44 protein-coding genes and 4 pseudogenes (2 of these 48 running past the window's edge) are annotated in these 57671 nt (G+C 37.2%); 39 read left to right on the top strand and 9 right to left on the bottom strand.

Annotation, left to right across the window (positions count from 1 at the left end; genetic code table 11):
* The 5 genes from mdcA to IC621_RS04240 form a co-directional block, all read left to right on the top strand.
* On the top strand, positions 1-1411 hold the 3' portion of the coding sequence (mdcA, locus tag IC621_RS04260; protein ID WP_191156048.1) for a malonate decarboxylase subunit alpha. It extends 251 nt beyond the left edge of the window; the window shows 1411 of its 1662 coding nt (coding positions 252-1662); its start codon lies beyond the left edge, outside the window; it ends in the stop codon at positions 1409-1411.
* On the top strand, positions 1380-2300 hold the full coding sequence (locus IC621_RS04255) for a triphosphoribosyl-dephospho-CoA synthase (RefSeq protein WP_318153002.1): 921 nt from the start codon (positions 1380-1382) through the stop codon (positions 2298-2300). Before mdcA ends, IC621_RS04255 begins: the two co-directional genes overlap by 32 nt.
* Positions 2301-2513: 213 nt before the next feature.
* A complete protein-coding gene (locus IC621_RS04250; RefSeq protein ID WP_191156046.1) occupies positions 2514-2825 on the top strand; it encodes a malonate decarboxylase subunit delta in 312 nt (103 codons plus the stop codon).
* Complete coding sequence (mdcD, locus tag IC621_RS04245) at positions 2803-4488, top strand: biotin-independent malonate decarboxylase subunit beta (protein WP_191156043.1); 1686 nt, start codon at positions 2803-2805, stop codon at positions 4486-4488. Before IC621_RS04250 ends, mdcD begins: the two co-directional genes overlap by 23 nt.
* Positions 4479-5102, top strand: coding sequence for a malonate decarboxylase holo-ACP synthase (locus IC621_RS04240; protein WP_191156041.1), 624 nt, complete (start codon positions 4479-4481; stop codon positions 5100-5102). The genes mdcD and IC621_RS04240 overlap by 10 nt, the downstream gene beginning before the upstream one ends.
* A gap of 139 nt (positions 5103-5241) precedes the next feature.
* On the opposite strand, the pseudogene IC621_RS04235 reads toward IC621_RS04240, so the two are convergent.
* A pseudogene (locus IC621_RS04235) lies at positions 5242-5705 on the bottom strand (transposase); the annotation flags it as partial.
* Positions 5706-5731: 26 nt separating this feature from the next.
* Between IC621_RS04235 and IC621_RS04230 the strand changes: the two are divergent.
* From IC621_RS04230 to IC621_RS04205, 6 genes are all read left to right on the top strand, one after another.
* The gene (locus tag IC621_RS04230; protein WP_191156037.1) at positions 5732-5935 is read left to right on the top strand and encodes a hypothetical protein; all 204 of its coding nucleotides are present in this window, start codon (positions 5732-5734) and stop codon (positions 5933-5935) included.
* A 169-nt stretch (positions 5936-6104) separates the two neighbouring features.
* Complete coding sequence (locus tag IC621_RS04225) at positions 6105-6539, top strand: YciI family protein (RefSeq protein WP_191156035.1); 435 nt, start codon at positions 6105-6107, stop codon at positions 6537-6539.
* Positions 6536-7789: an RNA polymerase sigma factor gene (locus IC621_RS04220; RefSeq protein WP_191156033.1), complete on the top strand. Its 1254-nt coding sequence runs from the start codon at positions 6536-6538 to the stop codon at positions 7787-7789. The genes IC621_RS04225 and IC621_RS04220 overlap by 4 nt, the downstream gene beginning before the upstream one ends.
* A 128-nt stretch (positions 7790-7917) precedes the next feature.
* Positions 7918-8349: a YciI family protein gene (locus IC621_RS04215; RefSeq protein ID WP_191156032.1), complete on the top strand. Its 432-nt coding sequence runs from the start codon at positions 7918-7920 to the stop codon at positions 8347-8349.
* A gap of 87 nt (positions 8350-8436) precedes the next feature.
* Entirely contained in the window at positions 8437-9045 is a 609-nt protein-coding gene (locus IC621_RS04210; protein WP_191156030.1) for a dihydrofolate reductase family protein, read from the top strand.
* Between the two features lie 93 nt (positions 9046-9138).
* Entirely contained in the window at positions 9139-9963 is an 825-nt protein-coding gene (locus tag IC621_RS04205; protein WP_191156029.1) for a phosphotransferase family protein, read from the top strand.
* Positions 9964-10117: 154 nt separating this feature from the next.
* Here the strand turns inward: IC621_RS04205 and IC621_RS26335 are convergent.
* Positions 10118-10328: pseudogene (locus IC621_RS26335) on the bottom strand (IS66 family transposase); the annotation flags it as partial.
* Between the two features lie 402 nt (positions 10329-10730).
* On the opposite strand from IC621_RS26335, the gene IC621_RS04200 reads away from it, so the two are divergent.
* Together IC621_RS04200 and IC621_RS04195 are read left to right on the top strand one after the other, a co-directional pair.
* Entirely contained in the window at positions 10731-11126 is a 396-nt protein-coding gene (locus tag IC621_RS04200; protein WP_191156028.1) for a VOC family protein, read from the top strand.
* Between the two features lie 117 nt (positions 11127-11243).
* On the top strand, positions 11244-11666 hold the full coding sequence (locus IC621_RS04195; protein WP_191156027.1) for a DUF1801 domain-containing protein: 423 nt from the start codon (positions 11244-11246) through the stop codon (positions 11664-11666).
* Between the two features lie 21 nt (positions 11667-11687).
* On the opposite strand, the gene IC621_RS04190 is transcribed toward IC621_RS04195, so the two are convergent.
* Complete coding sequence (locus tag IC621_RS04190; RefSeq protein WP_396652968.1) at positions 11688-12251, bottom strand: M15 family metallopeptidase; 564 nt, start codon at positions 12249-12251, stop codon at positions 11688-11690.
* A gap of 425 nt (positions 12252-12676) precedes the next feature.
* Here IC621_RS04190 and IC621_RS04185 point away from each other — a divergent pair.
* From IC621_RS04185 to IC621_RS04175, 3 genes and pseudogenes are all read left to right on the top strand, one after another.
* A pseudogene (locus IC621_RS04185) lies at positions 12677-13580 on the top strand (ring-cleaving dioxygenase).
* A gap of 338 nt (positions 13581-13918) precedes the next feature.
* A complete protein-coding gene (wrbA, locus tag IC621_RS04180) occupies positions 13919-14584 on the top strand; it encodes an NAD(P)H:quinone oxidoreductase (RefSeq protein WP_191156026.1) in 666 nt (221 codons plus the stop codon).
* A 263-nt stretch (positions 14585-14847) separates the two neighbouring features.
* Complete coding sequence (locus IC621_RS04175) at positions 14848-15159, top strand: DUF3892 domain-containing protein (protein ID WP_191156025.1); 312 nt, start codon at positions 14848-14850, stop codon at positions 15157-15159.
* 837 nt (positions 15160-15996) lie between these two features.
* On the opposite strand, the gene IC621_RS04170 is transcribed toward IC621_RS04175, so the two are convergent.
* Positions 15997-17370 (bottom strand): amino acid permease, encoded by a 1374-nt coding sequence (locus tag IC621_RS04170; protein ID WP_191156024.1) that lies wholly within the window; start codon positions 17368-17370, stop codon positions 15997-15999.
* 606 nt (positions 17371-17976) lie between these two features.
* On the opposite strand from IC621_RS04170, the gene IC621_RS04165 reads away from it, so the two are divergent.
* Complete coding sequence (locus tag IC621_RS04165) at positions 17977-18120, top strand: hypothetical protein (protein WP_191156023.1); 144 nt, start codon at positions 17977-17979, stop codon at positions 18118-18120.
* A gap of 508 nt (positions 18121-18628) precedes the next feature.
* Here the strand turns inward: IC621_RS04165 and IC621_RS26330 are convergent.
* Entirely contained in the window at positions 18629-18844 is a 216-nt protein-coding gene (locus IC621_RS26330) for a hypothetical protein (RefSeq protein WP_224752302.1), read from the bottom strand.
* Between the two features lie 166 nt (positions 18845-19010).
* On the opposite strand from IC621_RS26330, the gene IC621_RS04155 reads away from it, so the two are divergent.
* A complete protein-coding gene (locus tag IC621_RS04155) occupies positions 19011-20810 on the top strand; it encodes an ABC transporter ATP-binding protein (RefSeq protein WP_191156021.1) in 1800 nt (599 codons plus the stop codon).
* 28 nt (positions 20811-20838) lie between these two features.
* Complete coding sequence (locus IC621_RS04150) at positions 20839-22962, top strand: ABC transporter ATP-binding protein (RefSeq protein ID WP_318153001.1); 2124 nt, start codon at positions 20839-20841, stop codon at positions 22960-22962.
* 101 nt (positions 22963-23063) lie between these two features.
* On the opposite strand, the gene IC621_RS04145 is transcribed toward IC621_RS04150, so the two are convergent.
* Positions 23064-24542, bottom strand: a complete 1479-nt coding sequence (locus IC621_RS04145; RefSeq protein WP_191156144.1) for an extracellular solute-binding protein — start codon at positions 24540-24542, stop codon at positions 23064-23066.
* Between the two features lie 336 nt (positions 24543-24878).
* Between IC621_RS04145 and IC621_RS04140 the strand changes: the two genes are divergently transcribed.
* The 4 genes from IC621_RS04140 (at position 24879) to IC621_RS04125 (ending at position 29379) form a co-directional block, all read left to right on the top strand.
* Entirely contained in the window at positions 24879-25982 is a 1104-nt protein-coding gene (locus tag IC621_RS04140; RefSeq protein ID WP_191156018.1) for a glycoside hydrolase family 88/105 protein, read from the top strand.
* A 249-nt stretch (positions 25983-26231) separates the two neighbouring features.
* Complete coding sequence (locus IC621_RS04135) at positions 26232-26927, top strand: GntR family transcriptional regulator (protein WP_191156017.1); 696 nt, start codon at positions 26232-26234, stop codon at positions 26925-26927.
* A gap of 122 nt (positions 26928-27049) precedes the next feature.
* Positions 27050-27970: a dihydrodipicolinate synthase family protein gene (locus tag IC621_RS04130; RefSeq protein WP_191156015.1), complete on the top strand. Its 921-nt coding sequence runs from the start codon at positions 27050-27052 to the stop codon at positions 27968-27970.
* Positions 27971-28203: 233 nt separating this feature from the next.
* Positions 28204-29379, top strand: coding sequence for a mandelate racemase/muconate lactonizing enzyme family protein (locus IC621_RS04125; protein ID WP_191156013.1), 1176 nt, complete (start codon positions 28204-28206; stop codon positions 29377-29379).
* A 242-nt stretch (positions 29380-29621) separates the two neighbouring features.
* On the opposite strand, the gene IC621_RS04120 is transcribed toward IC621_RS04125, so the two are convergent.
* A complete protein-coding gene (locus tag IC621_RS04120; protein ID WP_224752301.1) occupies positions 29622-30476 on the bottom strand; it encodes an AraC family transcriptional regulator in 855 nt (284 codons plus the stop codon).
* A 442-nt stretch (positions 30477-30918) separates the two neighbouring features.
* On the opposite strand from IC621_RS04120, the gene IC621_RS04115 reads away from it, so the two are divergent.
* The 7 genes and pseudogenes from IC621_RS04115 to IC621_RS04085 all read left to right on the top strand — a co-directional run bounded on the left by IC621_RS04115 (position 30919) and on the right by IC621_RS04085 (position 39433).
* Positions 30919-31866, top strand: a complete 948-nt coding sequence (locus IC621_RS04115) for a pectinesterase family protein (RefSeq protein ID WP_318153000.1) — start codon at positions 30919-30921, stop codon at positions 31864-31866.
* 456 nt (positions 31867-32322) lie between these two features.
* Positions 32323-33009 (top strand): rhamnogalacturonan acetylesterase, encoded by a 687-nt coding sequence (locus IC621_RS04110; protein ID WP_191156009.1) that lies wholly within the window; start codon positions 32323-32325, stop codon positions 33007-33009.
* 220 nt (positions 33010-33229) lie between these two features.
* Positions 33230-34756, top strand: a pseudogene (locus tag IC621_RS04105) (extracellular solute-binding protein).
* Positions 34757-34957: 201 nt separating this feature from the next.
* Entirely contained in the window at positions 34958-35851 is an 894-nt protein-coding gene (locus IC621_RS04100) for an ABC transporter permease (protein ID WP_396652971.1), read from the top strand.
* Between the two features lie 28 nt (positions 35852-35879).
* The gene (locus IC621_RS04095) at positions 35880-36755 is read left to right on the top strand and encodes a carbohydrate ABC transporter permease (protein WP_191156005.1); all 876 of its coding nucleotides are present in this window, start codon (positions 35880-35882) and stop codon (positions 36753-36755) included.
* A 68-nt stretch (positions 36756-36823) separates the two neighbouring features.
* A complete protein-coding gene (locus IC621_RS04090; RefSeq protein WP_224752300.1) occupies positions 36824-37849 on the top strand; it encodes a dienelactone hydrolase family protein in 1026 nt (341 codons plus the stop codon).
* 18 nt (positions 37850-37867) lie between these two features.
* Positions 37868-39433 carry a glycoside hydrolase family 43 protein gene (locus tag IC621_RS04085; protein WP_191156003.1) on the top strand — a complete coding sequence of 522 codons (1566 nt, stop codon included), beginning with the start codon at positions 37868-37870 and terminating at the stop codon, positions 39431-39433.
* A gap of 54 nt (positions 39434-39487) precedes the next feature.
* Here IC621_RS04085 and IC621_RS04080 read toward each other — a convergent pair whose 3' ends face one another.
* A complete protein-coding gene (locus IC621_RS04080) occupies positions 39488-40273 on the bottom strand; it encodes an alpha/beta hydrolase (protein WP_191156001.1) in 786 nt (261 codons plus the stop codon).
* A 438-nt stretch (positions 40274-40711) separates the two neighbouring features.
* On the opposite strand from IC621_RS04080, the gene IC621_RS04075 reads away from it, so the two are divergent.
* Positions 40712-42217 carry an extracellular solute-binding protein gene (locus tag IC621_RS04075; RefSeq protein ID WP_191155999.1) on the top strand — a complete coding sequence of 502 codons (1506 nt, stop codon included), beginning with the start codon at positions 40712-40714 and terminating at the stop codon, positions 42215-42217.
* 253 nt (positions 42218-42470) lie between these two features.
* Here IC621_RS04075 and IC621_RS04070 read toward each other — a convergent pair whose 3' ends face one another.
* Positions 42471-44768, bottom strand: a complete 2298-nt coding sequence (locus tag IC621_RS04070; protein WP_191155997.1) for a response regulator transcription factor — start codon at positions 44766-44768, stop codon at positions 42471-42473.
* A 333-nt stretch (positions 44769-45101) separates the two neighbouring features.
* On the opposite strand from IC621_RS04070, the gene IC621_RS04065 reads away from it, so the two are divergent.
* The 8 genes from IC621_RS04065 to IC621_RS04030 form a co-directional block, all read left to right on the top strand.
* Positions 45102-46199 (top strand): glycoside hydrolase family 88/105 protein, encoded by a 1098-nt coding sequence (locus tag IC621_RS04065; RefSeq protein ID WP_191155995.1) that lies wholly within the window; start codon positions 45102-45104, stop codon positions 46197-46199.
* A 178-nt stretch (positions 46200-46377) separates the two neighbouring features.
* Positions 46378-47673: a Gfo/Idh/MocA family protein gene (locus tag IC621_RS04060; protein WP_191155993.1), complete on the top strand. Its 1296-nt coding sequence runs from the start codon at positions 46378-46380 to the stop codon at positions 47671-47673.
* Between the two features lie 37 nt (positions 47674-47710).
* On the top strand, positions 47711-48352 hold the full coding sequence (locus tag IC621_RS04055; protein ID WP_191155991.1) for a YesL family protein: 642 nt from the start codon (positions 47711-47713) through the stop codon (positions 48350-48352).
* Positions 48353-49539: 1187 nt separating this feature from the next.
* Positions 49540-50247 (top strand): FAD-dependent oxidoreductase, encoded by a 708-nt coding sequence (locus IC621_RS04050; RefSeq protein WP_191155989.1) that lies wholly within the window; start codon positions 49540-49542, stop codon positions 50245-50247.
* 629 nt (positions 50248-50876) lie between these two features.
* Positions 50877-54047 carry an ATP-binding cassette domain-containing protein gene (locus IC621_RS04045; RefSeq protein WP_191155987.1) on the top strand — a complete coding sequence of 1057 codons (3171 nt, stop codon included), beginning with the start codon at positions 50877-50879 and terminating at the stop codon, positions 54045-54047.
* A 368-nt stretch (positions 54048-54415) separates the two neighbouring features.
* Positions 54416-55165, top strand: a complete 750-nt coding sequence (locus IC621_RS04040; protein WP_396652967.1) for a ThuA domain-containing protein — start codon at positions 54416-54418, stop codon at positions 55163-55165.
* Between the two features lie 168 nt (positions 55166-55333).
* Entirely contained in the window at positions 55334-56836 is a 1503-nt protein-coding gene (locus IC621_RS04035) for a spore germination protein (RefSeq protein WP_191155985.1), read from the top strand.
* A 3-nt stretch (positions 56837-56839) separates the two neighbouring features.
* On the top strand, positions 56840-57671 hold the 5' portion of the coding sequence (locus IC621_RS04030) for a Ger(x)C family spore germination protein (protein WP_191155983.1). The gene runs 338 nt beyond the window's last position; 832 of the gene's 1170 nt are visible here — the first part of the coding sequence; the start codon lies at positions 56840-56842; the stop codon falls past the right edge of the window.

The following is a 57671-nucleotide window of genomic DNA, read 5'->3' as shown; positions in this document are numbered from 1 at the left end:
GCACATGATAATGTCAAGTATTTCAAGACCAGAACATTTGGATTTATTTGAAAAAGGAATCGCCAAAAAAGTGGACTTTGCTTATGCTGGGCCGCAAAGTCTGCGGATGGCCCAAATGCTAGAAGATGGTAAATTAACGATGGGGGAAATCCATACATATATCGAGCTGTATGGTCGCCTTTTCATAGATTTAATCCCATCAGTTGCTTTGGTGGCAGCTGATAAAGCAGATCGAAACGGAAATTTGTATACAGGACCAAATACGGAAGAAACACCAACACTTGTTGAAGCAGCGGCTTTTCGAGATGGGATTGTCATTGCACAGGTGAATGAATTATTAGATGAATTGCCGCGTGTAGATGTTCCGGGTTCTTGGATTGATTTCATCGTTGTTGCTGATCAACCGTACGAATTGGAACCTTTATTTACTCGTGATCCGCGTCACATAACCGATATTCAAGTATTGCAGGCGATGACGGTTATTCGAGGAATTTATGAAAAACATCAGGTACAATCGTTAAACCATGGGATCGGATACAACACGGCTGCTATTGAATTACTATTACCAACCTACGGAGAATCGCTAGGTTTAAAGGGGAAGATATGTAAGCACTGGGCGTTAAATCCGCATCCTACATTAATTCCAGCGATTGAAAGCGGCTGGGTGGAAAGTGTGCATTGTTTTGGCGGAGAGGTTGGTATGGAGAAATATGTTGCCGCACGCCGAGATGTATTTTTTACAGGTCGTGATGGCAGCTTACGATCCAATCGAACCCTATGCCAAATGGCTGGACAATACGCGGTTGATCTATTTATTGGTTCAACATTGCAACTGGATCATGATGGAAATTCTTCAACTGTTACGAGAGGAAGACTTACCGGGTATGGCGGAGCACCTAATATGGGCCATAATCCTGGCGGGCGCCGTCATTCAACACCAGCTTGGTTAAATATGATGACCTCAGAGGATCCCCTTGCATATGGAAAAAAACTAGTCGTCCAAGTAGTTGAGACCTTTCAAGCCGGAAACAAACCAGTTTTTGTCGAGTCACTTGATGCCATTGATGTAAAGAAAGATTCTGGCCTAGCAATAGCACCTGTCATGATTTATGGTGATGATGTCACACATGTTGTCACTGAAGAAGGAATTGCCTATTTATATAAAACAGACAGCATGGAAAAGCGAAGAGAAGCACTCTCAGCAGTCGCTGGAGTTACATCAGTGGGACTAAAGCATGATTCTGCTAAAACAGCTGAATTACGTAGAGAAGGGTTAATTGCACTTCCTGAAGATTTACAGATTCGTAGAACAGATGCCAAGCGTTCATTACTTGCTGCAAAAAGTGTAGAAGAAATTGTTGAATGGTCAGAAGGGTTATATGAACCACCTTCAAAATTTAAAAGCTGGTAAATGCGAGGAGTGGATGGTCATCGATAAACATTTATTCAGTAGGACTGTTGCAGAAATGGCTGTTTGCTCATTAATTGAAGAATTGGAGCTTACACCAAAACCTGGACTTGTTGATCGAAAAAATACAGGTGCACACAAAGATCTAACATTTCAATTAATGACAGATTCAGCCCAATCGCTAAAAAATGCATTTGAAAATATCGCATTCATCAGTTTCGGCAGACAACCTTCACAATCCTTAAGAGAGGAAATTGCGGCGATTGGGAGGGATGGAGAAGCAGCCATGTTTGCCGTAACGTGCGGTGTAAATACGCATAAAGGCGCGATTTGGTCACTTGGCTTACTCACATCGGCGATTTCGGTCGGAACAGGGAACTATTCAGTTGAAGAAATTGTTTCTACAGCAGGTCAACTTGCTCGCTTCCCTGACCGGCAATGTCCCCATACTGTTACAAATGGCAGTAAGGTCATAACAAAATATGGCGTAAATGGTGCAAAAGGAGAGGCACAGCAAGGGTTCCCCCATATTATGAAAATTTCGTTTCCAATGCTGATCCACTCAAGATCGATCGGGATAACGGAGGAGAAAGCTAGGTTAAATGCATTGCTTTCATTAATTGCTCATCTTGATGACACATGTATTTTACACAGAGGTGGGCCTGAAGCTTTATTATTTGCTAAAAAGCAAGCGGCTGCATGTTTAGCTACGAATGATTATTGTTTATTATATATGCTAGATAGTGAGTTTATTAGCCGAAATATATCTCCGGGTGGCAGTGCCGATCTCCTGGCTGCGACACTCTTTTTAAATAAAATTCATTTGATTCATAAAGGTGAAGAAGGGCTGAATGAATACCAATTAAAAAGAAAAGTGGAGGCGTCTGTTTAGCCAAATATGGACTAGAGCTCACTGGATGATGTAAGCCATATGTGGATCGTCCTCGGAAAGTGAAAGCCTGTAGCGGAAATTAACAACCAAGTTTACAGAGCATTTATAAAAAGAAAACTTTGCTAGAGCCATATCTTTAGAACAGAAATAACTACTTCGAAATGCTATTTTTTTTAACTTTCTTAATGTACAAGATTAATGGGGGTGTTTTAGTTGGAGAAAATCACATATTCCTTTCCAGCAACAAAAAAAATTGATCGTTTTGCACATGTAGGAGTTGTGGGCTCAGGGGATCTTGAAGTTATTATGAGACCATCGAGCCATTCACAGACAGACATAACAGTTCGCACTGGTGTTTCGGGTTATAAAAATACATGGGAAGCAGTCATTCACCGGTTTTTTACCATGCATGATATTGCGGCAACCGTGAAAATAAATGATTTCGGTGCAACCCCTGGTGTTGTAAAACTTCGTCTTGAACAGGCGCTGGAGGTGAGTTGTCATGATGAAAACAATAAAAGCTAGTTTTGTAGAATGTAATGCACGTGAAAGAGCTGTTGGTATCTTAGATAATGGGACATTTCGAGAATTGCTTGGTCCTTTGGATGAATTAGAATCTCCCCACTTGGAACCGCAAGGAATCGTGCCGCAAAGTGATGATGGTGTTGTTATCGCAAAAGGTACAATTAACAATCATCCTGCGCTTGTGATCTCTATTGAGGGTAAATTCCAAGGCGGGGGGATTGGTGAAGTGTCTGGTGCAAAAATTGCCGGAGCATTAGAATTGGCCTTGCTAGATTGTGAAGGTGGCAAAAAGGTGATACCTGTTTTTGTCTTCGATACAGGTGGGGTTAGATTACAAGAAGCCAATTATGGTTTACTTTCCATTGCTGAAATCGGAGCAGCTATTGTTGCACTCCGACGCTATGTTCCTGTTATCGGGATTATTCCAGGGAAAATTGGTGCATTTGGCGGAATGTCAATTACGGCGGGTCTTTGCAGCTCGATCATCATGACAAGTGAAGGCAGGCTTGGTTTAAACGGACCAGAGGTCATTGAGCAGGAGGCCGGTATTCGCGAATTCGATTCGAAAGATAAACCGCTAATTTGGAGGACAATCGGGGGGAAACAACGAATAGCTTCCGGCTTTGCTGATGTATTCATTGACGATGATAAAGAGTCGTTAAAAGAAGCTATTTCTTCAATCATAAATAATCATATTTTAAAGGTACCTCGAACTGAACAAATAAGCCGATATGAAACGCTCTTACAATTGGTTGATCCATCTCAAGACTTGTCCCCTGAAAACGTCCGTGAGCTTTGGGGTAAGACTGAAATTACCGTGATCAATAAGCTTTCATCAATTCCAGAAAAAAATAGTCCTTCTGGGCGAGGAAGCACCTGGTTTGATTTATTACGTAATGATGCTCCTGAAATTGGAGACATTCCATCCGTTCGTGTTGCTGACGTGGGAATTGGTGAGAGGAAAGTTCGGTTTATTGCTGTTGTACCAGATTCTCAAAATCGTTTTCCACGTGCGCGAAACGGAGAAATTGGTCTTCTAGAGGGCTGGTCGATTGCCAAGCATATTCGCGAAGTGATCAAAGCAGGTCAAAATAGTGAAAAACGGGCCATTGTAGCCATAATCGATGTACCAAGCCAAGCCTATGGATATCGGGAAGAGCTGCTGGGAATCCATCAAGCTTGTGCCGCTGCTGTTGATGCTTATGCATCTGCAAGATTAAGTGGTCATCCAGTGATTTCATTCATACCAGGAAAGGCTATTTCCGGCGCCTTTTTAGCACACGGAATGCAAGCGAATCGACTAATCGCATTACGTGATGAAGATGTCAATATCCATGTTATGTCTAAACAATCAGCAGCTCGTGTAACAAACCGAAGCCTTGATGAATTGGAAGCTGCAACAAAGAAAGTACCAGCTATGGCCTATGACATCAATTCATTTGAAACGCTCGGGGCATTATTTTCAGTCGTTGAAGGAGTGCAAGCAGATGCTCCTGACATTCAAGATCGCAATAAGATTTACCAAGAAATTGAACATGCGCTGGAAGATATCTTGCATGATCCTTCAAAGGATCTAAGTAGGAGATTAAAATCTTCCTTTGCACAAACGGGCAGAGCTGCTTCAATTTTAGTAAGAGAAAAGTTGAATGAGCAATGGAACTAAATCCTCATGATTTATTAGAAATAAATAATGTGACAGACCTAACAAGTTTTACTCCATTCCCAGAATGGGTAGAAAAATCGATTGCAGCCGCTCCTTTTGTAGTTGTAAGACGTGCCCAGGCAGGTGCAGGTAAAGTTGCCGTTGGTGTACGCGGAACACAAAGGAATGAACGGTTCGCGGCTTTCTTAACAGTGGATCGGATTGTTAGAAGGATTACTCCTGAACAACTCGCTGTTGAAAGGAAATGGGTGAAACAGCAAAAAAATATTTTTCAGTGCTTGGATCAAATCAATGAGTTAATGAATAACTATTCGCTCGTGTGGGGTCCGGCAGGAAGTGTTGGTTTTGAACTAGCCAGCGACAAAGAAACAACGACAAAAACAAGTGACATTGATATCGTGATTCGATTTACTAATCTTCTTACCAAAAAGCTTGCTAGTGAACTTGAAGCAGAATTGAATAAAATAACCATTTGCGTTGATGTGCAAGTTGAAACAGAATACGGTGCTTTTTCGTTAAATGAATATGCAGCAAGTGGAGACAAACCAATCCTAGTTCGTACAATGAATGGCCCTCTGCTGAAGAAAATCGAGAATCATGAAACGGAGATATAAATAGAAGCCAATTACTAATCGATCAGAGGGTGACTCAAAAGGTCGATAAATGATGACCTTTTGAGCACCCTTTTCTATTTTTCTTTGTCGAAATTCAAATAGTGGGGTTTTCAAACAATAAAAAGAGCTATTTCAGCCCTTATTGTCGTCCATTTTTCTCGATTTCTTTATTTCGTTCTATCGCTTTCTGCATTTTCTTACAGTTATGTGCAACGCAAAGAAGCCCCCATTCGACAGAATTTTTTTGGAGACCACGCATCTAAAAGCGTTTGAATTGCTGATTGTGCTTTAGCTGTCCAAATACACTTTCCACATCACATTTTCGTTGGCTATATAGTTTGCGCCCTTCTTCGTCTGAAGTCGTTCACGAATCTCTTTTCTTTGTCTTTGATTTTCTAAAGATATTGTAATTGTTTTTCGATCTTTTCCTTTTGCACAAGTAGATTGAAATGGGCATCCTGTACATTCAAAACAAGAATATCTCCTTTTGGTCGAAACATAACCATTCTCTGACATTTTCGTGGTTTCATACTGGAAAATAAGGCGTTGATCATTTGCAAAAATAAACTCATCTAGCTCTTCATCATACTCCATATTTTCTACGCAATTCACTATGGGACAATTATGGTTTGCAAAGTACACAAATTGGTGACACAGACCCTATAATTTCAGTAAGTGTATATGATGATGGTGACATAACGGAAGTTGAAAATTATTTGGAAAGCAATTTATCTGAAGGGGATTTAGATAACTATAAACTCAATGTATACCAATATTCTTCAGATCCACTGGGATTTCGCGATAATGAAAGAGAAAATTTAGATTTAGATTAAGAAGTATTTAAACATTATCTTATAGAATCGGGCGCTTTTCCCGAAAATTTTTTTATAATCGCTGTCGATCCAATCAAGATTAGTTCGTCGTATAAATAGAAGCAGAATTACCCGAACGCTTTTTACATCGGTATACGAAGCTTCACAATAAAATAGGAGGTAAACACATATGAGATTTATGATCATTGTCAAGGCTACAACAGATTCAGAAGAGAGGGTTATGCCGAGTGAGGAGCTTTATGGTGCCATGCAAAAGTATCACGAGGAATTGGCGAAAGCCGGTGTTTTGCTCGATAGGGCCGGACTGCAGCCAAGTTCAAGCGGAATTCGGATTTCCTATCCGGTACCTGGAGGGAAACCTAAAGTCATTGATGGTCCGTTTACGGAGGCAAAAGAATTAATCGCGGGATATACGCTAATTGAAGTCAAATCGAAAGAAGAAGCAATAGAATGGGCACATCGTTATCCAGATCCCCATGGATTTGGACAAGGGGAGATTGAGCTCAGGCCGTTATATGAAGCGGAGGATCTTACGATTAATCCAGAATTGCTGGAAAAAGATGCAGAACTTGACAAGCAGGTAGGGGAGCAGAAAAAAGCGTGAGTTTGATCGATACACATAGAACGATTGATGCAATATGGAGAATGGAGTCGGCAAAGCTAATTGCGAGTTTAACCCGAATGCTACGGGACGTCGGTGTTGCAGAGGATCTTGCCCACGATGCTTTGGTAATTGCCCTAGAACAATGGCCGGAGATCGGCATTCCAGACAATCCTGGTGCCTGGCTGATGACAACAGCGAAGCGGCGCGCGATCGATCTTATGCGCAGGACTAAGCTACGTGATCAGAAGTATGTAGAGATCGCCCGCAGTATGGATTTATATAACGAGGAAGATATAGATTATGCTTTGGACGGGGAGATTGGTGACGATCTCCTTCGTCTAATTTTTATGACCTGCCATCCAGTGTTATCACAAGATGCCAGAGTTGCTCTAACGCTTCGCCTGTTATGCGGACTTACTACAGATGAAATCGCACGTTCGTTCCTTGTTGCCGAATCAACGATCGCCCAGCGAGTGGTCCGGGCCAAGAGAACCCTTAGGGCCGAGAAGGTTCCTTTTGAGGTGCCTACAGGAGAAGAAAGTAAAGAACGTCTATCTACAGTACTCGAGGTGATTTACCTGATGTTCAATGAAGGGTATTCAGCAACCTCTGGGGATCACTGGATTCGACCGCTGCTATGTCAGGAGGCACTGAGACTCGGACGCGTACTTTCCGAGATTGCACCACATGAATCAGAAGTTTACGGACTGGTTGCCTTAATGGAGATTCAATCTTCTCGTCTTAAAACTCGGGTTAACGCTACAGGTGAACCCATACTTCTGATGGACCAAAATCGGGCTAAGTGGGATAGATTGCTGATCCGTCGTGGATTAGCCGCACTTAAACGCAGCCAGGAGCTTGGAAGCACACTCGGTCCATACGCGTTGCAGGCTGCAATTTCTGCTTGTCATGCGGAAGCTCCTACTGCAGCTGAGACCGATTGGATCCGTATTTCTGCCCTTTATGAAGCACTGTCCAGGGTAAGCCCATCGCCGATCGTCGAATTAAACCGGGCGGTTGCCATATCAATGGCATTTGGACCCTCCTTTGGACTACAGATTGTCGACGAGCTGAGTGCCGAACCTTCCCTTAAGGGATACCATCTAATGCCTAGCGTTAGAGGCGATCTTCTGATCAAGCTAGGGCGGTTCGATGAAGCCCGTACAGAATTTGAACGTGCCGCGTCGATGACCCGGAATGACCGTGAGAAGGAGCTTTTACTGAACCGGGCAAATGAATGTGAGTCCTGAAGCTTCGAAATAACTTTTTTTTCGCAGCTTTGTCGATTACAGAGTTCCCTGTTCGTCGTCATAGTAGGGAAGGGTTAAGTTAGCTCAGCTACTTAAAAAGTCATCTTCCCACAAGGAGGGAAACAATTATGAGATTTATGTTGATTGTCAAGGCAACAGAGTATACAGAGACGGGTGTAAAGTATAGTCGAAAATACACCGATGCAGTAAATGCGTACAAGAAATCATTAGCCAGAGCCGGAGTGTTGCTTGCTACAGAAGAGCTTCAGCCTAGTTCTAACGGGATCAGGATATTATATCCATTACATGGGGGAGAGCCTGAGGTAATTGCTGGACCTTTTACTGTAGGTCAAGAGCTGATTGCAGGATATACTCTGATTGATGTAAGTTCAGAGGATGAGGCAGCAGAATGGGCGCTACAGATGCCGTTTCCAGAAGGATTCGGGGTATTTGAAATTGAGATGCGAATGCTAGAAGAGGAAACGGAAACTATTCACGACCCAAGAACTCTGGCTATGGCAGCCGATTTAGAAGACCAAATCAACATGTTAAAAAAATAAATAACAAAATATAAGAAACGCAACATGCGTAATGATGAGATTATGAGTTTATACAATTCTAAAACTCAAATTGAAAGGATGTAATTAATGCGTAAAATCATTCTATTCATTCACAGTACTTTTAATGGAGTTGTCACTGGCGACCCACGAGAGGACAAAACTAACTACATGGTTTGGACAACTGACGCCGCCTTGGGTTCTGAGTATCTATTAAATAGGTTCGATACAGCTGATACCATTTTGCTTGGCCGCGGAACCTACGAAGACCTCTCTAGAAAGTGGCCGTATATTAAAGACTGGCCAATAAAAGTCAGCGATGTAGGTTCACGCCTGGGTGAAAAGATAAACAACGCCCACAAACTAGTTGTAACCGGCAACCATCCACTCGACGAGCTAAAATGGGGAGAATTTGAAACTCCAAAACAATTGACCGGCAGTAATATAGAAGAGCAAATTAAGGATCTAAAAAATGGTAACGGCGGCGATATTATTATTTTCGGTAGTCCAACGCTCGTGCGATCACTTGCAAACGCAAATCTTATTGACGAATATCAGGTACTCGTGCACCCGGTGGTGGTCAACGTAGGCGAGCATTTGTTTGACAATCTTAAGGAGCGGAAGGACTTCCATCTCGTGGACATCAAAACACTTACGGATGGTTCCCTCTTGGTAACCTACGAACCCGCTAAAGCTTAGCTCAACCGGGCAGAAGAAAAAAGTAATTGGACAACTAAAAACCAAAAACTCCTGGACAATTTGAATTTATCAAAGTCTAATGCGGGGGTATTTATGGATTTTGATAAAATGAAACAGCAGTTGCTTGAACGAAAGCTGGATCTTGTGAAAGCTGAAATGGGTGAACTATCTTATCAAAAATTTGAGTTCATAACCACAGGCTGTGAGAAAGATGTTTTAATTTTTGATAAAAAACCAGTTATTTCCTTCTTCCGTGATGGACTACAGTTAGATGCTTATGGCGTAAGACAGGAACTGATTCACAGGTTAGGAATGCACACAGAGGCAGTTTTGCCAGAATGCTTATATATTTCTCCTACGAAGGATTTCGTTGTGGAAAAATATTTGCCGGGATATCGAATTACACCTCAGTATGTAAAGGTACATCTGGAAAAAGCACAGCGCATAGGAATATCAGTAGGAAGGTTTTTAAGACAGCTTCACATGGCATCAGAACAAGGCTTAGACTTGCAAAGCGGTTTTGCACAGGATATTCGGAAGGACATGGAAGAAGGACTCAGGCTTCTGAAGACTAAACTTTCCGATTCTGAAATGAATCAAGTGAAGGATTTCTTGAATGAATATTATAGAAATTCTGCATCGATTCAGACATATGTTGTTCATGGGGATTTTCATTATGATAATATTTTTTGGGATGAGATTACCAGTCGCCTTGGGGTTATAGAGTTCAGCGAAGGGGGAGTAGAAGACCCCGCCCTGGATTTTATGTATATGTGTTATTATCCCGAAGAATTTCGGCATGCGGTATTTGAAGAATACGGTTCAAAAGATAGCAACCTATATGAAAGAAGCCAAATGTATGATAGAATTTATGGTTTGTATGATATGATTGAAACTATCCAAAATAATCCTCGGTAACCGGATTTTCAAAAAGGATACTTAAGGTTTTTCGAAAAAAGATAGATGGTCCCGGCATGCGTTTTTATTTAACTAAGCAATAGGTTTCAACGTGAGCGTCAAATAGCCCCACCTAGTAATCAGATGGGAGCAGGTATACGGTAGATAGTAAGGGTTATGTTATGCGACATGCAGGTGGCAGCGATGACGACCACTGCATAAAAGGCTCCAGTACTTGCGACTCTTGGAGATCCGCAAGCTGGGGTAACTGTTCAAAGAGGTACATCAAGTACCTGAAACTTTTGTCGCTCGATTACGCTGGAAATCGCTGCGCTTGCCCGTGCTCCCCGTGGTGTATTGGCAAATAACCAGTTCTTACGCCCGATCGTATTATATGGTCAACCAGAAATGACTGGCTGACCATATAATACGAAGGGCGCGATTGTTGAATAAAACTTTATTTTACCCCCATCCAAACAGGACGGGGGTATGTGTATTGGAAGTATTTAACTTAAACAACTTATTATTACCTTGACATTTCCTTATTGCGGGTGGTGTCAGCTTCGCTGGTACTACCACTATTAGTCACTTCTTTGCTCAGCAAACCTCCTACCATTGTTTCGGATATACCTTTGATGGTTCCGCTTATATATTGTATGAACTTAATGTACGCTTATCAAGGTATGTGTATTCTTCAACGACTTGGTTGAGTTAGTAGAAAAAAATTGAAGGAATTAAATCGAAAAAAGAGAAGTATTCAAAGATTAAAATAGATGGAAGGGTAGCAGATGAAACCAAAAATAAATATCATTACACTTGCAGTTGATGATTTAGCGAAATCAATAGCGTTTTATAAGGATGGATTGGGTTTACCAACAAAAGGGATTGTTGACGGAGAAGACCATATTCTCTTTGAAATGCAAGGCAATTTGTCATTAGTGCTCATTTTGCGTACAGAATTTAATAAGGTAGCAAATCAACCGAATACTTCCAATAAGTCTTCTGAATTTATCTTAAGTTATACTGCTGACAGTAAAGAAGAAGTAGATTCAATCTTAAAAAAGACTACTGCCGCTGGCGGGACACTGCTGTCTAACCAGCCAAAGGATTATGACTGGGGCTATTCTGGTCACTTTAAAGACCCTGATGGACATATATGGGAAATAGTATACTTTTATGAATAATGAAATTTATAATATCCTGATAAGGCTTTAATTTATCTTTTTTCGAAATTGGGACGACCCCAGCCGAAATTTAAAAGAAAAATTAAACTTATTTATTAGAAAAGAGGGAGATTTTTTATGTACGAACTTAAAACAAAAGAAACTGACAACAGTGTTATAGAGTTTATTGAGAATGTCGAAAGCCCTAAAAAACGGGAAGACGCCTATAAATTATTGGATATTTTTACTGAAACGACAGGGTATGAAGCGAAGATGTGGGGACCAAGTATTATTGGGTTTGGTTCCTATCATTATAAATATAAAACAGGTCATGAAGGTGATGCACCACTTGTCGGCTTTTCACCCCGCAAAGCAAAAATCAGTTTGTATTTTGCGACAGGTGACACAAAACGAGAGCAATTGTTAAAAGACTTTGGTAAACATACGACAGGAAAAGCGTGTGTATACATCAATAAAGTAGCAGATATTAATGTTGATGTTTTAAAAGCGCTAATTAACCAGTCTATAACATTTTTGAAAGAGACCTACCCGAATAATTAGAAAAGGAAATACCCCGGGATTTTATCCCGGGTATTTTGGACGTTTTCCTTCCTGCAGGTCGTTAATGGTTAAGCCAAAATCCATCTGGAGATGGGGATAATCTCTAAATCCGCGCCAGTCTCCTCCCCACTCAAAGCCTAACTCCTTTGCAATTTCTGCAACCTCAAACCAATCTGATTGACCATTATTGTTCCCATCATATTCAGTATCCCAGATCACATTACCATTTTCGAGCTGAAGAGCAAAATCGACTGCAAGGCCAAAGTTGTGATAGGATTCGCCTCCCTCCATATGAGTAACGACATTACCAGGAGTCTTTCTGCCCTTGTCATAAAGCTTGTCTTGCTCCTCAAATGAGCGGTAATCATCTGTGATCAGAATCGTAATCCCTTTTTCCGCTGTTTTTTCTTTTAAAATCTCTGTTTTCTCAGCTACAAATGGATGCAGTTCAGTCGGCAAAGTCTCTGCATTTACTTCGTATTCAACCTGGTCTGCTGAGCCAGGATATTCCTTAATGAATAAGAAAGATTGATAGGCGACAAATGCAAAGAGGATGAACAGAAAGAATTTTAATAGTTTCTTCACAAGTTGTTATCCCACTCCTACTTACGTTTTTCGACAAATCTATTATTATTTTAACTTGAAAAGGACAAAAATTGCACGAAATTAATCTTCGAAAAGGCAAACTACAATACTTGTAAAATGAGAATGGGTGAAACCATCATAAATTGCCGACGAATAAATACTGATAGCAATTGGACATTTATTTAAAATCTTAAATGATTTATCTGAAACGTTTACGAAAAAAGGAAGTTTAATCAAGTAAAATGCCGAATCACTTTAAATTATTTAAAAAATTAGATATTTTATGCTCAACATCCTGTACAGAAAGGAAGGCTGTTGACAAAAATATAACTCTGTATTACTATTATCTCGAATTAAAAATATATTGTTTCGAGATAAAAACAAAAAAAACAAGTTTAAAGATAAATTAAAAAGGAGAAAAGTAAATGACCTATAAAACAAAAGGTATTCATCATATTACAGCAATTGTTGGTGATCCCCAGGAAAATGTAGATTTTTACGCTGGGGTGTTAGGTTTAAGATTAGTGAAAAAAACGATAAATTTTGATGATCCTGGTACTTATCATCTTTATTTCGGTGATGAAGATGGGAAACAGGGAACAATCATTACATTTTTTCCTTGGCCCGGCGCTTTCCTCTTATATTGTTCCAAAAGGAGCCATGACAATTTGGGAAAAAAGGCTGGAAAAATTTAATATTCCCTTCACTAAATTAGAACGATTTGGTGAGCAATATTTAGATTTTGATGACCCTCATGGACTTCATTTAGAAATCGTTGAAAGAGAAGCAGGAGAGAAAAATCAGTGGAGCTTTAGCAGCATTTCACCTAATGTCGCTATCAAGGGGTTTGGCGGTGCCACGCTCCTTTCAGCACAACCGCAGAAAACCGCTGAATTATTGGAAAAGGTAATGGGGCTTGAACTCGTGAAACGAGAAGGGGATTTTGTTCGGTATCAATCGTCAGGAGATATCGGCAATATGATCGATATAAAATTAACACCGATCGGACAGGGTCAAATGGGTGCAGGGACTGTTCATCATATTGCATGGCGTGCTGATGATAATCAAGATCAGCTGAAGTGGCAAAAACATGTCGCAAATCACGGATATCAAGTAACCTCGGTTCAGGACAGAAATTATTTTAATGCGATTTATTTTAGGGAGCACGGAGAAATTTTATTTGAAATTGCAACAGATCCTCCAGGATTTGCCCATGACGAATCACAGGAGACAATGGGTGAAAAATTGATGTTGCCTAAACAGTATGAATCCCAAAGAGATAAAATTGAAAGGGTTCTGATTCCGTTTGATGTAAGAAAATTGGATTAGTTCAAGATATATATAAATTATTAAATTGTTTTCAATATATCCTTTTATGAATATGAAGAGAAAAAACTCTAAGTAATTAGGGCAGTGCATTAAGAACAATGAAATGATTTGTTTCATATAAATTTCATCCTATTTTTTTGGGCAAATATCTCTATTTCAAAATATTTTAATTCATACCATTAACAATTATACTTTATTTCCATTTTCACCAGACAAATGAAAACTTTAGAATAAAATATTTCGTTTATACGAAAATGAATAGAGAGTTCAAAATTCTAAGGGGGTGAGCACATTCATCTATACTGAAATTCTAGAAATAAAATAGGCGGTGAAAGAAAATGGGTTTATTAGAGAGGTTATTTGGAAATTCAACTAAAAAGGAGAGAAACACTATGTCAAATATAAAATTAGCTATTATTTATTACAGCTCATCAGGTACAAATTATCAATTAGCTAAATGGGCAGAAGAGGATGCTAAAGAAATAGGAGCAGATGTAAAAGTAGTAAAGGTAGCTGAAACGGCTCCTCAAGCTGCTATTGAATCAAATCCGGCATGGAAAGCACATGTAGAAGCAACAAAGGATGTGCCAGAGGTAACATTAAATGATTTAGAATGGGCAGATGCCATTATTTTCAGTGTTCCAACCCGGTTTGGAAACATGCCATCTCAAATGAAGCAATTTTTAGATACGACAGGGGGACTTTGGTTTAACGGAAAACTAGCGAACAAAGTAGTTAGTGCTATGACCTCTGCTCAAAATCCTCATGGCGGTCAAGAAGCAACTATTTTGTCCCTTTATACAACTATGTATCATTGGGGAGCGATTGTCGCAACTCCTGGATACACAGACCCAGTTACATTTGCAGCGGGAGGCAATCCTTATGGAACAAGTGTTACAGTTGATCAAAACGGTAAAATGGTCGAAGATGTGCAAGCCGCTGTTAAACATCAAGCTAAGCGCACTGTTACAGTTGCAGAGTGGGTTAAAAAAGGAAATCAATAAACCTTTAAAAGCTGATCGGTCACCATTCCGATTAGCTTTTTTCTAATTATCTTAAGTTTTAAATGTTCGGAAAAAAGAAGCTGCAATCCTTGTTTTTTCAAAGTTGCTTATAACTTGGGGTGAAAAAGGGTCACCTTCATATACAATTCTCAAAGTGATATTCAGTGTGAAAGTAATGTGTTGCCCTTTTTATATTCGACAAATTCATGATCGTCCGGATAAAAAAATGCATTTGAGGAGATACATATACCGAGGTGATAAAAATGGACCGTTTTAAGCAAGCATATGATCAGTATCGAAACCAGACAAACGTAAACGAAATTAGCGAAGAAAACGAAACCAATAGTAATCCGAATCAAGAAAAAATAATAGCTGTGAGAAAAAATGAGGATGGCGACTTGATTGCCTTTCAAACAGAATCGGGAAGAGAGCTTGATTATTTAGAAGCACTATCTGAAGCGAAAGCTGGAAAATTAGCCCATGTAGATGTGTTTCATAAATACGGCCGCGACATCTTGCGGAGTGAGCCGGACGGTATTAGTGAAAACAATTTAAATGAGTTACCTGGGTTCTAAGAAGAAGAAATTATAGGCTGCTATACTAACTCCTATTCAAATCATAATAGGAGTTATCTTTATTTTGATATTTCTTTGGATTGCATTTTCTTAAGATTTATCGCTATATTTAAATTTTATATTTTATTGTAATTGTTGATGAACAGCTTTCTCATTGTAATGATTTAACATGTGGTAAAGGCAGCATCCATTGATAATAGGGCCATCTAGTTCATTAAATTGTAATAAGCCCGCCATAGATGGACTTCCTACAAAGACAGTCGTAGATCCAGTTCAATTTAAAGCTGTAGTATACTTCACCATTAAGTTTTAATGTTGCCGAATAAGATCCCAAGCAATCGATTTATAGGCTAAATATGCAGCGGCTGATGAAGTACATCTTTATGATAATGCGGTTCAAAACGGCGATGTCCCTGCTAATCAGATTGTTTATGATCCATTATTAGAAGAAGATCATCAAACAGAACAGCTGGGTGGACAAGATCCATTTGAAGCTTTTAAAGAAGCCGAATCCGAACGCACACCAGACATTTTGACTATCTATGATAAAAAATATCACTGATTATTATATTGCTGCTGCTAAACTATATGGAACTGGTGAGGCCACAAAAGAAGAGGCTCTTGACACTTTTAGGAAAAATGTTAAGAATGCTTATCCGCATATCGATGTGGAATAGGAGTAGAAAAAGAAGAACCGCTTTCGAAGGATGAATTGAAGAACCAAATGATATATTACCAATTAAATTTAAGAAGGCAGGCCCAAAATGATTTAGGCTTACCTTCTTTTTTTATATTTCGTCGACAATCTTTCTTACTATAAATAGGATCGATTATAAATTAACCGCCTTCATGACCAGTATTTTTCCATTTTCTATTCATGATAAAAGTGACTAAAGCAATGATTGCCACTAGTAATAAGCTAATGAAGAAGCCTGTGCGTATCGTTTTCTCCAGTAAAGTTCCGCTAATAGCTGTGAATATTAAGAAAATGCCTCCAATCGCCATCATTTTTTCCGATCCTTTTGTTTTCAGCACTTTAAAGGAAGATAATACAATGAATGTCCAATTATATAATAAGAGCAAACCAGCTGCTGTCGTAATATATTCAAATATTTTACCAGGTAGAAGTAAGGCAGCAACAACGGAAAGAAACAATCCTATAGCCCCCAGAGCTAACGAAGGGAGAGGTAATTCCTTAAATTTTTTTAGTTTCTTTTCAAAAAAAGACGGTGCATCTCCATCTTTCGCGAGGGTTACAAGAAGGTTCGTTACTCCAAACAATGAAGCCGTCATAGTCGAAAAGCCTGCTATAATGATGGCGCCATTAAAAACGTGTGGAAAGAAGGGTAGATTATAATCAGCAAGAGCTGTTACAAAAGGACTTTCTTTTTCAGTAAAACTGTCATGTGAGACAAGTATAACGGCAAGTCCTAATGATAAAACATAAATAATCATGAGAATGAACAGCATGATCTTTCCTGCTTTAGGTGCATCTTCTTTTTTCTTAAGCTGCATGGCCATAAGGCCGATCACTTCAATTCCCCCATAAGCGTAAAACGCATAGATAAGAGAAGACCAAAACCCTATAAAACCTTCAGGAAAAAACCCATCTATAGAGCCTGGTAATCCTGCTTGATTTCCATCACCTTTAAGCCAGCCTAATAAAACAGCAACGGCTATAAGGATAAACATAATGATGGCAGCTGTTTTTATAACGGCCAAAAGGTCTTCAACTTTGTCAAATCCTTTTGTTCCTAAAAGAACAACAAAGATGGACAAAATCGCATAGCCGCAAGCAAAGACCCAGAGGGGGACTTTTGAGAACCAAAACTGAGACAGGATAGCGAGAGCTGTTAATTGACTTCCCATGATTAATATATTTGAGCCCCAATAATTCCATCCGCAGCTGAATCCGGCCCATCTCCCAAATGCCTTATTTGCATAATAACAAAAGGAACCCTCTTGCGGGTCAGCAGCTGTCATTTTCGCCAATAAATTGAACACAATGTATGTACCGATAGCAGCTAGTATAAACGCAAATACGATAGAAGGGCCAGTTAATTTAATTCCAATACTAGACCCTAGGAAATAACCTGTTCCTATTGTGCAGCCAACCCCAATTAGTGATAATTGCCACCATTTAAGATCTCCTTCTTTACTTTTTTCAGCAGTACTCTGTCCGGATGCTTTACTTTGGTTGTTTGTACTCATATAAATCTCCTTAATCAGTAAAAGAAAAGTTGCTGACGCGACTTTGACTATTGATACAGTTTAATGCAGCGCAAGGAGTACATTTTATAACGATTATAAAATGAAAAAATCCTAACAGAGATAGTTACCTCAAAAATAGTATGTCTAAATAGGTTACCTTTATTTATGAGAAATTAGGAAAATGAAGCAGTAACAAACGACATTGAACTCTAAATGTACCTAATTTGACCTGTAAACACTGCTTAACTAGAATAGACGCTTTTTTTCGGGTATTAAAACCTGATTTAAGCAAGTAAAACTTATAAGAAAAAGGTGAGAGAGGAGTTTTAATAAGTTTTAGAATGGGGCATACTTCAATATTCACAGTGACCTGTAAGTTTGTTTTATAACTCTATTACTAAATGAGAGCCTTTCTGATAAAACAGCAAATAGTTGAAAGATCAATTACTAAGGTGATTATGGAAATAATTATCATTATAGACCGAGTAAAAATGGAAAAGAATAATAAAAAAATGATTAGCATGATATACAAGGTACACCGTAAAAGAAAGAGAACTCAAACGAATTACGTTTGAAAGCCACATTCTTTCCCAGGGGTTGATGACATTGGAAAATAATTGTTTTTATTGTGATTATAAAGTTGATGAAAGAAAACACCATTACATTACTTTTTTTAAAGATGGTTCAGAAACTGAAGAGTTGCTTTGTAATGCTTGCTACGAAGAGTGGTTAGAAGGGATTAAAGAATAAGACTACATTTGTTGTAATGTAGTTTACTATAAAAAAACCATTTATGTTTGAATCAAAATAGGTGTAATAATATTTTCTAAGCGCGTTACTCAACCAAAGTAACGCGCTTTACTTTACCAAATTTATTAAATCTTGAACTTTGTTACGAGTATTTATAAGGTTTCCATAATGTATTAACACTCTGTATTAAATAAATTGACGCCCCCTGGGTGAAAGGGAAGAGCTCTTTAATAAAACTCATCTTTCACTAGTCATTACAGCAAGGGTGATCATGGGGGCCCGAAACCCCCATTCGAACCTTCACACCCCCAAAACTGTCCAAGTGACTTCACTTCATGTATGTGTCTAACCAGTCGAGCATCTGGGTCGGGTCCTTCTGGAAGTAGGTGTAACCGTCCCATCGCCGCGTCGTTCCTTCGATCCAGAACAGTTTCTTCGATTTGGTCGGGATGTTGTCGTACATAGTCTGGACATCACTCGATCTGGTCATCACGTCGTCACGGACCTGTTACAGGAACGTGGGGATAATGGCGCTTTTCACGGCAGTCACCGGTGACATGTCGTCCAGCGTGAAGCTGGTCTGGCGCCTGATGCGTTCGTTCAGATCGTCGATGTAGCTGGCCGGAATGACCGCGAGAGCCAGTCCCTGTTCCTCGATGACGCGTGCGGAAATTGGGTTTCGTTTCGAAAGCAATTGCAATGGATGATTTAAATAGGGATGCAAAATTAGAATAATAACCTTTTAAAATGCACCCTTTACACCAGTGTAAAGGGGGGCTTTTTTTCTTTTAAAGCAAAATAATCCATGTAACATGATAGGGAAATCCATTGTGTATGAAGGGAATAAAGAGTAATCTAACACTATTCATCTAAGAAGAAGGAGGGGTTAAGTGAAAAGACGGCCTTTATTCCATGAGCATTTTTTTCAGCATAAATGGAGCTATTTACTTGGCTCAGTATTATTATCCATGTCACTTGCTCTTCAATTAGTCATACCGTTATTACTTGAAGATTTTACTGATGGAATCCAGCATTTAACCATTCGTGTCTCAGATCTCTGGAGCTTGGCAGCTTGGTTTATTATTTTGGGACTTGGTATTTTCATATTTCGGTCATCAGGCCGCATTTATATTTTCCGATTATCAAGAATGCTAGAAAGAGACCTACGTACAAAATTGTTTACCCATTGGGAGACATTACCTGCAGAATATTATCAACATGAGAGAATTGGAAACCTTATGGCGCACGCGGTAAATGATGTAAATATCCTGAGGCAAATTGGGATGCAAGGTGTGTTCCAAACGATTGAGGCAATGGTGCTAATCTCGATTACCATTACAATGATGGCAGGAACCATAAATGTATATTTAACCTTACTTGTTTTACTACCTTTACCTGGCTTAACGTATCTAGCGTACCGATTTCGTACTAGTATTCGAATGTATTCCCTTAGAGTTCAAGAGGCCATTGGCACGGTGACAAGTAGAGTCCAAGAGTTTTGTACAGGAATAAGAATCATCAAGACATACGTTCAGGAACATGAAGAAATAAAGAAGTTCACTAAAGAAAACGGTGAAAATGTCAAAGCAAACAAACAATTAATTCGTTCAAACTCCCTCTTTGCCTCGTATAGCCAAGGGATCGTTGGTCTAAGCTATTTGCTGTCGATTGTGTTCGGTTCGCTCTTAGTAATGAAGGGGAGAATTTCCCTAGGTGAGTTTGTGGCTTTTAATACGTATTTATCTTTTTTAGTTGCACCAATTGAAAATTTAGGGAAAGTGATTAACTTATTTCAACAAGGAAAAGCAGCCGATAGTAGACTCCGTAATGTCCTTGCATCAGAACCGGATATAAAAGATGAAGAAGGAATCGTTCCCTTAAAGGAAATAAAAGGCGAAATCAGGATTCGAAATTTATCTTTTCAATATAAAAACAGTAAAGGGTATGCATTACGAAACATTAATCTAACGATCGAAAAAGGTGCTAGTTTAGCGATCGTTGGCAAAATAGGCAGCGGGAAATCCACATTAGTTAATTTACTTTTACGAGTATATAATCCGCCTAGAAATACAATATTCATTGACAATTATGATATTCGCGACCTTCCGTTAAAATTGCTTCGAACTTCAATTGGATATGTACCACAAACTAATTTCTTATTTTCCTCTACCATTAAAGAAAATATTGCATTTGATCCTAACTACTATCAAGACAATCAAATTTATAAAGCAGCAAAACAGGCACATGTTTATCGAGATATCATGGATTTTCCAGAAGGATTTAATACAGCTTTAGGGGAAAGGGGGCTTTCCTTATCAGGCGGACAAAGGCAGCGTGTAAGTATAGCCCGTGCAATGATCAAGCAATCACCAATTATGATCTTTGATGATAGCTTAAGCGCCGTTGATGTTAAAACAGAAGAGAGAATTCTGAAAACATTGCGATCTGAAATAAAAGGCAGAACTTCCATCATTATCAGTCATCGAATTTCAACTATACAGAAGGCTGACAAGATAATTGTGTTAGATGAGGGAAAAATTGCCGAACAAGGTACACACGAATCACTTCTTGAAAGAAATGGAATCTATAAAAATATGTATATCCTGCAATCAAATGAATTTACTTTAGAGCCTTCAACTCTCCCATTTTCTAGTGAGAGAACGGTTCGGATCAATAAAAGGAGGAGTTAAAATAAATAATAAGAGGGATAAAAAAAATGTGAATCTAAGCGATACACAATTGCTTAGTAAGATACTTGCCTTTGCCAAACCTTATTGGAAGCGCATTCTCATTTCGATTCTATTAACTGGATTCATTGTCATCGCAAGCTTGGCACAACCTTACATAATTAAAATTGCAATTGATACCTATATAAATGGAATCTATTCTCCAATGGTTGTAGTTGAAGAATCGAATGCAAATAAATTGAAGGAAGAAATGAACCAACAAAAGATTCCTTACGAAGAAACTGCATCCAATCAGGAAAAAATATATTTTCGAATCAAGGAGCCTATTTCTGCAACTGAACTAGTAGAAAGCGCACAAGAGGCTGCGATTGTTTCGATTGAAAACACTCATTTTCTTGTTCATGGGTGGAATAAAGGTCTCTCTAGTACAGAAAATTATCAATTAGAAAAAAATGAAGTAAGGATCGATGGAGAGCTTTACCCCGCCATTCGATTAAGCTCTAATGAAATCGATCAATTTCGCAACAATGATTACAAAGGACTTATTTTATTAGGGATCCTTTATTTCGTAGTAATTACTAGTTCTTCAGGACTCATGTACTTTCAACAAAATACTCTCCAATTCACTGGGCAATCCATTATTTTTGATATAAGACAAACGATTTTTAAACATCTATCCAAAATGTCAATTGCATATTATGGAAAACATTCGATCGGAAGATTAGTAACAAGGATTACGCATGATGTAGAGGCACTCAACCAGTTATATTCTCAGGTCATTGTAAATTTAATAAAAGAAATGCTAATTCTTATTGGAATTATCTTGATTATGCTACACATGAGTTTAAAGTTGACTCTCATCAGTTTAATTGTCATACCAGCTGTTGCAGTGACAACCTTTTATTTCAAAACGGTCATGAGAAAAGCACAAAGGTATATACGTCTTATTCTATCTCGGCTAAATTCTTTTCTTGCTGAAAACCTCTCGGGCATGAATATTATTCAACTTTTTGCTCGTGAAGAAAAACAATTAGAACGATTTAATGAACTGAATGACGAGCATTACCGAGCAGGAATGCGCCAAACAGTATTGAATTCGATCTTTAATCCTTCAATTGGTTTTTTCGGGAATATCTCACTTGCCTTGCTCGTATGGTATGGTGGAAGAAATGTTTTGGATGGTGCAATTACATTTGGAATCGTCTATGCATTTACACATTACTTAAGGCAATTTTTTGAGCCATTAAGAGCATTGGCTGATCAATTTAATCAAATTCAAGCTGCTCTTGCCTCTGCTGAAAGAATTTTTGAAACATTGGATTCAAAGCCTACAATTTTAAATCCAATCCATCCTAAGCATTATGGTGAAAACATTCGCGGAGAGATTGAGTTTCAACATGTTTCTTTTGCATATAAAAATGAGGAGTGGGTTTTAAATGATCTTAATTTCTCGATAAAACCTGGAGAGACAGTTGGAATTGTCGGAGAAACTGGAGCTGGAAAAAGTTCAATCATTCAACTGGTTAACAGGTTTTATGATATTCAAAAGGGGAGCATCACACTTGACGGTATAAATATAAAAGATGTTCCATTATCTGAGCTTAGGAAGCACATTGGAATTATCCAACAAGATGGATTTGTATTTTCAGGAACAGTTTTTGATAATATTCGTCTTAATAATCGACATATTACAAACGAGGAAATTATTAAGGCGGCTCAATCGGTGAATATTGATGCCTTTTTCCGTTCGTTACCACAGCAATATGAAACGATGCTCGGTGAGCAAGGCACTGTGTTATCAACTGGCCAGAATCAGCTTCTATCTTTTTTAAGAGCGATCATCGCAGACCCTGTTGTATTAATCCTTGATGAGGCAACAGCAAATATTGATACTGAAACTGAAGCTGTCGTCCAGCAAACATTGAAAAGAATTTCAAGGCAGCGAACTACAATCATTATTGCTCATCGTCTATCAACGATTCAGGATGCAGATAAAATTATTGTATTAAATAAAGGTAAAATAGTTGAAATGGGAAATCATCGAGAGCTATTAAAGAATAAACAAGCTTACTATCAACTATGTAAAAGTCATAATAAAAGCAAGTCATCCCGGATAAGACATAAAATAGATTTAGTTTCTAAAACTTATGACTAAAGGGTGTAAACAAAAAACCTTGTCAATATTTGCTGACAAGGTTTTTAGGTGTTATTTAGATTGTCAAATAAGGACTTATCTGTAAACCTCTTTTATAAAAATTAATTTTCCTTTTTATAAGATGCACTGAATTCTTCAATTATTTTATCTCCCCCTTGTTTTTTCCATTGATCAACCGCAGCCTGAAAGCCTTTTTTATCAATATCACCTATAATGTATTTATATGTGGCATCATCAATGATTTGTTGCAGAGAAGCACTTTTTTCTACGAAAGTAGGGGAATCGAGTCCAATTGTTGGATCCGGAATAAGATATTGTTCATTATCTTTAAACAATTCTTCTGCCTTGGCTTTCGGTTCATATGTGAAATAACCATTTAATCTGCCATTGGTTTCTTGTTCAGCAATTTCTAATGTTTGAATTGGCAATACTTCCCGGTCAAATAGATTTTGATCTTTTATATTTGCCATTCCATCTTTAATCGTGTAATGTTCGCCTTCTATCCCCCAATAAATTAAATTGGCACCTTCAGGAGTCATGAGATAATCATAGAATGATAATATTTTTTTTAGTTCTTCTTCTGATTCAACAGACGATTTAGGAAATAATATAGCATTGCCATATCCAGGAAGTGACCACACTGTAAACTTACCATCAGGTCCTGCAACTTGGTTGTGAACATCTAACTCAGCATTCGGGTTAATTTCAGATGCATTGGTATAAAGAGATTGCACATCACCCATTGAACCAACATACACACCAGCAGTTCCATTTGATAACATTGCTTGCTGATCTGTTTTACTTGTTACAGGAAAGTCTTTGTTTATATAGCCGTTTTTATGTAATTTTCTAAAGAAGTCTAATGTCTCCATATATTCTGGGAACATAAATTCTGGTACTATTTTTCCGTCTTTTACACCAAAGTTATTTGGAGTATGGAACCAGGATGCTACAGTTTTAAATGCACCGAAAATTAATTCATTTCGGTCTGTTAATCCAATGGTATCATCTTTTCCATTTCCATCGGGGTCATCTTCAGTAAACGCTCTTAACATTTCATAAAACTCTTCTGTATTTTTGGGTGCAGAAAGTCCAAGGTTTTCCGCCCAATCTTTACGGTAAATGATACCTTGACGAGATAAAGGTTTCCCTTCATAAATCATATAAATCTTGTCATCAACCTTTGTATTCTCTAGCACATCATCCCTCATTTTACTTAAATTTTCATAATCATCTAAGTATGGACCAATTTCCCAAAATTGGCCGTCACGAATGGCTTCTTTATATTGTGTTAACATTTCTAAGTCCAAAACAACGGAGTCTGGGAATGATCCTGTCGAAAAAAGTGTATTCACCTTTTCTACATAAGTAGTAGCTGGAACAAATTGAATATCTAAGTCCATGTTTGTTTTTTCCGCTAATATATCTAGAATCTTTTTTTCAGGAACTTCTGGTGTATGAAGTTTAACCATGGCAGAATACTTTAATGGTTCTTGAGATTCCTCTGTTGAAACGCTTTCATTTCCGCTTATATTACAAGCTGTAAGTGAACCTATCCCTAAAGAGAATGCACAAAACATAGATAAAAACTTTCCGGACCTATTCAAATGAACCAACCCCCACATTTTATGATATTTGATATTTGATATATCAATAAATTTAATAATAAACGACTATCAATTATAAGTAAACATTTTTTTGCTTATTTATTTGACTTTTGTTATTATTCTGATTATTTAAGTAAAATTGGCTTTTAGTAGGGACAAAACTTCAATTACATTTAGATAAAATAAAATTATTCCTTCAAATTTGATGGAAAAGATTTCTTGACACCGTTTTTAATTTATTTTTAAATAATAACCGAGTACCGATTTTTGAATTTTTTGATAATAATTCTAAATTTGGAGGTAATTGAGATGTCATATCAAATGGTTGAAAAACTCAAAAGGCAGTATATGAATGGAAGTGGCAACTGGTATTTACAAAGGTGGCACTATATTGAAGGTTGTATTCTAAAATCATATTTAGACAGCTATAGTCATACTGGCAGTGAAGAAGAGTATTCTTTTGTAAAGAAATACATAGACAGTCTATTTAATGAGGAAGGAATGGTTGAGGGAATAGATAGCCAATACTACAACATTGACCAAATTAGAATGACGTCAATTCTTTTTCCCCTTTATAAGAAAGAACAAGATCCAAAGTATAAGAGAATACTAGATTTAATTTATAAACAATTAGAAACCTATCCGAGGACAAAAAGCGGGAATTTTTGGCATAAAACCAATTATCCAAATCAAATTTGGTTGGACGGTCTTTATATGGGACAGCCTTTCTATGTTCAGTATATAAAGGAATTTGAGAAGAAAAAGAATTACTCTGACACACTTAATCAATTTAGAAACGTACGAAAATTTCTCTTTGATGAAGAAACTCAATTATATAGGCACGCTTATGACGAAAGTCGTGGAATGTTTTGGTGTGACAAGACAACAGGCCGTTCACCTCATGTATGGGGACGTGCAGTTGGCTGGTTTGCTATGGCACTGGTTGACACACTTGAATTACTAGAGAGTGAGGATGTAAATACAGATGAATTAAAATGTCTTTTGAAAGAGGCAGTAGATGGGATGCTGTGTTATCAGCATAGCAATGGTATGTGGTATCAAGTCGTAGATTTCAGCGATGAAAAAGGAAATTATTTGGAAACAAGCGGAACACTGATGCTTGCTTATGCAATCTTAAAAGGTGTAAGGTTGGGTTACTTGTCAGATGAGTATAAAAAACACGGAAAAGCAGCATTTGATGGTACACTTGAGCAATATATCCGTGAAGAGGATGGTAATATATTGCTTGGAGGTATATGTAAAAGTGCGGGATTAGGCAAACATCCTGAAACAGGTGTGATTCGAGACGGCAGCTTTAAGTATTATGTGAGTGGTGAACAAATTGTGCAAAACAATGGACATGGAGTAGCTCCACTGTTAATGGCATACAATGAAATTCAACTTATTGTGTAAAGAAATTTTAAACTAGCAGATGTAATTTTCTATACTGTTCAATAGATGAACTACCATAAAAAGGCAGGTTCATCTATTTTAATGAATAATTTAAGTCAAACTCAGGTCATAGTAGGATTAGAAAAGGATATGGTATGCATATTTTTGTCAATTCATTATTTACAGAAAAATTAGTCTATGATAATATATGATATATCAGATATCAAAGAAAACAAAAATGGAGTTTATGTCATAATTGGGGAGCTTTTTATGAGTGAAAGAAAAATGAACAGTGAGTTATTTTCAATAAAAACTGAACAAGTGAAATCGTTAAGGGAGATAGTCGTTGAATCACTGAGAGAAGCTATAGTGACAGGGCGCTTTAAGCCTGGTGAACATTTAAAAGAACGAGAGCTTTCAGAAGTAATGGGTGTGAGCACAACACCAATTAAAGAAGCATTTAGAATGCTTGGCTATGAAGGGTTAGTCGAAACAATTCCGAGAAAAGGGACATATGTTTCGGAATTAGCTGAGACGAGTATACAAGAGGTACAAATGTTAAGAGCTGCAGTTGAAGGGGTTTGTGCAAAGCTTGCAGCAATTAAATTGACCGAAAAAAACGAAGTAGACTTAAAAAATCAAATCGAATATATGGAATACCTTTTAAGTAAAAATGAAGTAGATCGATTGGTAGAGGAGAACACAAAGTTTCATAGTTTGATCAAAGAAGCTGCAGATAGTCCAATGATTTCGCAAATCTTAGACAATATCTCTAGTTTTGACAAAGCCTTTCGTAAAAGAGCTTTAGAGGAAGAAAGTGAATTACATGAAGGGTTTACTGAACACAAAAGAATATATAATGCAGTTACATCAAAGGACCCTAAGTTATCAGAAAAAGTAATGAAGCAGCATATATTGAGAACGGTTCATGATGTTTTAAATGCAGCAAAAACGAAAGATCAATAACTTGTTCTGTAAAAATACAGAGCAATATTTTATTTATAGTTTATTGAAAACGCTATCACAGAAAACGGATATCTAAGTCCAAAGTCTATTAGAAGTCTTCGACTTTAATTAAGGGGGAAACTATGTATTACGCTGAGTTTAGTAAAAAATTTGAAACTATTTCTGGTATTACAATTACTCCATTTAAAAAAGATTCGAAAGAAATTGATTGGAATGGAGTAAAGGATAATGTAGAGTTCTTAATTAAAAAAGGTGTAAAGGTAATTGTTCCTTGCGGGAACACAAGTGAATTTTATTCATTAACGATAGAAGAAGCAAAAGAAGAAATAAAACGAGTTGTAGAATATGTGAATGGTAAAGCAACTGTTTTAGCTGGTATTGGTTACTCCGTAGGCACAGCAATTGAAATGGGAAATTATGCGAAACAGGTTGGCGCAGATAGTGTGATGATTCATATGCCCATTCATCCTTATATTACAAATGAAGGGGCAATAGAATATTTCAAAAACATTATTGAAGCTGTGGATTTACCTGCTGTGATCTATTTCAAGGATCCCGACTTAAGTGATGAGATTCTTTTTCAGTTAGCTCCGCTAGAAAGGCTGGTAGGTGTAAAATATGCAGTTAATGATTTACCTAGATTTGCAAAAGCGGTTCAAACTGTTCCTGTAGAGCACAATGTGACATGGATATGTGGTACTGCAGAGAAATGGGCGCCATTTTTTTCTAATGCAGGGGCAAAGGGGTTTACATCAGGTCTAGTAAACTTGTATCCTGAAAAATCTTTTGAAATGCTGGAAGCTCTACAATCAAATAACAATGAAGCTGCATGGAAAGTATGGCAAGAAGTTCTGCCTTTCGAAAATCTAAGAGCAAAATATAACAATGGTAACAATGTCGCAGTAATTAAGGAAGCAATGAAACAAATAGGCTTAAATGCTGGCGTTACAAGAGAACCAGTTGCAGAACTTAAGGCAGAAGATAAAATCGAATTACGAAACCTTATTGATGCCTGGGGATTAACACCTCAATCAGTCAATTAAAGATTTCATTAAAAGGGCTTAAACTTACTGGCTTCTTCATGGAGAGGAATGAAAGCTTCAAGCTCACGTCCTGAGAGAACAAGTCGAGGCTGCAAAGGAATTCTTTCCATCCATTAAAACAGGAAAAATAATTCCAGTTTCGTAGAATATTCATTATTAATCTACAACACAATCTACATAACGATAGTTAAGTTTACCAGTAAAAACTCTAAAATTGTTAGGATGATGGTTAAATGAAAATTACAGATATTAATTTAACAGTAGTTGGTGTTCCACGTCATACTGGTTTTATAAATAAACATATTATTGTTAAGGTTAGTTCGAACGAAGGTTTAGTGGGGATTGGGGAAATGTCAGACTTTTCTCACCTGCCCCGCTATGCACCAGATGTTGAGGATTTAAAGAATGTACTAAAGTCAGTTCTTGTAGGTGAAAACCCATTTGATATTATGAAACTAAACAAAGAGCTTGCAGGTAATTTTCCGGAAGCAATGTACTACTATGAAAAAGGAAGCTTCATTCGAAACGGTATAGATGCTGCACTGCATGATCTGTGTGCGAAATATTTGGGTATTTCTGTTGCTGATATGTTAGGTGGTAGAATAAGAGAAAAAATTAAGGTATGCTACCCAATCTTTAGAATGCGTTTTATGGAAGAAGTAGAAGAAAACGTTGAAGTTGTAAGAAAGCGCTTAAATCAAGGTTTTGATGTGTTTAGATTATATGTTGGGAAAAATTTGGACGCAGATGAGGCATTTTTAGATGCTGTCAAACGCGAATTTGGTAATCAAGTAAAAATTAAATCTTTAGATTTTAGTCACTTACTTGATTGGAAGACAGCTTTAAAAGCAGTTAAAAGGCTAACGAAATATGATTTGGGGCTCGAAATGATCGAAAGTCCTGCACATGCAAATGATCATGAAGGTTTTCATCACATTCGCATGAGAACAGATTATCCAATCAGCGAACATGTTTGGAGTACGAGGCAGCAATATGAAATGATTAAGCATGATTCAGTTGACATCTTTAATGTTTCCCCAGTCTTTATTGGTGGTTTAACGGCAGCGAAAAGAGCTGCAGCCGCCGCAGAAGTTGCTGGAAAAAGTGTCATCCTAGGGACAACACAGGAACTATCAATTGGTACTGCAGCGATGGCACATCTTGGTGCGGCACTCGTGAACTTAACTTATACTTCTGATCCGACTGGGCCAGAACTTTATATCGGTGATGTTGTAAAAAATAGAGTTCAATACAAAGATGGATATTTACATATTCCAGAGCGGGGAATAACAGGATTAGGAATTGAGCTGGATGAAGAATTAATTGAAACGTATCGAGTGGATGATTTACGTTGGGGTGAGGTATCTGTCCATCAATTACAAGACCGTACGGCGCAAACGAAAATCTAAAGATAAAGTGAAGGAAATGTATTTCAAGGTTAATGCATGACAATGATTTAAGTAGAGTGTCTGCAAAAGAGCAGATACTCTTTTTGATTTTGCGGAAAATTGTACTTTGGATAAGCGTTTGGGACCGAGAATCCAGCAGCTAATCCCTTTTTAGGTCAACCACTCATGAATGAAAGATAAGGAACAAGTTCGATTCATGAGCGACTTACTATCCCGAGGGTGATCAAGCGCTTACACCTTTGTTACTGGGAAATTAACTTTTGATCATCACAGAATTGTGAAGGGGAAATACCGACAATTCTTTTAAACGTTCGGCTAAAATATAGCTCATCCACATATCCAACATTTTGACTAACCTCTTTGATTCGAATATCAGAAAGGACAAGTAACTCTTTAGCACGATCAATTCGTAAATGTGTTAAGTAATCAATCGGGCTTAAGCCAATGTATTTTTTAAACAGCCGGGAGTAGTGACTTACACTTAAACCTGCTATATTTGCTAATTCAGGCAAAGTGATTGAATTCTTGTAGTGATTGACCATATATTCAATCGTTCCCTCAATTGCTTTTTTACTATCACCGCTAATAGACTGAGAGTGGAAGTCTTCTATAAAGGTTAATAACAGCTCTTGAAAAACAACTTTCTGCTGCATAGAAATAGTTGCCCCTCGTCGTTTTGATAATGCATTGAGTTGTTCCAACAGCAAAACGACAGCTGAGCTATTATTAATTGTGTATACCCCATTTAGTGGGAAGGCTGCATCTCCAGATTGTTTAAAATGCCACCTGTCTTTTTCCTCAAATGCCAATGCATAAGAAAAGCGGACAAAATAAAACTCCAGAGGATTAGTCCCGGATACTTTCTTATCACATACCATTTCAGGTGTAAATACAATCAGTTTACCTGGACAAAGCCTATCTTTTTTACCGTTTAGTACAACTTCTCCATTTCCTTTTGTGATAAACCATAAGGAATGATGTTTGGGCTTTTTCCCTTTTCTACTCCAATGAGGGGGACAAGCTTTATAACCAGCCAACATAAGAGAAAAGGTTAATTTATTTAGAGTTGATGTCAAGTTTCGCATCTTTATACACAAAAGGGACCACATCCTTTACTAAGAGTTTGCTTATCAAAAATATTCATACGCTTATAAAATAGAAAATATAACAACCATGCTTGACGGAAACATACCAGTATCTTTTAAACTGGTAAAAAAGAAATAATCTTTTTCTCTCCTTATGCTCAACAACTTTTATATTCTCCCTTTTCTAAGTCTTCCTACCCATCTCTAAGCAACTGATTATATGGTTTCTCTAATTCAATCACCTATAATCAGAATTGTAAGAAAAATTGCCTTAGAAAGGAAGGATGCGATTGAAAAAGAGGAGGAAGGATTTACAAAGGTGGCTTCTCATTATTTTTGTATGTTTGTTAGCTTTTTCTCCTGGTTTTAGTATGTTTTTAAATGAAAGGGCTTTCTCGGAAGTAGAAAACGATACCAATAAAGAATTTGATACGATTAAGGAGAAATGATAAGAGTGGGAGACAGTACGGAAGATTTGAGTACAATTTCTATTAAACTAGTTGTTGCAAAGGATGGCAGCGGCGATTACCAAACCGTGCAAGAAGCGATTGATGCCGTTCCAGCAAATAACACGGAGCCTGTGAAAATCTTTCTTAAAAATGGTGTGTACAAAGAAGTGGTAAAAGTACCTGCTAACAAACCATTTATCTCACTAATTGGAGAAAATCCTGAAAAAACAATTCTCACATATGATAATTACGCGAAGAAGCCAAGACCAGAAGGCGGCACATATGGGACAGGCGGAAGTGCGACTGTTTACCTTTATGCGAGTGACTTTGTTGCAAAAAATTTGACGATGGAAAATTCCTTTGATGAAAGTCTCGTAGAAGGAGGCTCCCAAGCAGTTGCCGTTTATACACGTAGTGATAGAATGACCTTTCATAATGTTCGCTTTATTGGGAATCAGGATACTCTTTACGCAAATGGTGGAACTCAATATTTCAGCCAATGTTATATTGAAGGGGATGTTGACTTTATTTTCGGAGGAGCAAGAGCGGTATTTGAAGATTGTGATATCGTTTCAGTGGACCGGGGTTCCACAACAAATAATGGATATATCACAGCAGCAAGTACAAATATTAATGAACCTTATGGCTTTCTCTTTGTAAATAGTCGATTAACGAGTGAAGCTGCCGATGGAACCGTATACCTAGGCAGGCCATGGCATCCTGGGAGGGACCCAAGTGCAGTTGCAAGTGTTGTTTTTAAAAATTGCGAATTAGGTGCACATATTCATCAAGACGGGTGGACAGATATGTCGGGCTTCAGTGCAAAAGATGCTAGATTTTTTGAGTATCAAAACGAAGGACCAGGTGTGAATCTTTCTCGTCCACAACTATCAGATGATGAAGCTAAACAGTTTACGGTTGAGAATGTGTTGAAGGGTTGGAATCCAAAGTAATACTGTGAAAAGACGGACTGTCAGAAGGATGGTTCGTCTTTTTGTAAGAGGTTAGATTCCTCATTCCACAAACTGGCCCTTATATATAGTATCCGTTTCAAATCATTGATATGGTGCACCTTTTATCATTGTTTACATGTAACCATAGAAAAGCGTTTAAGGACTTGACTTGGAGCCTCTGTGGGCATGATTGGTCTTGAAAGGATGAAGCCGTTGTTTCATCTGGCATGCAGCCTATCATACCCACCCCTCCAAGTAAAGTCCTATCGTTGTTTACGTTGAAAACTATAATTACTTACTCAATATAATGGGTAAACAAAGTTAGAAAATAGGCTGTTTTTGTTTCGTTATTTACGATGAATACGGTCAAAAATCATACTACATATAAATAATGGTTTTTGATAACGAAGAAAGGAATAGACATTATTTCAGTATTTAGATAGGAGGCAACTACACATGAACCATTTAACGAGACCGACAATTTTTATTGCGGGAGATTCTACAGCATCTACATATCCCGAAAACAGGGCTCCTCAGGCTGGCTGGGGCCAAGTGTTAAACCACTTTTTTACAGATGATATTAAAATCGTGAATGAAGCAGCATCAGGTAGAAGCTCAAAGAGTTTTATTAAAGAAGAAAGATTAAATATGATAGCAAAGAAAATAAAAGAGAAGGACTATCTTTTCATTCAATTCGGACATAATGACGCCAAAAAGGATGAAAGGTATACAGAGCCATTCACAGATTTTAAATATTATCTTAATCAGTTTATTGATGTCGCCTTAAACATTGGAGCGATACCACTATTAATTACACCGGTGCAGCGAAGAAGCTTTGATCTGAATGGGAATTTTGAAGAAACTCACGGTGATTACCCAGAAGCAGTTATCCAAGTTGGAAAAGAGAGGAATGTTTCAGTTATTGATTTAGCGGAGAGAAGTAAAAGGTATTTTGAAAAATTAGGTTACAAGGAGTCGAAGAAGATCTTTCTCTGGCTTGACCAAGGCAATCATTCAAATTATCCGGATGGTGTGCAGGATAATACCCACTTTTGCCTGGATGGTGCAATTGAGATTTCTAGATTGATAGTAGAAGGAATTCGTGAACTTCATTTTCCAATCGAAAAATATATTTATGATTGATAACAAAACAACAGGGCTGTCGACATTCCTTGACAGTCCTTTTTTTATGATTTGATAGTGGAGTAACTCGATAATCATTTTCTTAGTTTTTAAGACATGACTTCCATTAAACCAAGCGTTTTCAAGGGATATGAGGAAGTGATTATATACGATATGGTTCCAGGAAGTTAGTCTGTAAATGTGCAGCAAACAAAAAATGAGAAAATGGGGGTAAGGGAGAATGATCAGTTCGCGAAAGTTCATTAGTACATTTTGTATCCTGTCATTAGGATTAAGCACACTTGTTGCTTGTTCAAATGAAAGCGCTTCAAAAGAAGAGGGAGAAGGCGGACAAAATAATAGTAATGGTCCAGTGGAATTTTCCATTATGGCAAATCTTCATACACCAGAGGTTCCATCAGACAAAATTGAAAAGATGTTAGAGGAGAAGACAAACACGAAATTAACCATTCAATGGGTTCCAGACAGTAATTACGAGGAAAAATTAAACACAGCTTTTGCAACAGGTTCATTTCCTGAGGCGGTATTTATGAAAAACCAAACAACATTCCTTCAATTTAAAGAAGCAATCCGTGATGGTCAGTTCTGGGAGATTGGCCCCTATTTAGATGAATATGAAAATTTAAGTAAATTGAAAGAAGAAATACTTAATAATACTGCGGTTGATGGAAAGATCTACTCCCTTTATCAAGGCAGGCCATTATCAAGGCAAGGAATTATTTACAGAAAAGACTGGGCTGATAAATTAGGCCTCACAGCGCCGACAACAATTGAAGACGTCTATGAAATGGCAAAAGCATTTACAGAAGAGGATCCAGATGAAAATGGAAAAGATGACACAATGGGTATCACTGATCGCAATGATTTAGTGTACGGAGCATTTAAAACAGTCGCTTCATGGTTTGGTACACCAAATGGCTGGGGAGAAAAGAACGGTAAACTGCTTCCTGAATTCATGTTTCAAGAATATGTAGACACCATGAATTACTTTAAGGATTTAAGAAAAAACGGCTAAATGAACCAAGACTTTCCTGTAACAAGTAAACCTGATCAACAAGCATTGTTTAAAAATGGAACAGCTGGAATATATGTAGGATCAATGGGAGATGTAATCAGCCTTTACAATGATTCTGCCAAGCTTAACCCAGATATCAAATTTGAAGTACAAAATAAGATAACGGGCCCAGATGGGAAATACAATATTTGGTCATTACCTGGCTATGGCTCGCTCGTATTATTCCCTAAATCAGCGGTTGAGGATGAGCAAGAACTAAAAGGTATCTTAAGCTTTTTTGACAAATTAGTGGCTCAGGAACATTCAAATCTAATCTTCTGGGGAGTAGAAGGAGAACATTATTCTGTTGAGGAAGGAAGAGCAAAGCCTGTAGAAGATCTTGAGCTAACAGACCGGGAAGTAAAGCCTTATCAAGCACTTGAAATTGGCGAGCCTGATACAAATGGAAGATATGATGGCCTGCACACATATGAGGTGAAAGCTAAAGCAGAAGAATTGATCATTGATAATGAGAATTATTTAATCCATGATCCAACCGTTCCTTTAGATTCACCAACCTATATTGAAAAAGGCGAAAGATTAAATCAAATCATTCAAGATGCGGCTTATAAATATATGCTTGGTCAAATTGATAAAGCCGGGTTTGATGTAGCTGTTGAAGAGTGGAAAAAGCAGGGAGGAGATCAAATTATCAAGGAGTTCAATGAGTCATATTCCAAGTCCCAATCATGATTTAAAAACTGCTGGTGAATGAAAGAGGCTGACCCCTTGCTCTGAGTCAGCCTCTTCATACCTTGGCCAAATCTATGAATCCAAAAAATCGAATGAAGAGGGTGCTAGAGTTCCCTGTTGGAAAGGATGACGACAATGAATAGTGAAATAGCTACTAAAAAAGATCTTATCGTTGCTAAGGAAACAAGGCGTAATGAACTCATGAGAAAAATTAAGAAAAATAAATGGATTTACTTCATGCTATTACCTGGAATTTTGTATTTCATCATTTATAAATACATTCCAATGTATGGACTAATTATTGCCTTTCAAGATTATAAACCATACTTGGGGATTTCCGGCAGTGAGTGGGTTGGTTTTAAACACTTTGAACGCCTATTTTCAGAGCCGGATTTTTGGATGATCTTTGGTAATACCTTAATTTTGTTCGCTTTAAATTTGATCTTTTTCTTCCCAATCCCAATTATATTAGCACTAATGCTAAATGAAGTACGGTTTATGGCTTTTAAAAGAACAGTTCAAACATTAATTTATATTCCTCATTTTATGTCCTGGGTCATTATCGTGTCGATTGGATACGTTATGCTCACGCTCGATGGAGGAATTATTAATGGACTATTGGCTGCTTTAGGATTTGAACAAATTAATTTTCTTTTAAACCCAGATTGGTTCCGTCCCATGTATATCACACAGGTTATTTGGCGGGAAGCTGGATGGGGGACGATTATCTATCTTGCAGCAATGGCTGCTATTGATCCCCAATTATATGAAGCAGCAAGAATGGATGGGGCCAATCGATTTCAGCAAATGTGGCATATTACACTGCCTTCCATTAAGAGTGTCATTATCATTCTGCTTATTTTAAAAATAGGTGATGTTCTTGAGCTTGGTTTTGAGCATGTCTTTCTACTGTTGAACGCAGCAAACCGGGAAGTAGCAGAAATTTTTGATACGTATGTGTATACAGCGGGATTAAAGCAAGGTCAGTTTAGTTACAGTACAGCGGTTGGTTTTTTTAAAGGGATCGTAGGGCTCATCCTAGTAGTCTTTGCAAACTGGTTAGCTAAGAAAAATGGCGAAGAAGGAATCTATTAATTGGTCTTTAAGGAGGGAGAGGATAACAATGGTTGAAGATAAATCTCTAGGCAGCAGGATTTTTAACATAACGAATATTTTTTTACTAACAATTATTGCATTAGTGACGGTGCTGCCTTTTATTCACGTCATTGCTAGTTCATTTACAACGAGTGCTGAATTAGCCGAAAAACAATTTGTTCTTTTTCCGACTGAATGGAGTTTAGCAGCATATAAATATATCTTTTCTACTGATACTATTTTCCGGTCACTTTTAGTATCCATTGCGGTGACGGCGGGTGGAACGGTCTGGAGTATGTTTCTTTCTGTATTAACGGCATACGGATTATCAAGAAAGGATTTAGTTGGCAGAAGGGGGATCATGTTCTTCTTTGTATTCACGATGCTGTTCAATGGCGGGATGATTCCAACATTCTTAGTCGTGAAATATACAGGGCTGCTTGATTCATTATTGTCGTTGATTATCCCGGTTTCAATTAATGTATTTAATATGATCATTTTAAAAAGCTTTTTCCAAGCATTACCTGACTCATTGGAAGATGCAGCAAAGATTGATGGCTGTAATGACTTTGGGATTTTGTTCCGAATCATTATCCCTTGTTCGATGCCAGCAATTGCTACAATCTCGCTATTCTATGCTGTAACGTATTGGAACACTTACATGCATGCGATTTTGTATATTAATAATTCCGATCTATGGCCAGTTCAAGTGCTGTTGCGTCAAATTGTTGTTTTAGCTAGTGGATTGAGCTATGACGGCTCTGAATTTACCGATGTTCCGCCTCCAGAGCTAACGGTAAAAATGGCAGTTATCGTTGTCGCGACTATTCCAGTGTTATTGGTTTATCCTTTCTTACAGAAGCATTTTACGAAAGGTGCGTTGCTGGGATCCATTAAAGAGTAAGTGATCAACAATCAAATTCGACACCCTTTGAGAAGGTTGTGATCCTGGGGATTTTTTGGGAGGAGACAATGATGTGGGATCCAGGTCAATATATAGAAAAACTATATCATCAGACAGTCCGAAATGATACTGAAACTTATAATGAAGAATGGAAACAAAATCTTAAAGCTCCCTTTCAAAAATCAATGGGTGAGTTTTCTATTCCGCCACAAGAGAAATTAAAGCCTGCTTTATTAGAAAAAGTAGAAACAGATGATTATAAACAATTACGAGTTGAAATCACAACAACTGAATCCTTGAAAGCCCCAGTCTATGTTCTTATCCCAAAACGGAAAGAAAAGACGAAACTTCCAGTGGTTCTTGCCTTGCATGGTCATGGTTATGGAAGTAAAGAAGTAATCGGGATGAATTCAGATGGGACAGAAAACCTTGAGGAACCAGGCATTCATAAAAATTTTGCGTTAGAGCTTGTTCGAAAAGGAATGATTGTCGCTGCCCCTGAAATGATTGGCTTTGGTGATCGTAAACTTGCAGAGGATCGCCACTCAAATTTACCTACAGTAAATTCCTGTTTTTCATTAGCTAGTCAATTGCTGTTAATGGGGAAGACATTGCCCGGTTTGCGAGTGTTTGAATGCAGGAGAGTCCTAGATTATATATCTTCACTTGATGAAGTGGATCCAGAAAGAATTGGGTGTATGGGGTTTTCAGGAGGAGGTCTTGTCGCAGCGTTTACATCTGTGCTGGATTTACGAATAAAAGCAACAGTCATTACAGGTTATACGAACACATTTAAAGGAAGTATCATGGCAAGAAGACATTGTCTTGATAATTATATTCCTGGCATTTTACAGCTAGCCGAAATGCCAGAGCTTATTGGCTTAATAGCGCCGAGACCGCTTTTTATTGAAGCTGGGACAAGGGATCATCTGTTTCCTATTAGGCAAGTAGAAGAGGCGCTTAAAACATTAAATGAAATCTACCAAGACTTTGATCGCAGAGATGCTTTAGCACATCACTTTTTTAAGGGGAACCATGAAATTTGCGGTGATCAGTCCATTGATTGGTTACTAGAAATGTTAAATAAGATTTGATAGAAAGGGTTGATACGTATGGAGACTTTTCAAAATCCCATTTTACCTGGTTTTTATCCTGATCCATCAATTTGCAGAGTAGGAGAAGATTATTATTTAGTCACTTCTACCTTTGAGTATTTTCCAGGGGTGCCGATTTTTCATAGTAAAGATCTTGTGAATTGGCGGCAAATTGGTCATGTGCTCGACAGACCATCCCAGCTGAATTTAGATCGTACGCCAAGCTCAAGAGGGATTTATGCGCCAACAATACGTTATCACGATGGCGTATTTTATATGATAACAACTTTTGTTGTGAGTCAAACTGGTGCTCGGAAAAATTTTTATGTAACGGCAACTAATCCTTCAGGTCCATGGTCTGATCCGAATTGGCTCACTGATGCACCTGGTATTGATCCTTCATTATTTTTTGATGACGATGGAAAAGTCTATTATACGGGAAATAGAATGCCTCCCGCGGGACAGAATTATCCAAAGCATATGGAGATTTGGCTGCAGGAACTTGATATAGAAACTAAGCAGCTGACAGGTCCAAAGTTCAGCCTATGGGATGGTGCATTGAAACAAATTCATGCACAAGAAGCTCCCCATTTATATAAGGTGAATGATTTATATTACCTAATGATCGCAGAAGGTGGAACTGGCTTTACACACTCGGTTACCATTGCTAGAAGTAAAGAAATTACAGGACCTTATGAAGTTTGTAAAACAAATCCAATCTTGACACATCGTCATTTAGGGAGGAATTATCCGATTGCAAATGTCGGCCATGCAGATATCGTTGAGACACAGGATGGGGATTGGTGGATGACATGTCTTGCATCCCGCCCATATGGTGGAGAATTTCGAAACCTTGGAAGGGAAACATTTTTAGTTCCGTTCACATGGGAAAATGGCTGGCCAGTTGTCAATCCAGGCAAGGGAATCGTTGAATTCGAAGGGAAACGTCCTAGACTTAAAGAAAAAAGATGGCCATCTCTGCCCGTTTGTGATCATTTTGATTCAAATGAGTTAAGCATACAATGGAATTTCATTCGTACTCCAAGAGGAGACTTTTGGTCATTAGAAGAACGTCCCGGATTTTTACGACTACACAGTAAGCCAGATTCTATTACAGAAGAAACCAACCCTAGCTTTATTGGGAGGCGTCAGCAGCATATTCATTTTGCTGCAACAACTGTTATGGAGTTTCAACCTGAAAATGAATCAGAATCAGCAGGATTAGTACTTCTGCAAAATCATAATTATCAATTCCGATTAGTAGTAACGAAAATTGGCGAAAATTCATTTGTCCGCTTAGTGAAAAGAGAAGCCGGGGAAGAACAAATACTGGCATCAGAGCTTTCAAATAACCCGAGATTATTTTTCAAAGTAGAAGCAATTGGACAAGATTATAGTTTTTATTATGGGGTCAGATCAGAAGAGTGGATCATGTTAAAGGAAAATGTAGATGGAAGAATTTTAAGTACCGACCTTGCAGGAGGATTTGTCGGTGCCTATCTTGGTATGTATGTAAGCAGCAATGGAAAAGAAAGTCATAACTATGCAGATTTTGATTGGTTTGAGTATGTAGGAATTTCATAGATTATTAAATAACCTTAGCCCTGTATGATCGGCTAAGGTTATTTTCATTAAAGCTCAAAAACCTTGTTGAATCAACCAATCTCTGCACAACTCAGTCCATTTCCCGACGTCCGGAACATCTTCAGCGAGTCCCAAGCCGTGGCGACCATTTGGGAAGATATGCATTTCATAGGGGATATTGTTTTTACTTAAAGCTTGTGCATAAAGAAGACTGTTTTCAACAGGCACTGACGCATCATTAGCTGTGTGCCATAGAAAAGTCGGCGGTGTACCAGCAGAAACATTATTTTCACTAGATAATAAGACACGAAGCTGATCAGATGAGCTTTCTCCAAGCAAGTTTAGAATGGAGCCTTCGTGAAAATGTTGTGTGAATGAAATAACTGGATAACAAAGGATTGCTATGTCCGGCCGACAGCTTTCAAGATCCATTTTATCAGTAGATTCATAGTATTTTTGCATAAAGTTAGTTGATATTGCTGAAGCGAGGTGTCCACCTGCTGAAAAGCCTAAGATTCCAATTTTTTGTTTATCAATGTTCCATTCCTTTGCATAGTGGCGGACATAGCGAATCGCACGCTGAGCATCTGCCAATGGAGCAGGGTGTCTATATGGTGATACCCGGTAGTTTAACACAAAAGCTGAAATACCTAGATTATTCAACCATCTTGCGACTGGTTTTCCCTCATGTTGTGCACGATGCTGATAACCACCGCCTGGAAAAATAACGACAGCACCATGCTTGTCATGACGATCTGCTAGATAAAGGCTAATTGTTGGGGAATAGCCTTGTACTGATTCTAGAAACGGTGCACCATCTGGCCATAATAGATTTGTCATATAAAAGCCTCCCTGAAGATTCTACCTCTTAACTATCGGTACCCAGCCAACTGCAAACTTAAAAATTTTTTAGAATGTTAATTCCTCTATTTCCGTTTCTGATAACATTTTCGATCATTTTATTAGCAGCACCAAGTCCAGAACTGTTATATTCATAATATTGTTAAATAAATATACACCATGGCAGGCTGTAATGGGTGAACGCGGATAGAGTCTATCGCTTCCTAAATACTCGTAAAATCACTACTGTTTTCTTTGCATACGATTCATTTTGCCAGCCTGAACGTACCTTTCTGTCTAGTATTTTATCACAATTAACTAACTTTTCAGAAAAAAGATTGTGAAAAAAATAGCTTTTAAATATTTTATGCTATATTAGTAATAATGATATAGTAAGCGCTTTCATATTAAGGATGAATTTCATTTTGGAGGGGGAAAATGAAGCAAATAAGAGTTTTGTTTCTAGTTGTAATACTAGTTGGCGTTTTATTAGGGTGTGCAAATTCAAAAGCTGTTGTTTCCAAGGAGTCTTTGAGGGGAAAGCAAGACCCGCTTAATTATTCTGGTTTAGATTTGGACTGGATGACGGTCCTGCATAAACAACAACCACCAAGTGATGTGATTATAAAGAAGATTGAGAGAGTGACAAACACCAAGATTAACATAATCTGGGTACCAGATGCTATACAAGCAGACAGGCTAAATGCTGCATTGGCATCAGGGAAATTGCCTGAAATTGTGACCATCACAGACATTAAAGCCTCTTCTGTCTTAAATTCTTTAAAATCAGGCATGTTCTGGGAAGTAGGACCTTACTTAGATGAATATCCAAATTTAAGAAATATGAATGATACTATATTAAATAATATTTCAGTAGAAGGAAAAATTTATGGAATTTACCGAGAAAGACCACTTTCAAGACAAGGTGTTGTGATCCGTAAAGACTGGTTACAAAATTTATCTTTACCGATGCCTGATACAGTAGACGATTTATACAACATAGGAAAAGCATTTACATACAATGACCCTGATCAAAATGGGAAGCATGATACGATTGGTTTCACAGATCGAAATGATTTAACATATGGGGTATTTAAAACCCTTGCTTCCTACATGGGAACACCAAATGAGTGGGGAGAAAGAAGCGGCTTGCTAATTCCTGACTTTGAAACAGAGGAGTATATGAACACAATGAAGTTCATGAAGAAACTGTATGATGAGAAATTAATAAATCACAATTTTACAATCACTAGTAAAGATCAACAACAAGAGTTATTTATTAAAGGGCAAGCCGGCATTTATATCGGGAATATGGTTGATGCCATCGATATGAGGAATAAAGCAATAAAATTAAACCCGAATGCAAAAATCGATATCACCAATCGGATCAAAGGTCCCGATGGAAAGGAACATGTTTGGGCAGTTGGCGGTCATGGCGGAATGTTTGCAATTCCGAAGGCTTCGGTAAAAACTGAAGAGAAGCTTAAAAAGGTCCTAGCCTTTTTGGATCGAATGGCAGAAAGTGATATCGCTACTTTGATGGAAATAGGGATTGAGGGAGTGCATTATCGAAAACTTGAAGATGGGACGTTTGAAATTATTGAGGAGAATAAAGGGCTATTGGCTCGTGATGTAAAACCATATCATGCTTTAAAAAGTCTAAATACAAGTTCCTATACAAATCAAAGTGATCCCATGCGAGTAAAATTCGATAAATTAACAGAGGATAATGAAAATTTCCTTGTTACAAATCCTGCAGAAGCATTGTTCTCCCCGATGTTTACAGAACAAGGGAGTGAACTTAGAAAGATAATCGATGGTGCTACTTTCAAATTTATATTAGGGGAATTGGATGAGGAAGGATTTAAGCAAGAAATTGAGAAATGGAGAAAAAATGGCGGGTATCAGATTATTAAGGAGTTGAATGAAGAGTATAAAAGATAGTTGAAGGAAGAAAAGCTCAGAGGCGCGTGTCCTTCGGAGACAAGCATGCGAGCGAGCCGGCTGTAAGGCTTTGCTTTAACCTTCCCAGACGGATTGGCTTATGACCAATAATGCCTGAGCCGGACAATCATAACCTCAAACTTTTAACTCGTTATTACTTTAATTATCTTAAGCTTTCTCATCCCAAAAAAAGGAGCTGTCTCAAATTAGAGAGCTCCTTTTTTCCGGTTTAACATAAGAAAGTGCTGATAGATTATTGGGCCTTTTTAAGCTCCCGATACTTACCTGGTGTCGTTCCTTCATTTTTACGAAATGATCGAATAAAGTTTTGTGAATTATTATATTTCAGCTTTTCAGAAATTTCTTTTACAGACATATTTGTTTCTTCTAGCCATTTTTTTGCCATATTTAGTCGATACAATGATACGTATTCACTGAATGAAATGTTCGTTTCTTTTCGGAAAATACTGCTTAAATAGTTCGGATTATAGTGAAGTCTTGCGGCAATTGTTTCTAGTGTTATATCTGTATCGAATTCTTGTTGAACGATATGGATGATTTTATCAGAAAGGTTCTTATATTGAAATTCTGTCCGTTCTTCAATCTTTTTGATGAGTGGATAAATAATGACATCTCTAAACCAATAGTGTATTTCCGATATTTTTTTTAATTCATATAAATGATCGAATAGCGTCTTTTTGTTATCTAATTCAATAATTTCAATTCCTAATGTTTGCATTAATTCAATCAAATCATTAAGCAATCGTACGATGGAAATTTGATAATGAGTATGGTTTGACTCCTTTTCCACTATTGTAGCTAGTAAGTTGCTTAGCAGTTCATCGATTTTAGGTTTATCACAAATTTTAATCGCATCGAATAATTCATTCTCGATTTGTTTTGGAAAGAAGGTATGGAACGATGTACTTCTTTCTAGATTTTCAAAAAAGATAATGGATTCTGTCCCGAACTTAATGGTGTACTTTAATGCTTCAAGGCCTTCTTTATAAGCATGAATCGTTGAAGTCAAGTTCATAAACGGCAAGCTAATCCCGATGCTTACAGGTATGTTTAATTCTTCCTTTACTTTTTCTTGAATGGTTTGGGCTAGGCCGTTGATAAAATATGTGTACTCTTTGTCAGATTCATGATGACTTAGAAAGACCGTGACTTGAGTACGATTCATGACAATCGGCGTCATTCTAGTATGACTAGGAAAAAGATCCTCAATCATTGTGTTTATGGTAAATAACAATAAATCCTCTTCTTTACTGTTATAGCTTGTCCCCTCAAACGAATCAATTTGGAGGGTAAACACACAAAGTTTTCTCCATTGCTGGTTAAAGCCAAAGGAAGCAAGCTTAGTCGGTAACTCATCTGTACTCACTTTTCCTTGTAAAAGCTTAACCATGAAAAACTGCTTTAATTGAGTTACTTGACCTTGCACCTTTTGTTCCAGCTGTACATTTTGGTCTAACATATGCTGAATTTGATACTCAATTAAATCAAATTCATTACGATGCTCAATCCCTGATTTATGGTTAAACCTACTTGAAATCATTTCCTGAAGTCTAAGGATTGGCCGATAAATCCGATTTGAACCTATGAATGAAATACATAAAGATAAGATGAGTAAGGTTGTACAAATAAAAAATGTAAACCAACCGATGGAACTCGATTGTTGATTTAGGTCTTTTATTTTGATTAAAGAGAGATAAGTCCAATCATTATAGTCTGATTTTCGAAAAGTAATTTTGTAACCGATTTCATCAATATCCATATTAAATTGACCTGAACGCTGTTCAATATTTTGCAAATTTTTTATTAGTTCATGGTTGGAAAAATCTTTCCCGATATTCTTAAATGTACTATGACCAACGACTTGGAATTCTTCATTTAAAATGACGGTCGTTTCTACATCAAGATTTTGAGAAGTAATCGTTGAAAATTCACAAATAGGAATGGTTGCAACAGCAACTCCTGTTTTCCTTACACTATTAAGAGGCAGCTGTTTAACGAGATTCATGTGATACGTACAGGATTCGTTTACATCAGGATTAAATAACAGCTTGTTTTTCTTTTCCATCAACCATGTGGATTTTGTTGGTAATGAGAGATAATTATTCTGAATCTCCTTTGCTTGTGTCGTATTAAGTCTTTGAAGGCCGCTGTTATTAATAATCCAATTTTCCTGAAGACTGACTAACAACACATCGTTCAATCCCGTATCATATGTTTGCAGGTGGCTTAATTCTTCTCTCACCCGATTATATAGCTGAAATTGGGTTGGCATTAATGGCTCTGCTAGCGTGTCCGTAAGTTGAGAAGAAGAAACAAAATTTGTTAAGGAATGATCAACGGTTTTTAAAACTAGTTCAATGTTGGTTTGAACTTGATAAATGCTTTGTTGTTTTTCTTTCGCAACATTTGATTGAATAACCTCAGAAGATTTTAAATAGGAAAATAATCCAACAATGATAACAGGAACAGTCGTTAAAAGGATGATAAAGGTAATCAAGCGAAAATAGTAGTTGGTTGATCTTTTCTTCATATGAACCCCCTTACATTTTTGTTTTTTGAAAATTAGAAATTTTTTAATTTAATTATATATGAAAAGAGCAGTGATTGGGTATAATCATTATCTTAGATCATATTCAATAGATCACTTTTTTAATTGAAAGTATCCATTCATACCCAAGATCCACTTAACTGTCATGATGATTATAGATGTCATATCTTTTATAAGCTACTTTAGAATCAGGAGGATGGAAGAAGAGGAGAGGATCGTATCTTTTAAAAACATGAAAATGTTATCGCTTTCATTTAAATGGAACAAAAATATAAGCTTGCTTGTTATTCGATGAGATAGAGAGGAGAAATAGAAATGAACGAAAATGTTAAAGTAGAAACCCCCCTTTATTGGGCAGAAAAATTAGCAGAAACATTAATGAACAAATTTCCCCCTTCAGAGCTGCCCCCAGCAAGCAGCTGGCATTATCATCAAGGAGTGTTCTTATGTGGAATGATGAAAGTGTGGGCAAAGACAAAGAACGAGAAATATTATCAATACTACAAACAATATGTCGATCATTTAGTCGATGAGAATGGGAATTTCTATTTTAGGAGGGACGAATTAGATTCTATCCAAGCAGGCTTGCTATTGTTTTCATTATATAAGGAAACAGGAAATGAAAAATATAAGATAGCAGCTCATAAACTTAGAAGCTTGTACAATACATTAAATAAAACGAGCGAAGGCGGCTTTTGGCATAAGGATAAATATCCGTACCAAATGTGGCTGGACGGGTTATACATGGGAGGACCGTTTGCCTTAGAGTATGCAAATGAATTCAATGAACCTAAATTAATCCAAATGGTCATACACCAAGAAGAGTTAATGAGAAAGCACACGAAGGATGAAAAGTCAGGGTTGTATTATCATGGCTGGGATGAAAAAGGTAAAATGCCATGGGTGAATAAAGAGACAAACACAGCCCCAGAAATATGGGGGAGATCACTGGGATGGTATGGTTTAGCGGTTATCGATATGATTGACTTATTACCTGAGGACCATCCGAAACGATTAGAATGGATTGGTGTCATTCAAAATTTAGTTGCCGCCCTGTCCAAATATCAGGATGACGGTACAGGTCTTTGGTATCAAGTGGTGGACAAGGGAGACCGAGTAGATAATTGGCTTGAGTCTTCTGCTTCCAGTTTATTCATTTATACAATTGCGAAAGCCGTTATGAATAAGTATGTTGGTTCGGAATATGCAGAAATTGCAAAAAAGGGATTTCAAGGTTTGTTAGACCACAAAATTGAAGAGACACCCCATTCTGTTGTCATTAAGGATATTTGTGTCGGTACCTCAATTGGTATTTACGATTATTATATAAGCCGTGAACGTAGTGAAAACGACTTACATGGTGCAGGAGCGTTTATTCTTGCTTGTATGGAGATGGAAAAGCTGCATTCATAATTTTTTAAGGAAAAGATTATTTAGGAGAACTATGCATTGCCGATTTTTTTAGCACAAAATCAAAATAACGATATTTCAACCAAATGGTCGGGGTTATTCCAAAGTACGCGTAGTTTCAAGATGAAGCTTTTACTATTTTATCTGGATTGATTAATAAAAATAAAAAAGAGGTGTTTTGATGAGAAAATATGCGATCTGCGGCCTAAGCAACAGAGCGATGAAAATGTTTATAAAACCTTTACTAAATGAGTTCGCGGCTAACAATCAAATCGTTGCGTTATTAGATTATGATTCTTATAGATTCACTGCTTGTCAGAAAGAGTATCCACAAATAAACAACGTACCTACATATATACCAGAACAATTTGGAAGAATGATTGAGGAAACGAAACCAGATGCGTTAATTGTCGCAAGCAGAGATGATACACATGTAGAGTACATCGTAAATGGTCTTGCTTATGACCTAGATGTGATTACGGAAAAACCAATGGTCACAAATGTTGAGGATGTTAAAAAGGTACTAAAGGCAGAGGCTGACAGTAAAGGCAAAGTAACGGTTACATTCAATTATCGTTACAGTCCAATCCACAGAAAAATTAAAGAACTTTTACTAGAAGGGAAGATAGGTCGAATCACGTCAGTCGATTTAAACTGGTATATCGACACGTATCATGGTGCGAGCTATTTCAAACGATGGAACAGGAGACGAAAGTATTCCGGTGGACTCTCAATTCACAAATCAACCCATCATATAGACTTAATTAATTGGTGGCTGGATCAAAAGCCTGTCGACGTCTTTGCGTTTGGAGCTTTGAATTATTATGGCCCAGAAGGTGAACTCAACCCATCTAAGGAAGATCATCGTTTTTGTGGTACGTGTCATGTCAAGCATAAATGTGATTACTTTATGAGATGGACTTCGAGGAGTGAAACGATAAATGTGGCAGATGATCATTATACGATGAAAGAAATGAGGGCGGGAAATTATACAAATTATCGCCCGGATGCCTGTATTTTTGATTCCGAAATTGACATCGAAGACACATATACTGCGACCGTAAAGTATGACAAAGGCGCTCTTTTAAGCTATTCGATTAATTTTTCCCTGCCATATGAAGGGTACCGTCTGGCTATTAATGGCACAAAAGGCAGAATTGAAACACAAGAATTTCATGCACCTAGCCGAGTTCCGTTTCCAGTACCCGAACAGACGATCGAATACTATCCTTTATTTGGATCGAAGGAAATCATTCATGTTGTTCAAACGCCGGGAGGCCATGGTGGAGGGGACCCGATTCTGTTAGAGGATATTTTCTTAGGCGCAGACCCGCGAAGACAATATGACATTTTGGCAGGAACAGTTGCTGGAGCTTATTCCATTGCTGCAGGTGAAGCGATATGGAGATCAGTAAAGGAAAAAGCACCAATAAATATCCAAAGTATGTTAAAGCTTGAAAACGAAGTAAACATATAGATTTTTTCTATAACTCTGATCTATGGGAGGGGCGTATATGAGATTAGGTGGGCTTTCGGGTAGATTTTTCAGAATAAGTGAATGGATTTCACGGCTTGCATATGTAAACTTCCTTTGGCTTTTATTTACATTGACAGGACTCGTACTCTTGGGGATTATGCCGGCTACCGTAGCTCTTTTTGCAGTCATACGCAAATGGGTGCTAGGAAAAAATGAGTTTTCGGTTTTTTCTGTCTTTTGGAAAACCTATCGTAAGGAATTTGTGAAATCAAATTTTCTTGGAGCGGTCTTAGTTATTTTCAGCTTTATTTTATATGTTGACCTAGCATTCATTCCGATTGAAGGCATTTTTTTCACATTAATCAGGTTTGGCGTTTTAGTCATTAGCTTCTTGTTTCTAATTGTATTACTTTATATTTTTCCGGTTTACGTACATTACGATTGGAAAATAGGTATGTATTTGAAATATGCATTCATTTTAGGTGCTTCCTATCCTCATTTCACATTCGGAATGATGATTGGAATATTCATTTTATATCTTATTTTAACGATTGTACCTGGCGTGATTCCTTTTTTCAGTGTTAGTTTGCTAGCTTTTATGATCATGTGGACAGCGAATCAAGTATTTAAAAAAGCAGAAGGCTTAACCGTAACCAAAACAAAAACAGAATCCATCTGAAAAGAGCGAAAGAAGGTAGTTAAATGTAAAATAAATTCCAGAGTGTAATGGCTCTGGAGGAATCTATTTTACTTGATACATTTACTCCTATTCGAGAAGATCTGTTTAAATGAAATAGTTTGATAGGAAATGACTAAGATAGTTTCTTGGGGATATTTAGTCGGTAAATTGCTGGAATAACTCTAGGCATGTTAAAGGATTGAAGGTGATAAAAATATAGAAATTAGCCATAACCTAAGTTTAATGACATTAACATCCAGACGAATAACTTATAAATTTCTCCAGTGAAGAGGAGCAGCGTCAGGCTGCTCCTGAAACAAAGTCATCATTACATGAACCCAGTTCATTGGATTTGGTGCCATATTATTGGGGTTATTGATAGTATTTCCATATAACGGGAAATACCTCTTTGTATTGTAATATGAGTACCCCTGGTCTAGCCATGGTATTTTTCTCACCGGATTTCAGAATGTTAAGGAATCCGGTTTTTTGAATAGGATACATAGAAATTTCTCCCACTCTCTTACTCTCTTTCGTGCATAATCATATTCGATATCCAAAAAGCTTGGCTAACCGTGCCAAACCGCCCAAGAAAACAGTTTGAACAATTTGCGGTGGACCATCCATACAACCATTGATACATTCCCAAGCGACTCCCTGCTAAGTGTAGTAGGTTCCTAGCACCCATTCATTTTGAGGAATTTGCAAAAGGCCTGTCGCTGTTCCGGTGTAAGCAATTCTCTACCTCTCGCAATTTTCATACAGCATCATCTTATTTCTGTAATTATTCAGTTAAAATTAGTCAATTATATATCAATAGAGTGTACACTCTATTGATACAAGGGTAGTAGACTGATAAAATCATTGTTAAGAGCGTCTTTATAAGCCTTGTCTTTTATCGGACAAAAAATGAAATCAGATGTATGTATCATTAGATTTTCAATTTACAAGTTCTATTGAGAAGTGTGGAACGCATTAACAGATCGGATACTTTTGCAAAATGGAGATGGAAAAATGACTTTAATCTCCTTCCCATCGCTGCCATAATTGGGGAATGGCTGGCCGTATAAGTGAACGGATGTTTTTATTTCATAGGGAGAAAACCACGGTCTTTCGAAGAATTCGCAATAGCAAATGTAAACTGTTTCATATAAATATGGATAGCTATTTAAAAGGGAGATGGGGAAATGAGTGTTTTTCAAGATATTTTACCAATATTCAAAAAGAGAGAATTATTATTGTTAGAAAGCTACAAAGAATCAGAAGGTGTATATACTTTTCTATTTGAAAAAGATAAAGATTTAACCTGGAAAGCAGGGCAACATGGTCTGTTTAATATTACTCATAAGTCTATTAAAAATTCTACTCGACCATTCACTTTGGCGTCTGCTCCTAAAGAGAACGTTGTTAAAATAACAATTGGTATCAGTGATGACCCAAGTGATTTTAAGAAAGCGATGTTAGAATTAAAACAGGGAATGAAAGTTCGTATGAGTGGGCCTGTAGGGTCATTTTATTTAAAAGATAACAGTCCTTCAATTCTAATTGCAGGTGGAATCGGAATTACACCATTTCGATCGATACTAAAACAAATAAAGGAGGAAGGAAATGGCAACGAGAAGTCAATACACCTACTCTATATGGAAAGCAAAAAGTCATACATATATAAAGATGAACTTGATGAAATGGCTAACAATATTTCAATAAGTGTAACTTACCTTGATTCAAGGGATGACTTACATCAAGAGATAGATAAGTTGAGCACTTTATATAAGAACAATGGTAAGTACTTTGTAGCAGGACCGAAGTCAATGGTAGATTCTATTTCTATTTATTTAAAAAATCATAATATTCCAAAACGGAATATCAAAAAGGATGTCTTTTTTGGGTATTAGTTAAGAATGGATAGTGATGAGTATTAAAGAAACAATTATTTGCCAACAGTAGATATGTTATCGACTCCTTAACCCTAGTTCTACTATGACACAACACAATCTGGAAGAAAATATTCTTCAAGGTAAAATGATGATGACGCTAGAATTGAGTGACTCATGCGCCCACATTGCTTTGAATGGTTACCTTGCGTCAAAAATAACGTCCCTTTTTGATAAAATAAGTATATAGTTTGTAAAGGATTGTGCTTAACTCCCTCAGATAGATTCAATTTACTCGTAAATGCTCGCTTATTCGCAGAATTTCAACCCAATTTTCAGATCAAAGTACTAATAATAAAGGCTACATAAAGGCACGCGGGAATAAAGGAGTCGGTAACGCAAATATTCTATATATAATGCACTCATTGCACACGACGCAACTGGCGGCTTTCCCTCCCATGTCTAACGGGTGCTTTAGTAAGATTGCAGCTCAACCGGCATGTCCTCTATTCCGCAATCGGGAGCTTCCCCGAACATGGAAAGCCTCATTTTTAATGGAATAAAGAATTAAGTTAAATCACAAGTATTGTAATAATTGTCATTTAGCAAACATGGCAATACTAAATTAAGAGAATTGTAAGGAGATCACAATGAAAATAAATCAATTAATTGCGAATAATATTAACAAATTAGATGCAGCGCTTCCAGCTGATCAATCGTTAGGCATTGCTGGTTTATCTGGATCTGGTAAAACAACTTTTTGTCAGACAATTGGTGAAGAGTCTAAGAAACGTCTCGTTTCATTATTGCCAAAGGCTGAATATCAGTATTTATTCCCTAATATTATGGAAACAAATTTCAGTGCCATTAATATGGAAGAAATGCCTTTAGTGCTTTTTCTTGGAAGATCATCCATTTCTTCTAATCCACGTTCAACAATTGGCACGCATACTGGCGTATTTACAGAGATTCGTGTAAGACTCGCTGAAAAATACGATCTTTCTCCAGAAGTCTTTTCATTTAATAATGAATTAGGCTGGTGTTCTAAGTGTAAAGGCCGCGGTACTAACAAAAATGTCGAATGTTCAAAGTGTAATGGAAGGCGTTATAACGAGGAGGTTCAGCAATATACAATCGATTTATTTGGTAAACCGCATAGTATATCAGATATTAACAACTTAAGTATTGAAATTATTCTTTCGCTATCCGAAGATTTAAATATTAGTGAAGAAAAACAACATATTCTTAAAAACATAATCAGTATGAATATTGGTTACTTAACATTAAACAGAATTATGGGTACATTGTCTGGTGGAGAATTAACACGACTTTACCTCGCAGAATTCATGGCTGTAAGTGAAAATACTGTCATTATCATTGATGAAATATCAGTCGGAATTGATCACAAAACATTACTTAAAATTTTAGAACAAATTAAAAAATTAGGCTATAAGAATCAAATTTGGCTTATTGACCATTCTGATATAGTGCTCGATACAACGGAGACCCGTGTATTCTTTGGACCTGGCAGTGGTAAATACGGCGGAAAAATCGTGGATAAATCACCGCGCCCAAAACCAGTATACTCAGGACGAAATGAGGAAGAGCCAACAGATTACTATCAATTTCATGAATTATATTGTCGTAATATTCAAATGGCTGAAATTAAAATACCAAAAAATAGACTTGTAACCATTACCGGAGAGTCTGGATGTGGTAAATCAACACTTGTCAACGAATGTATTGCCAAAGATTTTCAGAAGCGGTACAAAAAAGATAAACTCGTTATGGTTGGACAAGATCGAAACCAATCCATTACAAGTCGGTCAACTGTTGCAACTTTTCTTGATATTAAAAAGAAAATCACAAAATATAGTGAGGCAATTGATGATATTTTCGATCGCTCAATTGAAGATATCATTGATGAACTTCCAAATGAAGATATCGCACATAAACGTTTGAGCTTATTGATCAAACTTGGACTAGGTTATTTGACTTTAAATAGAAAGACGCAAACATTATCGACTGGTGAATTTCAATGTGTGCATTTAGTCTCGGAACTGTTTGCAAATTCTAGAAATCCTCAAACACTTTTCATTTTTGACGAACCTTCAAAAGGATTATCACAAAATATTTTAAATCAATTCACTGATAGTATCAGGGGTATTCTACAAGATGAATCAGTTTCAATCATGATGATTGAACATAATGCCTATATGATGGAAAGTTCTGATTTTATTGTTGATTTTGGTAAAAGAAAGAATGAACCTGTCACGCATCTTGATATTGTTAGTCATTATGAATATTATGAGACTAAAAATAGGGAAGATATCGCACTTCCATCGCCTATTTCGTCTACACTCAAATCCCAAAATGGCATTTCGTTTTTAAAAGAAAATCATATCGACTATTTTAAAAATGCAGAAAATGTTTATAAGGGCGGTATTTTAAAAAGCTTATCATCAATGGCCCGTTTGATTTATGGTGAATACGATTCTAAACAAATAGCACCTGTCATTGCCATTGATCTTGAAAGACATTTGTATAGTCAATATAGTTTCCTTTATGAAATTGGCGGCATGATGAACCATATTATAGCGGCGCATCCGACCAATAAAGATACGAAAAGCTTCGATTTCTTTTCTCAGGACAATCATTGTCCATCATGCTCGGGGCGTCTTGAGATTGAAATATTTGATAAAGATGTTGTTATTCAGGACAAAAACGTTCCATTCTGGGATGGTCTATTCTATCCAGAAGTAATGGAAGTATTAAAATTTTATCAATATCCAAAATTAGAATTTCTATTTGAAGAGATTAAGAATGAGTTAGGGTTTGACCTGACGAAAAGCTATAATGAGATGTCAGATGAAGAAAAGCATACATTTTGGTACGGGTATTTTGAAAAGTCATTTTATGATAAGAAAGGCAAGGCACGTAGAACATGGGTAGGTTTTAATACTATTGTTGGTGGGTATATTGTCATTTCGAAATCGATTATTAAAGAGCATATGAAAGCATCAAAAGAGATGATTACCTGTCCAATTTGTGAGGGTACAGTTTTAAACCACCATAAACTTCTTAAATTTGGAGACACAGATATTCGTGAAATGATCAATCTGTCCCTTGATCAAGTATTAAAAATAGCAGGTGATTTACCTGCACTCGTCAAACTGAGATCAATTGTAGGCGGCGATATGATTTTGACAGAAGATGTCTCTTTACTTCCTAGAAAAACACAAGTCGCACTGAAAATGTTTGAATTAGAACAAGCAAGCTTTACGGGTTATGAAATGGTATTGCAAAATGTCTTACCATTCTGGGACACAATCAAAGACAATATCGAATCCTTTAGCAACAATAATCAAGTGACCATCTGTGATTTTCCTACTATCAATGAAACAAGAGAAACGATCATAGATAAGTATTTCACAAATGGAAAATACAAAAAACTAACATATGTTTATGAAGCATTTGGTTACAAAAAATTAGTTACCCAAATTAATAAAATTAAAAAAAGCCATCCTTGTCCATTCTGTAAAGGAAAGAAAGTGATTTCTGAAGATAATCTGCATGATGGCGTGTACAAATTAACAATTCCTTGTGTAAGTTGTTATGCAAGTGGCATCAATGATGATGGCCTTAATGAACTTGTTGAAGGCATACAAGTAAAAACATGGTTAACTGGAACAGTAAGTGATGTTGTTGCTGAAAGCTTAAATCATGAGGCTGTTGCAGATATTCCAATTTTCAATCGTATTCGTGAGTTAAATAAACGAGATATGATGGCGGTTTATCATTGCCTTGAGCATAATAATTAAATTAAAATTATTAAAACAAGCCATATTTTAAAACAAAGCTAGATGTCAGCTAGTTATAGAAAACTCATTTGCAATAATATATTGCAAATGAGTTTTTATACTTTTTGGTTTATAAGAATATTAAAAGTGCCAGTCTAGATAGACAAATGAACGGAGAAAATCTACTTATTAACTAAGCATGCCAATCAAAGCTGAATCATCCATAATCGAAACAAAAAGCAAATGATTAAGTTTATCACCTTTTTTGAAAGCCTACCATTATTTTTTAAAAGGATCATACATATAATACACTGTTATCATTCTTTTCATTAATTAAGTCCATTCGTTATACAGGATATTAGTCATATTAGTGAGAGGGGAGGCTAAACATGATTCAAATAACGTTTGGAGATAAAACGATTAAAATGAGAACGATTAAGGTAACAATTTGGAATGAATTTATCCATGAACGGAAGGATCCTGAAGTAGCTGCTATTTATCCAAATGGGATTCATAAAACAATAGCTGACGGCCTTATTCCGTATGGCTTTCAGCTCCGAACGGCTACATTTGATCAGCCAGAGCACGGTTTAACAGAAGAAGTGCTGAAACATACAGATGTATTGATCTGGTGGGGACATTTAGCCCATGAGAAAGTAGCGGATGAAATTGTTGAAAGAGTTTATGAAAGGGTCCTGGATGGAATGGGATTGATCGTTCTGCATTCGGGACATTTTTCGAAAATATTTAAAATGTTAATGGGCACAAGCTGTGATTTAAAATGGCGGGAAACTGAAGAGAAAGAAATATTATGGGTTGTAGATCCAGCTCATCCCATAGCAGAAGGCATCGGTCAGTATATTGAAATCCCGCAGGAGGAAATGTATGGAGAATTTTTTGACATACCTGCCCCTGATCAGCTTGTATTTATTAGTTCCTTCGAAGGGGGAGAAGTGTTTCGAAGCGGCTGTGCATTTCACAGGCGACTTGGAAAGATCTTTTACTTCCAACCGGGACATGAGAGGCATCCGATTTATTATCAAAAAGAGGTAATAAGAGTCATTGCGAATGCCATAAGATGGGCTGCATCTCCCCATGGAGCTGAACCGTTTTTTGGCCATTTTAAGACAGACATTTAAGGTCAACAGAAAGATGGAAAGGAAAATACAGTTAACCCCCGATTTCCCCCCAAAAAGTATCCTATCGATAAACATTTCTTACACTTACTGAATAGAAAGATTGATGGTGAATAAATCCCTAACCTTTATATCACAATATAACAATAAAGGAAAAAAGAGGTTAGGGTAATGACTACAAATGATACAACAATCTCAACTAATTTATCGGAAAATCAAAAGCGGTTAGAAGATATTTTTTCTAATTGTGAAGATCTGAAAGTTTTCCCTTGGCAATACGGACCAGATCTAAAACATAAGGCTTTTTCAGTGTATTTCACGACTTTAGTGCAAGAAAAATCAGTGAATTATATGAAAAAATCGATGCAGGATTTGGTACCTCATGAAGTTGGTCCAGCTACGACGATTTCCACGAAAGAGGTTATAAACTTTTTTAATCAAAATGGTATTTCTTCTGAAAATGCTGTTCTTGTTGATCGTTTTAATCAGGCTGTAAGCAACATTTTACAAGGATATATTGTAATCTTTTTTGATGGCTGGGACAAAGTGTTATCCTATTCCCAAGCGGAACAAATTAACATGCGGAATGTGACAGAACCTGTATCGGAATCTGTTGTTAAAGGTCCCCGAGAAGGTACAGTTGAACAGATGAAAAGAAATATCGGGTTATTACGAAACCGATTACAAAACCCTAATTTTAAAATTGAGAAATTTAGAGCAGGAGGAGCTACTAGGACGGAGGTTGCTTTTGGTTACCTCGAGGGAACCGTCGATAAGGAAACGCTGGCTGAATTCAAAAAAAGGATCGATTCTGCTAAACAAGGGGACATTTTGGAAACAGCAAATATTGAAGAATTAATTGAAGATTCAACCTATTCGCCTTTCCCCCAATATCGAACGACTGAACGTCCTGATGTAGCCATTTCCAGCTTATTAGAAGGAAGGATTATCGTAATGGTGCAAGGTACGGGAACCATATTAATTTGCCCCGGACTTTTCACCGAATTCTTTCAAGCAAGTGAGGATTATTATCATAGAGTCATTTTTTCATCCTTTATTCGAGTATTAAGAATGGCAGCATTTTTCATGGCCTTAACATTACCTAGTGCTTTTATTGCTTTAACTACTTTTCATCCCGAACTTATCCCGACAAACCTATTAATGGCTATTCTTGATACAAGAGAAGGGCTCCCATTTCCCGCTTTTCTTGAAGTTTTAATTATGATTTTTTTCTTTGAATTATTAAGAGAAGCTGGTATTCGTTTGCCAAGACCGGTTGGATCAGCGGTAAGTATCGTTGGAGCATTGATTGTTGGGGAGGCCGCCATCAATGCCAACATCGCTTCTCCAGCCATTGTCATTTTAGTCGCACTAACTGGAATTGCTTCTTTTGCGATGCCTCATTACAGCATTGCCATCGGCATTCGACTTCTTCAATTACCATTGATGATTTTAGCTGCTGTATTAGGCGGATTTGGGATCATGATCGGCTTCGTTCTCATTATGTTACATTTAACGTATTTAAGGTCACTGGGACAACCATACTTTAGTCCACTTACTCCATTCAGACCGAGGCAGCTACTCGATGTTTTAATAAGAGCACCGCTTAAATCTTTGTGGAATTCACCGCGAAGAAGTGATCTGCAATCTAAATCTCCTAAGAAAGTATGGTAGAACATGAACTCTATCTCCATTAAAGCATTACTTATTATTTGCTTATTAATCTGTTTAACAGGTTGCTGGAACAGTATGGAATTAACCGAGGTTGGTTTTTTAATGGGGGTAAGTTTAGATCAAACAGAAGACGGCAGCATTGAATTAAACGCTCAAGTATATTCACCAATGGAAACTGTTGGAGGAGCAGGTGCGGGAGGGGGTAAACCCCCATATATAAATATAAAAACAGTAAATGAGAGCCTTTTTGATGCAGCACGGGACTTACCACGTTATTTTGGGAGAAGGGCCCAATGGAGTCACATGCGAATTGTTTTAATTGGGGAACAATTTGCTAAGGAACATGATATAGGGGAGGTTCTTGACTATTTTTATCGTGACCATGAAACACGGCTCAATATGCTTATTATAATTACCAAGGGAAAAGCTGCTGACTATTGGAAACAAAAACCATTTATCGAGCGTTCAATGGGTCAGCAACTAAGGACCATTATAGAAAACAGCGCAAATGTTGCTGGAAAGACAAACAGAGCCCTGCTATTCGATACCTTGCTGAAACTAAATAGTAAAGTCAAAACTACAATGATTCCGTATATTGAAACGACTGAGGACCAACAAAAATCTTCATTTAGCAGTGGTGCTGCTGTAATTAGTAAAGGGAAGATGGTTGATCGCTTAACATCAGATGATGTTCAGAAAATTCTTATGTTAACAAATGAATTTAAACTAGGGGTTATTGAGTTCCCTTGTGTGGATGAAGGAAGTGGAAAGAATCGGAAAAAGGAAACGCTGGAGATTCGTTCTATTCATACAAAAATAGGACCCAAATTCTCCG

It is taken from the genome of Metabacillus arenae, assembly GCF_014773385.1.
Taxonomy (GTDB): Bacteria; Bacillota; Bacilli; order Bacillales; family Bacillaceae; genus Metabacillus_D; species Metabacillus_D arenae.
The sequence above is the reverse complement of the archived record's forward strand: the minus strand, read 5'-3'. Positions and strand labels throughout refer to the sequence as shown.

What these genes read in the sequence shown, in the direction of transcription:
- IC621_RS04045 (WP_191155987.1), top strand. Translation starts at nt 50,877, where the DNA reads ATGAAAATAAATCAATTAATTGCGAATAATATTAACAAATTAGATGCA.
- IC621_RS04255 (WP_318153002.1), top strand. Translation starts at nt 1,380, where the DNA reads ATGAACCACCTTCAAAATTTAAAAGCTGGTAAATGCGAGGAGTGGATG.
- IC621_RS04240 (WP_191156041.1), top strand. Translation starts at nt 4,479, where the DNA reads ATGGAACTAAATCCTCATGATTTATTAGAAATAAATAATGTGACAGAC.
- IC621_RS04110 (WP_191156009.1), top strand. Translation starts at nt 32,323, where the DNA reads ATGAACCATTTAACGAGACCGACAATTTTTATTGCGGGAGATTCTACA.
- wrbA (WP_191156026.1), top strand. Translation starts at nt 13,919, where the DNA reads ATGGGTTTATTAGAGAGGTTATTTGGAAATTCAACTAAAAAGGAGAGA.
- IC621_RS04130 (WP_191156015.1), top strand. Translation starts at nt 27,050, where the DNA reads ATGTATTACGCTGAGTTTAGTAAAAAATTTGAAACTATTTCTGGTATT.
- IC621_RS04175 (WP_191156025.1), top strand. Translation starts at nt 14,848, where the DNA reads ATGGACCGTTTTAAGCAAGCATATGATCAGTATCGAAACCAGACAAAC.
- IC621_RS04085 (WP_191156003.1), top strand. Translation starts at nt 37,868, where the DNA reads ATGGAGACTTTTCAAAATCCCATTTTACCTGGTTTTTATCCTGATCCA.
- IC621_RS04205 (WP_191156029.1), top strand. Translation starts at nt 9,139, where the DNA reads ATGGATTTTGATAAAATGAAACAGCAGTTGCTTGAACGAAAGCTGGAT.
- IC621_RS04055 (WP_191155991.1), top strand. Translation starts at nt 47,711, where the DNA reads ATGAGATTAGGTGGGCTTTCGGGTAGATTTTTCAGAATAAGTGAATGG.
- IC621_RS04135 (WP_191156017.1), top strand. Translation starts at nt 26,232, where the DNA reads ATGAGTGAAAGAAAAATGAACAGTGAGTTATTTTCAATAAAAACTGAA.
- IC621_RS04170 (WP_191156024.1), bottom strand. Translation starts at nt 17,370, where the DNA reads ATGAGTACAAACAACCAAAGTAAAGCATCCGGACAGAGTACTGCTGAA.
- IC621_RS04100 (WP_396652971.1), top strand. Translation starts at nt 34,958, where the DNA reads ATGAGAAAAATTAAGAAAAATAAATGGATTTACTTCATGCTATTACCT.
- IC621_RS04070 (WP_191155997.1), bottom strand. Translation starts at nt 44,768, where the DNA reads ATGAAGAAAAGATCAACCAACTACTATTTTCGCTTGATTACCTTTATC.
- IC621_RS04210 (WP_191156030.1), top strand. Translation starts at nt 8,437, where the DNA reads ATGCGTAAAATCATTCTATTCATTCACAGTACTTTTAATGGAGTTGTC.
- IC621_RS04060 (WP_191155993.1), top strand. Translation starts at nt 46,378, where the DNA reads ATGAGAAAATATGCGATCTGCGGCCTAAGCAACAGAGCGATGAAAATG.
- IC621_RS04140 (WP_191156018.1), top strand. Translation starts at nt 24,879, where the DNA reads ATGTCATATCAAATGGTTGAAAAACTCAAAAGGCAGTATATGAATGGA.
- IC621_RS04090 (WP_224752300.1), top strand. Translation starts at nt 36,824, where the DNA reads ATGATGTGGGATCCAGGTCAATATATAGAAAAACTATATCATCAGACA.
- IC621_RS04075 (WP_191155999.1), top strand. Translation starts at nt 40,712, where the DNA reads ATGAAGCAAATAAGAGTTTTGTTTCTAGTTGTAATACTAGTTGGCGTT.
- IC621_RS04035 (WP_191155985.1), top strand. Translation starts at nt 55,334, where the DNA reads ATGACTACAAATGATACAACAATCTCAACTAATTTATCGGAAAATCAA.
- IC621_RS04195 (WP_191156027.1), top strand. Translation starts at nt 11,244, where the DNA reads ATGTACGAACTTAAAACAAAAGAAACTGACAACAGTGTTATAGAGTTT.
- IC621_RS04215 (WP_191156032.1), top strand. Translation starts at nt 7,918, where the DNA reads ATGAGATTTATGTTGATTGTCAAGGCAACAGAGTATACAGAGACGGGT.
- IC621_RS04080 (WP_191156001.1), bottom strand. Translation starts at nt 40,273, where the DNA reads ATGACAAATCTATTATGGCCAGATGGTGCACCGTTTCTAGAATCAGTA.
- IC621_RS04200 (WP_191156028.1), top strand. Translation starts at nt 10,731, where the DNA reads ATGAAACCAAAAATAAATATCATTACACTTGCAGTTGATGATTTAGCG.
- IC621_RS04145 (WP_191156144.1), bottom strand. Translation starts at nt 24,542, where the DNA reads ATGTTTTGTGCATTCTCTTTAGGGATAGGTTCACTTACAGCTTGTAAT.
- IC621_RS04065 (WP_191155995.1), top strand. Translation starts at nt 45,102, where the DNA reads ATGAACGAAAATGTTAAAGTAGAAACCCCCCTTTATTGGGCAGAAAAA.
- IC621_RS04040 (WP_396652967.1), top strand. Translation starts at nt 54,416, where the DNA reads ATGATTCAAATAACGTTTGGAGATAAAACGATTAAAATGAGAACGATT.
- mdcD (WP_191156043.1), top strand. Translation starts at nt 2,803, where the DNA reads ATGATGAAAACAATAAAAGCTAGTTTTGTAGAATGTAATGCACGTGAA.
- IC621_RS04095 (WP_191156005.1), top strand. Translation starts at nt 35,880, where the DNA reads ATGGTTGAAGATAAATCTCTAGGCAGCAGGATTTTTAACATAACGAAT.
- IC621_RS04125 (WP_191156013.1), top strand. Translation starts at nt 28,204, where the DNA reads ATGAAAATTACAGATATTAATTTAACAGTAGTTGGTGTTCCACGTCAT.
- IC621_RS04050 (WP_191155989.1), top strand. Translation starts at nt 49,540, where the DNA reads ATGAGTGTTTTTCAAGATATTTTACCAATATTCAAAAAGAGAGAATTA.
- IC621_RS04225 (WP_191156035.1), top strand. Translation starts at nt 6,105, where the DNA reads ATGAGATTTATGATCATTGTCAAGGCTACAACAGATTCAGAAGAGAGG.